The sequence below is a fragment of the Corynebacterium ulceribovis DSM 45146 genome, from assembly GCF_000372445.1.
GTDB classification, from domain to species: domain Bacteria; phylum Actinomycetota; class Actinomycetes; order Mycobacteriales; family Mycobacteriaceae; genus Corynebacterium; species Corynebacterium ulceribovis.
Map to the genome: position 1 here is coordinate 56,846 of NZ_AQUY01000003.1, position 56,592 is coordinate 113,437.

General features: G+C 60.9%; 55 protein-coding genes and 1 tRNA gene (2 of these 56 only partly in view). 24 read left to right on the forward strand and 32 right to left on the reverse strand.

Annotated elements, in window-relative coordinates; all coding sequences use genetic code 11:
* The 3 genes in view from A3EC_RS12540 to A3EC_RS0108820 are tightly spaced (at most 51 nt apart) and all read left to right on the forward strand, a layout consistent with a single transcriptional unit that may run on beyond the window.
* Positions 1 to 37: the end of a hypothetical protein gene (locus A3EC_RS12540; RefSeq protein ID WP_026162355.1), read on the forward strand. It extends 533 nt beyond the left edge of the window; 37 of the gene's 570 nt are visible here — the last part of the coding sequence; its start codon lies beyond the left edge, outside the window; the stop codon is at positions 35 to 37.
* Positions 15 to 716: a sensor histidine kinase gene (locus A3EC_RS11920; RefSeq protein WP_026162356.1), complete on the forward strand. Its 702-nt coding sequence runs from the start codon at positions 15 to 17 to the stop codon at positions 714 to 716. The genes A3EC_RS12540 and A3EC_RS11920 overlap by 23 nt, the downstream gene beginning before the upstream one ends.
* 51 nt (positions 717 to 767) lie before the next feature.
* Positions 768 to 1,403: a response regulator transcription factor gene (locus A3EC_RS0108820; RefSeq protein ID WP_018024819.1), complete on the forward strand. Its 636-nt coding sequence runs from the start codon at positions 768 to 770 to the stop codon at positions 1,401 to 1,403.
* Between the two features lie 49 nt (positions 1,404 to 1,452).
* On the opposite strand, the gene purD is transcribed toward A3EC_RS0108820, so the two are convergent.
* Positions 1,453 to 2,739, reverse strand: a complete 1,287-nt coding sequence (gene purD / locus A3EC_RS0108825) for a phosphoribosylamine--glycine ligase (protein ID WP_018024820.1) — start codon at positions 2,737 to 2,739, stop codon at positions 1,453 to 1,455.
* A 40-nt stretch (positions 2,740 to 2,779) separates the two neighbouring features.
* On the opposite strand from purD, the gene A3EC_RS0108830 reads away from it, so the two are divergent.
* Genes A3EC_RS0108830 through A3EC_RS12545 form a run of 3 tightly spaced genes read left to right on the forward strand, consistent with a single transcriptional unit; the run spans position 2,780 to position 4,803 of the window.
* Positions 2,780 to 3,190, forward strand: coding sequence for an HIT family protein (locus A3EC_RS0108830; RefSeq protein WP_018024821.1), 411 nt, complete (start codon positions 2,780 to 2,782; stop codon positions 3,188 to 3,190).
* 3 nt (positions 3,191 to 3,193) lie between these two features.
* A complete protein-coding gene (locus A3EC_RS0108835; RefSeq protein WP_018024822.1) occupies positions 3,194 to 4,033 on the forward strand; it encodes an esterase/lipase family protein in 840 nt (279 codons plus the stop codon).
* Positions 4,030 to 4,803: an esterase/lipase family protein gene (locus A3EC_RS12545; RefSeq protein WP_018024823.1), complete on the forward strand. Its 774-nt coding sequence runs from the start codon at positions 4,030 to 4,032 to the stop codon at positions 4,801 to 4,803. Before A3EC_RS0108835 ends, A3EC_RS12545 begins: the two co-directional genes overlap by 4 nt.
* On the opposite strand, the gene A3EC_RS11930 is transcribed toward A3EC_RS12545, so the two are convergent.
* Entirely contained in the window at positions 4,800 to 5,291 is a 492-nt protein-coding gene (locus A3EC_RS11930; protein ID WP_342661862.1) for an arsenate-mycothiol transferase ArsC, read from the reverse strand. The two genes, A3EC_RS12545 and A3EC_RS11930, sit on opposite strands and share 4 nt — an antisense overlap.
* 184 nt (positions 5,292 to 5,475) lie before the next feature.
* On the opposite strand from A3EC_RS11930, the gene A3EC_RS0108850 reads away from it, so the two are divergent.
* Positions 5,476 to 6,636 (forward strand): ornithine cyclodeaminase family protein, encoded by a 1,161-nt coding sequence (locus A3EC_RS0108850; RefSeq protein WP_018024825.1) that lies wholly within the window; start codon positions 5,476 to 5,478, stop codon positions 6,634 to 6,636.
* A 7-nt stretch (positions 6,637 to 6,643) separates the two neighbouring features.
* Here A3EC_RS0108850 and A3EC_RS0108855 read toward each other — a convergent pair.
* Positions 6,644 to 6,716, reverse strand: a tRNA-Thr gene (locus A3EC_RS0108855).
* 186 nt (positions 6,717 to 6,902) lie between these two features.
* Between A3EC_RS0108855 and A3EC_RS0108860 the strand changes: the two genes are divergently transcribed.
* From A3EC_RS0108860 to A3EC_RS0108870, 3 genes are read left to right on the forward strand one after another with little or no spacing between them, the layout of a single operon-like run.
* Positions 6,903 to 7,274, forward strand: coding sequence for a hypothetical protein (locus tag A3EC_RS0108860; RefSeq protein ID WP_018024826.1), 372 nt, complete (start codon positions 6,903 to 6,905; stop codon positions 7,272 to 7,274).
* A gap of 36 nt (positions 7,275 to 7,310) precedes the next feature.
* Positions 7,311 to 8,774 carry an alpha,alpha-trehalose-phosphate synthase (UDP-forming) gene (locus tag A3EC_RS0108865; protein WP_018024827.1) on the forward strand — a complete coding sequence of 488 codons (1,464 nt, stop codon included), beginning with the start codon at positions 7,311 to 7,313 and terminating at the stop codon, positions 8,772 to 8,774.
* Positions 8,775 to 8,778: 4 nt separating this feature from the next.
* Positions 8,779 to 9,303 carry an META domain-containing protein gene (locus A3EC_RS0108870; RefSeq protein ID WP_018024828.1) on the forward strand — a complete coding sequence of 175 codons (525 nt, stop codon included), beginning with the start codon at positions 8,779 to 8,781 and terminating at the stop codon, positions 9,301 to 9,303.
* A gap of 10 nt (positions 9,304 to 9,313) precedes the next feature.
* On the opposite strand, the gene A3EC_RS0108875 is transcribed toward A3EC_RS0108870, so the two are convergent.
* Positions 9,314 to 9,862, reverse strand: coding sequence for a flavin reductase family protein (locus A3EC_RS0108875; protein ID WP_018024829.1), 549 nt, complete (start codon positions 9,860 to 9,862; stop codon positions 9,314 to 9,316).
* Between the two features lie 29 nt (positions 9,863 to 9,891).
* On the opposite strand from A3EC_RS0108875, the gene A3EC_RS0108880 reads away from it, so the two are divergent.
* A complete protein-coding gene (locus A3EC_RS0108880) occupies positions 9,892 to 10,704 on the forward strand; it encodes a trehalose-phosphatase (RefSeq protein WP_051061052.1) in 813 nt (270 codons plus the stop codon).
* Between the two features lie 53 nt (positions 10,705 to 10,757).
* Here A3EC_RS0108880 and ptsP read toward each other — a convergent pair whose 3' ends face one another.
* On the reverse strand, positions 10,758 to 12,443 hold the full coding sequence (gene ptsP, locus A3EC_RS0108885) for a phosphoenolpyruvate--protein phosphotransferase (protein WP_018024831.1): 1,686 nt from the start codon (positions 12,441 to 12,443) through the stop codon (positions 10,758 to 10,760).
* 225 nt (positions 12,444 to 12,668) lie between these two features.
* On the opposite strand from ptsP, the gene A3EC_RS0108890 reads away from it, so the two are divergent.
* The 3 genes from A3EC_RS0108890 to A3EC_RS0108900 are packed head-to-tail and all read left to right on the forward strand — an operon-like array spanning position 12,669 to position 16,059.
* Positions 12,669 to 13,658 (forward strand): 1-phosphofructokinase family hexose kinase, encoded by a 990-nt coding sequence (locus A3EC_RS0108890; protein WP_018024832.1) that lies wholly within the window; start codon positions 12,669 to 12,671, stop codon positions 13,656 to 13,658.
* A 29-nt stretch (positions 13,659 to 13,687) separates the two neighbouring features.
* Positions 13,688 to 15,775 (forward strand): PTS fructose transporter subunit IIABC, encoded by a 2,088-nt coding sequence (locus A3EC_RS0108895; protein WP_018024833.1) that lies wholly within the window; start codon positions 13,688 to 13,690, stop codon positions 15,773 to 15,775.
* Between the two features lie 11 nt (positions 15,776 to 15,786).
* On the forward strand, positions 15,787 to 16,059 hold the full coding sequence (locus tag A3EC_RS0108900; RefSeq protein WP_018024834.1) for an HPr family phosphocarrier protein: 273 nt from the start codon (positions 15,787 to 15,789) through the stop codon (positions 16,057 to 16,059).
* A 94-nt stretch (positions 16,060 to 16,153) separates the two neighbouring features.
* Here the strand turns inward: A3EC_RS0108900 and A3EC_RS0108905 are convergent, their stop codons facing one another.
* Positions 16,154 to 16,477: a putative quinol monooxygenase gene (locus A3EC_RS0108905; RefSeq protein WP_026162359.1), complete on the reverse strand. Its 324-nt coding sequence runs from the start codon at positions 16,475 to 16,477 to the stop codon at positions 16,154 to 16,156.
* Positions 16,478 to 16,525: 48 nt separating this feature from the next.
* Here A3EC_RS0108905 and A3EC_RS0108910 point away from each other — a divergent pair, with 48 nt between their 5' ends.
* Positions 16,526 to 17,908 carry a Na+/H+ antiporter family protein gene (locus A3EC_RS0108910; RefSeq protein ID WP_018024836.1) on the forward strand — a complete coding sequence of 461 codons (1,383 nt, stop codon included), beginning with the start codon at positions 16,526 to 16,528 and terminating at the stop codon, positions 17,906 to 17,908.
* Positions 17,909 to 18,036: 128 nt separating this feature from the next.
* Here the strand turns inward: A3EC_RS0108910 and A3EC_RS11935 are convergent, their stop codons facing one another.
* From A3EC_RS11935 to A3EC_RS0108945, 7 genes are read right to left on the reverse strand one after another with little or no spacing between them, the layout of a single operon-like run.
* Positions 18,037 to 19,347: a type II restriction enzyme gene (locus tag A3EC_RS11935; protein WP_018024837.1), complete on the reverse strand. Its 1,311-nt coding sequence runs from the start codon at positions 19,345 to 19,347 to the stop codon at positions 18,037 to 18,039.
* Positions 19,344 to 20,156 carry a DNA adenine methylase gene (locus A3EC_RS0108920; RefSeq protein WP_018024838.1) on the reverse strand — a complete coding sequence of 271 codons (813 nt, stop codon included), beginning with the start codon at positions 20,154 to 20,156 and terminating at the stop codon, positions 19,344 to 19,346. The genes A3EC_RS11935 and A3EC_RS0108920 overlap by 4 nt, the downstream gene beginning before the upstream one ends.
* A 19-nt stretch (positions 20,157 to 20,175) precedes the next feature.
* On the reverse strand, positions 20,176 to 21,156 hold the full coding sequence (gene rlmB / locus A3EC_RS0108925; protein ID WP_018024839.1) for a 23S rRNA (guanosine(2251)-2'-O)-methyltransferase RlmB: 981 nt from the start codon (positions 21,154 to 21,156) through the stop codon (positions 20,176 to 20,178).
* A gap of 51 nt (positions 21,157 to 21,207) precedes the next feature.
* Positions 21,208 to 22,602, reverse strand: a complete 1,395-nt coding sequence (cysS, locus tag A3EC_RS0108930) for a cysteine--tRNA ligase (protein ID WP_018024840.1) — start codon at positions 22,600 to 22,602, stop codon at positions 21,208 to 21,210.
* A gap of 54 nt (positions 22,603 to 22,656) precedes the next feature.
* On the reverse strand, positions 22,657 to 23,142 hold the full coding sequence (gene ispF / locus A3EC_RS0108935) for a 2-C-methyl-D-erythritol 2,4-cyclodiphosphate synthase (protein WP_018024841.1): 486 nt from the start codon (positions 23,140 to 23,142) through the stop codon (positions 22,657 to 22,659).
* A gap of 43 nt (positions 23,143 to 23,185) precedes the next feature.
* Positions 23,186 to 23,932, reverse strand: a complete 747-nt coding sequence (ispD, locus tag A3EC_RS0108940; RefSeq protein ID WP_018024842.1) for a 2-C-methyl-D-erythritol 4-phosphate cytidylyltransferase — start codon at positions 23,930 to 23,932, stop codon at positions 23,186 to 23,188.
* Positions 23,916 to 24,485, reverse strand: a complete 570-nt coding sequence (locus tag A3EC_RS0108945; protein WP_018024843.1) for a CarD family transcriptional regulator — start codon at positions 24,483 to 24,485, stop codon at positions 23,916 to 23,918. Before A3EC_RS0108945 ends, ispD begins: the two co-directional genes overlap by 17 nt.
* A gap of 212 nt (positions 24,486 to 24,697) precedes the next feature.
* On the opposite strand from A3EC_RS0108945, the gene A3EC_RS12550 reads away from it, so the two are divergent.
* From A3EC_RS12550 to disA, 3 genes are all read left to right on the forward strand, one after another.
* Positions 24,698 to 25,360, forward strand: a complete 663-nt coding sequence (locus A3EC_RS12550; RefSeq protein ID WP_018024844.1) for a hypothetical protein — start codon at positions 24,698 to 24,700, stop codon at positions 25,358 to 25,360.
* 76 nt (positions 25,361 to 25,436) lie between these two features.
* Positions 25,437 to 26,867, forward strand: coding sequence for a DNA repair protein RadA (radA, locus tag A3EC_RS0108955; protein ID WP_018024845.1), 1,431 nt, complete (start codon positions 25,437 to 25,439; stop codon positions 26,865 to 26,867).
* Positions 26,868 to 27,006: 139 nt separating this feature from the next.
* Entirely contained in the window at positions 27,007 to 28,044 is a 1,038-nt protein-coding gene (disA, locus tag A3EC_RS0108960; RefSeq protein ID WP_051061066.1) for a DNA integrity scanning diadenylate cyclase DisA, read from the forward strand.
* 30 nt (positions 28,045 to 28,074) lie between these two features.
* On the opposite strand, the gene A3EC_RS0108965 is transcribed toward disA, so the two are convergent.
* On the reverse strand, positions 28,075 to 28,770 hold the full coding sequence (locus A3EC_RS0108965) for a hypothetical protein (protein ID WP_018024847.1): 696 nt from the start codon (positions 28,768 to 28,770) through the stop codon (positions 28,075 to 28,077).
* Between the two features lie 50 nt (positions 28,771 to 28,820).
* Positions 28,821 to 29,477: a carbonic anhydrase gene (locus tag A3EC_RS0108970; protein WP_018024848.1), complete on the reverse strand. Its 657-nt coding sequence runs from the start codon at positions 29,475 to 29,477 to the stop codon at positions 28,821 to 28,823.
* A 50-nt stretch (positions 29,478 to 29,527) separates the two neighbouring features.
* On the opposite strand from A3EC_RS0108970, the gene A3EC_RS0108975 reads away from it, so the two are divergent.
* Positions 29,528 to 30,442, forward strand: a complete 915-nt coding sequence (locus tag A3EC_RS0108975; protein ID WP_018024849.1) for an HhH-GPD family protein — start codon at positions 29,528 to 29,530, stop codon at positions 30,440 to 30,442.
* A 13-nt stretch (positions 30,443 to 30,455) separates the two neighbouring features.
* On the opposite strand, the gene A3EC_RS12775 is transcribed toward A3EC_RS0108975, so the two are convergent.
* From A3EC_RS12775 to lysS, 4 genes are all read right to left on the reverse strand, one after another.
* Entirely contained in the window at positions 30,456 to 30,626 is a 171-nt protein-coding gene (locus A3EC_RS12775) for a DUF4236 domain-containing protein (RefSeq protein WP_018024850.1), read from the reverse strand.
* Positions 30,627 to 30,735: 109 nt separating this feature from the next.
* A complete protein-coding gene (locus tag A3EC_RS0108985) occupies positions 30,736 to 33,393 on the reverse strand; it encodes an ATP-dependent Clp protease ATP-binding subunit (RefSeq protein ID WP_018024851.1) in 2,658 nt (885 codons plus the stop codon).
* Between the two features lie 153 nt (positions 33,394 to 33,546).
* On the reverse strand, positions 33,547 to 35,100 hold the full coding sequence (locus A3EC_RS0108990) for a metallophosphoesterase family protein (RefSeq protein ID WP_018024852.1): 1,554 nt from the start codon (positions 35,098 to 35,100) through the stop codon (positions 33,547 to 33,549).
* Between the two features lie 116 nt (positions 35,101 to 35,216).
* Positions 35,217 to 36,704 carry a lysine--tRNA ligase gene (gene lysS / locus A3EC_RS0108995; RefSeq protein ID WP_051061068.1) on the reverse strand — a complete coding sequence of 496 codons (1,488 nt, stop codon included), beginning with the start codon at positions 36,702 to 36,704 and terminating at the stop codon, positions 35,217 to 35,219.
* A 366-nt stretch (positions 36,705 to 37,070) separates the two neighbouring features.
* Here lysS and A3EC_RS0109000 point away from each other — a divergent pair, with 366 nt between their 5' ends.
* The gene (locus A3EC_RS0109000; RefSeq protein ID WP_018024854.1) at positions 37,071 to 39,197 is read left to right on the forward strand and encodes a PhoX family protein; all 2,127 of its coding nucleotides are present in this window, start codon (positions 37,071 to 37,073) and stop codon (positions 39,195 to 39,197) included.
* 637 nt (positions 39,198 to 39,834) lie between these two features.
* Here the strand turns inward: A3EC_RS0109000 and panD are convergent.
* The 13 genes from panD to dacB all read right to left on the reverse strand — a co-directional run bounded on the left by panD (position 39,835) and on the right by dacB (position 52,301).
* Entirely contained in the window at positions 39,835 to 40,239 is a 405-nt protein-coding gene (panD, locus tag A3EC_RS0109005; RefSeq protein ID WP_018024855.1) for an aspartate 1-decarboxylase, read from the reverse strand.
* Positions 40,240 to 41,127 carry a pantoate--beta-alanine ligase gene (panC, locus tag A3EC_RS0109010; RefSeq protein WP_018024856.1) on the reverse strand — a complete coding sequence of 296 codons (888 nt, stop codon included), beginning with the start codon at positions 41,125 to 41,127 and terminating at the stop codon, positions 40,240 to 40,242.
* A gap of 66 nt (positions 41,128 to 41,193) precedes the next feature.
* Positions 41,194 to 42,108: a Rossmann-like and DUF2520 domain-containing protein gene (locus A3EC_RS11945; protein ID WP_018024857.1), complete on the reverse strand. Its 915-nt coding sequence runs from the start codon at positions 42,106 to 42,108 to the stop codon at positions 41,194 to 41,196.
* Position 42,109: 1 nt separating this feature from the next.
* Positions 42,110 to 43,630: a DUF6779 domain-containing protein gene (locus A3EC_RS12555; protein ID WP_018024858.1), complete on the reverse strand. Its 1,521-nt coding sequence runs from the start codon at positions 43,628 to 43,630 to the stop codon at positions 42,110 to 42,112.
* 67 nt (positions 43,631 to 43,697) lie between these two features.
* A complete protein-coding gene (locus tag A3EC_RS0109025; protein WP_026162362.1) occupies positions 43,698 to 44,192 on the reverse strand; it encodes a DUF3180 domain-containing protein in 495 nt (164 codons plus the stop codon).
* 2 nt (positions 44,193 to 44,194) lie between these two features.
* Entirely contained in the window at positions 44,195 to 44,776 is a 582-nt protein-coding gene (gene folK, locus A3EC_RS0109030; protein ID WP_018024860.1) for a 2-amino-4-hydroxy-6-hydroxymethyldihydropteridine diphosphokinase, read from the reverse strand.
* Positions 44,776 to 45,204, reverse strand: a complete 429-nt coding sequence (gene folB, locus A3EC_RS0109035; protein WP_018024861.1) for a dihydroneopterin aldolase — start codon at positions 45,202 to 45,204, stop codon at positions 44,776 to 44,778. The genes folK and folB overlap by 1 nt, the downstream gene beginning before the upstream one ends.
* Before the next feature lie 53 nt (positions 45,205 to 45,257).
* On the reverse strand, positions 45,258 to 46,154 hold the full coding sequence (folP, locus tag A3EC_RS0109040; RefSeq protein WP_245532976.1) for a dihydropteroate synthase: 897 nt from the start codon (positions 46,152 to 46,154) through the stop codon (positions 45,258 to 45,260).
* A 63-nt stretch (positions 46,155 to 46,217) separates the two neighbouring features.
* Positions 46,218 to 46,796: a GTP cyclohydrolase I FolE gene (folE, locus tag A3EC_RS0109045; RefSeq protein WP_018024863.1), complete on the reverse strand. Its 579-nt coding sequence runs from the start codon at positions 46,794 to 46,796 to the stop codon at positions 46,218 to 46,220.
* On the reverse strand, positions 46,783 to 49,182 hold the full coding sequence (ftsH, locus tag A3EC_RS11955) for an ATP-dependent zinc metalloprotease FtsH (protein WP_018024864.1): 2,400 nt from the start codon (positions 49,180 to 49,182) through the stop codon (positions 46,783 to 46,785). Before ftsH ends, folE begins: the two co-directional genes overlap by 14 nt.
* A gap of 83 nt (positions 49,183 to 49,265) precedes the next feature.
* Entirely contained in the window at positions 49,266 to 49,847 is a 582-nt protein-coding gene (gene hpt / locus A3EC_RS0109055) for a hypoxanthine phosphoribosyltransferase (protein ID WP_018024865.1), read from the reverse strand.
* Positions 49,840 to 50,856: a tRNA lysidine(34) synthetase TilS gene (gene tilS, locus A3EC_RS0109060; protein ID WP_245532977.1), complete on the reverse strand. Its 1,017-nt coding sequence runs from the start codon at positions 50,854 to 50,856 to the stop codon at positions 49,840 to 49,842. The genes hpt and tilS overlap by 8 nt, the downstream gene beginning before the upstream one ends.
* A 50-nt stretch (positions 50,857 to 50,906) precedes the next feature.
* Positions 50,907 to 52,301, reverse strand: a complete 1,395-nt coding sequence (dacB, locus tag A3EC_RS0109065) for a D-alanyl-D-alanine carboxypeptidase/D-alanyl-D-alanine endopeptidase (protein WP_156812912.1) — start codon at positions 52,299 to 52,301, stop codon at positions 50,907 to 50,909.
* Between the two features lie 117 nt (positions 52,302 to 52,418).
* On the opposite strand from dacB, the gene A3EC_RS0109070 reads away from it, so the two are divergent.
* The 4 genes from A3EC_RS0109070 to A3EC_RS0109085 form a co-directional block, all read left to right on the forward strand.
* A complete protein-coding gene (locus A3EC_RS0109070) occupies positions 52,419 to 52,901 on the forward strand; it encodes an inorganic diphosphatase (RefSeq protein ID WP_018024868.1) in 483 nt (160 codons plus the stop codon).
* Between the two features lie 12 nt (positions 52,902 to 52,913).
* Positions 52,914 to 53,210: a rhodanese-like domain-containing protein gene (locus A3EC_RS0109075; RefSeq protein WP_018024869.1), complete on the forward strand. Its 297-nt coding sequence runs from the start codon at positions 52,914 to 52,916 to the stop codon at positions 53,208 to 53,210.
* A gap of 83 nt (positions 53,211 to 53,293) precedes the next feature.
* Positions 53,294 to 53,788, forward strand: coding sequence for a MarR family winged helix-turn-helix transcriptional regulator (locus A3EC_RS11960; protein WP_018024870.1), 495 nt, complete (start codon positions 53,294 to 53,296; stop codon positions 53,786 to 53,788).
* A protein-coding gene (locus tag A3EC_RS0109085) for a Pls/PosA family non-ribosomal peptide synthetase (RefSeq protein ID WP_018024871.1) crosses the window boundary here: on the forward strand, positions 53,785 to 56,592 show its 5' portion. 1,149 nt of this gene lie beyond the right edge of the window; 2,808 of the gene's 3,957 nt are visible here — the first part of the coding sequence; the start codon lies at positions 53,785 to 53,787; its stop codon lies off the right edge, out of view. The genes A3EC_RS11960 and A3EC_RS0109085 overlap by 4 nt, the downstream gene beginning before the upstream one ends.

The following is a 56,592-nucleotide window of genomic DNA, read 5'->3' on the forward strand; positions in this document are numbered from 1 at the left end:
GCTGCTCGAGGGGGATGAAGGCCAGGCAGTTGCATGATGGCACCCAGTCCTATCTGGCGGCATTGAATCTGAATTTGGCGGCGGCTCAACTCGCCCTCGCCAAGTACCCGGAAACGCTTCCGCCGAACCCGCAGCTGCAAGCCGCACTTTCTGATGCCAAAGCAAACGCCCAGCACGCACTATCCTCGCTGCGCACCACGATTCGCGGTATCTATCCGCAAGTACTGCAAGATCATGGTCTTGCAGCCGCGTTGGATGAATTGGCATCGCATGCTGGTATTCAATGCCAGGTGCGGCACCAGTTTTCTGACGGCGGCGTAATCGTCGCTAAGCCCAAAGAAGCGGAACCACCATTGGCGGCCGCGACGGCGCTGTTGTTGTACCACGCAGCAGCGGAGGGGCTGACGAATGCGGTGAAGCACGGTGGGGCGAGCGTGGCGACGATTACGGTGACCTATGAGCAGCGGCGCGGGCAGCTGGAGCAGGTGCAACTGGCAGTGCAGAATGCGGTTGCGGACTCCACAGACCAAGCCCACATCAAAGCAGATACAGGGCGACGCGCAGAGCCCGGAACGGGGATTGCTGGGCTTCGAGAACGTGCCCGGGCGCTCGGCGGCGATGCGCAGTTCACACTCGACGGCGAACCTGGTGGGCAGACTGGGCACGAAGCCCACCGTGTTGGCGCGCTGTTGGTGTCGGCGCCTGCTGCGGCTTAACGGATGAGTTGACGCGCTTGAGTGAATTGGACCGAAGAAAAGGGAACTGGGATGCGCATTGTGCTTGCTGAAGATAATGCCCTGCTGCGTGCGGGGTTGACGCAGCTGCTCACTGCCGCTCGTCATGAAGTCACGGCAGTTTCGGACGCCGATGAGCTGCTAGCGGTTGCCGCCGATGCCCCACCGGACGTGGTGGTCTCCGACATCCGTATGCCACCGACGATGACTGACGACGGTTTGCGCGCTGCAGCGGAGCTTCGCCGTATCCACGCAGAGTTACCTGTGGTGATGCTGTCCCAGTATGTGGCGGCGGCCTATCTGGATTCGCTTATTGACGCTGGTGGCTTTGGGTATTTGTTAAAGGATCGGGTCGCTGAGGTCGAGGAGTTTCTTGCTACTGTCGACAAGGTCGCCGCGGGCGGCACCGTGGTGGATCCTGAGGTCGTGACGGTGCTGCTGCGGCGGAACACGTCCGGGATTGCTTCGCTCACAGAGCGAGAAACGGAGGTGCTGCAGCTGATGGCGGAAGGCCTAAGCAATACGCAGATTGCGGAAAAGCTGTATTTAAGCGCTGGTGCGGTGAGCAAAAACGTTGCCGCAGTCTTTATGAAGCTAGGTTTTACCCCGGAAGATGACAATCGGCGGGTCCGTGCGGTGCTCAAATGGCTCCGCGCGAATCCCGCCTAGATGTCTACTGACCTAGTTGGCCAGCGTGCCTAATGTGGCCTGCTGCCGATTACTGCGTTGGAATCGAAATCTTGCCTTCCACCGCTGGCAGCGCAATGTCCGTGCGGTAGTGCGAACCGGCCAGCTCAATGGTGTCTAGAACACGGTAGGCGTTGTCGCGGGCAGCAGCCAAAGTGTCACCGGTGCCAATCACGTTCAGCACGCGACCACCAGCGGACACAATCTTGCCGTCCTTTTCCGCAGTGCCGGCATGCAGCACACCGTCAGCTTCGCGGCCAGGCTGTGCACCGGTGATTTCGCCACCGACTACAGGAGATGCTGGGTAGTTCTCCGCTGCCAGCACCACGGTCAGCGCGTAACCATCGCGCCACTTGAGTTCCGGCTGCTCAGCCAGGGTGCCGGTAGCCACCGCATTCAGCACGCCTGCCAGTGGGGTTTCCAGCAGCGACAGCACTGGCTGGGTTTCTGGGTCACCGAAACGGCAGTTGAATTCAATAACCGCTGGACCATTCTTGCCCCACGCCAGACCGGCATACAGCAGACCGGAATATGGCACGCCGCGCGCAGCCATTTCCTTCACCACCGGTTCACACACTTCGCGGACAATGCGGTCAACACCGTCTTCCGGTAGCCACGGCAGCGGGCAGTATGCGCCCATGCCGCCGGTGTTCGGGCCGGTGTCACCGTCACCGACGCGCTTGTGGTCCTGCGCTGGAATCAGCGGCACCACAGTTTCGCCGTCAACCAGGCAGAAGAGGGACACTTCTGGACCGTCGAGGAAGCGTTCAAACAGCACTGGGTTGCCAGCGGCGAGCACCTCACGCGCATGCGCTTCCGCAGCGTCGCGCTCATCGGTCACGACAACACCCTTGCCGCCAGCGAGGCCATCATCCTTGACAACCCACGTTGGACCCATGTCGTCTAGGGCTGCTTCCAATGCGTCATCAAGCCCATCTTGGTCGGCACGCAGCACCACCGCATCAGCGGTAACGACCCCGGCGGCCTTCATAATGTCCTTCGCAAACTCCTTGGAGCCTTCAATCTGCGCGGCGGCCGCACTTGGGCCGAAGACCGCGAAACCGGCGTCACGCAGTGCGTCCGCTACCCCCGCAACCAATGGGATTTCCGGACCAATGACCACGAGGTCAATGTTTTCGGTCTTCGCCAATGCGACCAGACCGGCGGAGTCTTTCACATCAATATTGTGCAGGGTCGCCAGGTTGGACATACCGGCATTACCTGGGGCGACGTGCAGTGCAGTGACCTGCGGGTCGCGGCTGAGGGCGTAGAGAAGGGCGTGCTCGCGGGCACCGCCACCTATAACGAGAATGCGCATGCCCCCAACATTACCGGCAAGGATGACTACCCTTGGACCTATGGCTTCTGTCTTCACTCGCATCATCAGCGGCGAACTGCCGGGACGCTTCGTGTACCGGGACGAAAAGGTCGTCGCTTTCCTGACCATTGAACCAATTGCATACGGCCACACGTTGGTTGTGCCTATTGACGAAGTGGACCGCTGGACCGACCTGGAACCAGAACTGTGGGCCCACTTGAACGATGTCGCACAGAAAATTGGCGTGGCGGTGCGGGAATGCTTCGGCTCTGAACGCGCTGGCTACCTGATTGCTGGCTTTGAAGTGCCGCACACTCACATCCATGTCTTCCCGGCCAACGACATGTCTGGCTACGACCTGAGCAAGGTCAACCGCAACCCGGACCCAGCGGAAATGGATGCGGCAGCGGAGAAGCTACGCGCTGCGTTGGGCACCGAAAACCTGGCTTAAGTCGTGGAGCAGGCCAAAGGCCAGGAAACGGGCGGGGACCACGGCTCGGGCGCGGACCTGACGTCGGTTACCCGCCCACTGTCCACGCGTATTCCTGCCCGCGGCCTGTTTGAGGACGATTGGCGCGCCCGCCCCACCACGGAGCGGCCGTACCCAGTGGTGCTGGTGCACGGCACCACGACAACCAAGGGCGACTGGATGGAGCTCGGCCGGCAGCTGCGCGCAGCGGGTTGGGCAGTATTCGCCCCGGATTTCGGCAATCGGGCCACCGCCCCGCTGGAAGAATCGGCGGACCAGTTGGCGGCATATTTCGATGTCGTGCTGAAGGCCACCGGCGCGAAGAAGCTGATTCTGGTGGGCCATTCGCAAGGCGGCATCTTGTGCCGCATGTGGCTGGAGCAAGCGCCCGGCGCGAGACATAAGGTCAAGCACCTGGTGATGCTGGCTACCCCGAACCATGGCACGGAGATGGGCGGCATTATTAACCCACTGATCCGTTCCCCACGAGCCTCCTCTTTTGTGGACTCGGTAGTGCGGAATTGGTTTGGCCCGGCTGGTTTTGACCAAATCACCGGCACGAAGATTCTGGACCAGCTCAATGCAGACACCACCCCACTGCCGGGTGTGTCCTACACGTGCATTGCGACAAGGTCGGACACGCTGATTTACCCACCGGATTCCTGTTTCCTGTTCCGAAACGAACTGCCCGAAAAACCCGACGCTATCCGGAACCTGTGGGTGCAGGATTTTCACCCGCGGGCGATTGTGCTGCATGAAGATATGCCCTACGACCGGCGAGTTCGCGACATTGTGGTCGCTGACATTGAAAGGTTCACCCGGTGACTGCATCTGATCCGGCCCTAGCGTCATCTGATCCGACCCCAGCGCCGAAACGGTGGTGGCAGCGGCCCCTCGCGCTGGCGGTCGGCCCGCGCGGCACATTCGTCCCCGAACCGGCCGAGCGAGTGGCCGAGTATCGCGCCGGGCAGTTCTCTGCACAGCTCACCGATGCACCGCCGGTGGTGTGTATCCATGGCACGATCGCTGGTCCGGAGTGTTTTACACCGATCGCTCAGAGCCTGCGCGCCCGTGGACGGCTGGTGTATTCGCTAAGTTTCGGTAGCCGCGGCACGGACGCCATCACGGCGAATACTGCCGAAATTGCAGCGCTCATCCACGCCATTCTGGCTGATACTGGTGCCAGCCAGGTCGATCTAGTTGGCCATTCCCAAGGCGGCTACCAAGCCATGCACCTGCTGACTTCTGGGAGTCTCGCCCCAACCCAGGTCCGCCGCATCGTGTCTATCTCGGGTTGTTTCCGTGGCGTTCCACATCCGCGCTGGCTTTCGCTACGTCTCGCCCGCCGCGTCGCTGGCCAAGGCTTCGCGGATCTCCTCACCCGCCTGCCGTGGGAACTGCCCACGGCCCCGCCACAGTCACCGCCGCTGCTGTCGATCGCTTCTCGCACCGATCTCGTGGTGCCGTTTTCCTCTTCGCTTATTGACGATCAACAGTGGCCCGGAGCCAGAACAATCCTCTTAGACGGGCACGCGCACCACACTATTTTCGCCGCTGACGAAGTAGTCGAACTGGTCACCGCGGAGCTGAGCTAGAACTTGTCTTTCAGTTCCGTCGCTGGGTCGAACTCTGGATGTTCCTCATTCCAGCGGTCGATCAATTCGTCGACACGCTCTGCGATTTCCTCCCGCAACATCCGCATCCGTTTCATTCCGGTGATGCCACGTTCGGAAGGCTCGTCGACATCCCACCGCTCCACAGTGGATTCCTGTGGCACTAGGTCGGAAATATCGGCCTGACCGACGACAACGATGAGGTCGTAGCTATCGGCCAGCGACGCGGTGAGCTGCAGTGGGTCGCCGTCCATGCGGGCGCCAACTTCAGCAAGGGCTTCGCGGGCTTCTTCATTGACCCCACGTTCATTCGGGCTAACGTCCGTGCCGGCGGATTCAACGGGGATGTGCGGCGCACGGGACCGCAGGAGGCCTTCAGCCATGCGGGATTTGCCTTTGTTATGCGAGCAAACAAACAAGATACCGCTCATGTGATTCTCCTTTCCGGTACAAAACCGGTTCCCCCTCATGTATAGAGGAAAATCCTTGTGCTGACCGAAGAGCGGAAATGTGCTGCCCCATAAGTGTGTCCCGCCTCACCCTTTCCGGGGTCTCCTTTTGCACATAACAACCCAATCTCTGAAATTATGTCACTCTGGGTAGGTAAGACTGTTCTGGCAACGAGCGCCATTTCCCGTAACCGAAAGGCTTATCTTGAGTTCCGAATTTCCTACTTCCCCACGCATCGACATGCTCTACCTGTCCGAGCCGGACATGATCGCGGCGGGTGTCACCGACTCCGCCAAGTGTGTCGATGCCATGGAGGAAGTGCTGATTCTGCTGGCTGAAGGTGACTACCGCATGGCTGGTGCGTCTGCGAACTCCCACGGTGCACAGATCAACTTCCCGAAGAACCCTAAGTTCGAGAACATGCCAGCTGACGGCCCGGACCGCCGTTTCATGGCGATGCCTGCCTACATCGGCGGCCGCTTCAACAACGCCGGCGTGAAGTGGTACGGCTCCAACGCCGAAAACCGCAAGCACGACCTGCCACGCTCCATCCACGTGTTCGTGCTCAACGACTCCGTAACCGGCGCACCGAAAGCCATCATGTCTGCCAACCTGCTGTCGGCATACCGCACCGGCGCGGTCCCAGCAGTCGGCGTCAAGCACCTAGCGCTGGAGAACTCCACCGTCGCCGCAGTCATTGGGCCTGGTGTGATGAGCCGCTCCATCCTGGACGCCACCCTGTCGCAGCGCCCAGGCATTAAAACCCTCAAGGTCAAGGGCCGCTCCCTCGGCTCGACCCAGCGCTACGTCGATTGGGTGAAGGAGAGGTTCCCACAGCTCGAAGACGTTCGCATCGTGGAAACCGAGCAGGAAGCCATCGAAGGCTCCGACATTGTCATTGCCGCGACCTCCACTTCCCCAGACGGCCCCTCCGGGTTCCCATACTTTAAGAAGGAATGGATTAAGCCAGGCGCACTGTTGTTGCTGCCAGCGGCGGCGCGTTTTGACGATGACTTCATCAAGAGCGACGATGCCCGCCTAGTTGTGGACTACAAGGGCCTGTACTCCGAGTGGTTCAACGAAAACGGTCCGGATGTGACCTACGAAGTGCTGCTGGGCATCCCAGGCAACCGCTGGTGGGACATGAAGGAAGCCGGCGAGCTGCCAGAAGAGAAGCTGGTCAACATGGGTGACATCGCTTCCGGTAAGGCCACCGGCCGCACCAACGACGAGGAAATCTTCTGCTACTCCGTCGGCGGCATGCCAGTTGAAGACGTCGCTTGGGCAACCGACGTGTTGGACAACGCCATTGCCAAGGGCATTGGCACCAAGCTCAACCTGTGGGAAGCCCCAGAGCTGAGCTAGTTCTTTGAGCTGGAGACGAGACTTGAACTCGCAACCTACGCATTACAAGTGCGTTGCGCTACCAATTGCGCCACTCCAGCAATAGGGAACATCGTACATTCTCTGCCCCATTTCCCAAACACCGGGGCCAGGGTTCCGCGCCTGCCCCGACTGCGCTCCCCTGACCTGCCCCGCCCGACCTCGCTATAGTCGGCTATAATGGGTTGTTCCCAAAATGTGCGGATGCAACGTCTGCAAAGTCCGGCTGCAACGTCTCAGGAGGATCTGTGCCACCTAAGGTCACCGACAATCGTGCCAATACTAATGAAGCTCTCCATGCTGTGGAGGCGCAGACTGCGATTGATGCGCGGAAGATTGTGGCTAGTTACTCTGAAGATTTCTTCGACGCAGTCACTTTGATGTGCATGCTCGGTGTGGAGCCGGAGGGCTTGTCGCACGCGAAGGTCGCCGCGGAGCTGCAGACCGAGGAAGAGGAAGCTGCACCGAAGCGCACTCGGAAGAGGGCTGCGAAGAAGGCCGCTAAGAAGACGACGAAGAAGGCAGCCAAGAAGACCGCGAAAAAGGCGACGAAGAAGGCTGCGGCTAAGAAGGCGACCAAGAAGGCAGCAAAGAAGGTTGCGAAGAAGACCGCGCAGTAAGCTGCGGCATCCGGCGCCGCGCGGATTGCTTATCTGATGAGCGAAAACACAGCACGCAACCAGCCTGGCGAGCATCGCCGCAGTGATCTGGTGGTGGTCGCGAACCGCCTGCCGGTTGACCGGGTTAACCGACCGGATGGTTCTGCCCAGTGGGTGACATCCCCGGGTGGGTTGGTTACGGCGCTGCGCCCAGTGCTGGCAGGTGGCCGCGGTGCTTGGGTTGGTTGGCCGGGAATCGCCGATTTCGCTGCCGACCCTTTTATTTCCGACGAAGGCATCACTCTTTACCCGGTGGAATTAAGCACGGCGGAGTTCACCGAGTTCTACGAGGGTTTTTCCAACGCCACTCTCTGGCCGCTGTACCACTCCCTCATTGTGCCACCGGAGCTCCATAACGCCTGGTGGGATAGCTACTGTGCCGTCAATCGCCGCTTCGCTGAGGCCGCTGCTGCCCAAGCTGCCGAAGGCGCCACTGTTTGGGTGCAGGATTACCAACTTCAGCTTGTCCCGCGGATGCTTCGCGAACTCCGCCCCGATCTGACCATCGGCTTCTTCCTGCATATCCCGTTCCCGCCGGCCGAAATTTTCCGGCAGCTACCGTGGCGCACCGACATTGTTGACGGCTTGCTCGGCGCAGACCTGCTCGGTTTCCATTTGGCGTCCGGTGCGCAAAACTTTTTGGAGCTTGTTGACGAATTGGGCCACCACTCCCGCGGTGTGCCATCCGTCCGAGAAGTCACAAGCTTCGTCGATGTCGCGGACTCGGGCCGACAGGTTGGTGTCGGGGCGTTCCCAATTTCCATCGATACCGCCGCTGTGGTGGAGCTGGCGGAGCGGGCACAGGCCGACGGGAAACCGCAGCGGCTGCGCGACCGCCTCGGCAACCCAGACACATTGCTGTTGGGTGTGGACCGACTGGATTATACGAAGGGGATTTTGCATCGCTTGCAGGCCCTTGAGCAGCTGCTGGACTCCGGTGAATTGAACCCAGAGACCACGGTGATGGTTCAGGTGGCCACTCCGTCGCGGGAGCGTATTGAGCATTACCGGCAGACCCGGCTGGAAGTGGAACAGACAGTATCGCGGATTAATGGCAAGTTTGGTTCCGTGTGGCGGCCGGTGGTGCATTATGTGCACCGCCCGATGCCATTCGCGGAGATTGTCACCTTGTACTGCGCGGCCGACATCATGCTGGTCACGGCGCTGCGCGATGGAATGAACCTCGTGGCGAAAGAATACGTTGCTTGCCACAGTGACCTGTCTGGGGCGTTGGTGTTGTCGGAGTTCACGGGCGCGGCGCATGAACTCACGGAGGTGTATTTGTGCAACCCGTATGACCGCGATTCCATGTGCGAGGCCATTATGACCGCTATCGACGAACGCGATCACAGCCCCAACATCAGCAGGGACCGCATGTCGCACATGTTCGCGCGGGTGAACCAGCATGATGTGCAGTTGTGGGCTGATTCTTTCCTCGCGGCAATGGATAAGGAAGGCTAGTTCCATGGCGTTTTCACAGGCTTCCCGCACCCCGCGCACTCCGCACCGCATTGCGGCGCTTCTTGCTGCGGCGGCTATCTCTGCGGCTTCCTTGGTGGGATGCAGCAGCTCCGACCCAGTCGATTCCCCATTGGTGGACCGCACGTGGCAGATCACCGCAGCGTGGGATACTCCGGACGCTGCCTCCGATGCGCCGGTGTATGGTTTCACCGCCACCCCAGAGCTGGCGTTTAGCGAAAAGGGTGTCACGGGGAACACCGGTTGTGAGGCTTTTGTCGCCAAGGCGCAGTGGCCGGATGCGGAGCATGTCACCATTTCGAAGGTGAAGTTCAAGCCGACCCCACAGTCCGACAATGTTCTTGAGACCTGCACGGAAGATGCCCGCAATTTTGCAGACCGCGTCAAGCGGATCGTCGACGGCGAGTTTCAGCTTCACCGCGCTGAATCGGATATGCGACTGTCGCGTGCAGATGAGGACCCGGCTCCCGGCCAGTCGCCTCGCGGTCTGGGCCTGACCAGCGGCCGCTAATTCATTAGTTCTATACCGATGGTCGACGGTCCCGCAGGTGTGCCTGCGACCGTTGCCCTGGTCTGCTGAGTTCGCTGTAACCGGCGCGGTGGTAAATCAACGGCATCGCATCTTCCCTCGTCCCGAGGTCTTCAATCTGCCCAACAACAATGGTGTGATCCCCGCCAGGTAGTTCCTGCGCTAACTGGCAATCCATCCACGCCACCGCTCCGTCAATAAGCGGCATGTTCGCGGCGGAAGGTTGCCAGGAAATTTTGTCGAAACGGTTGGGGTTTGGGCGCCCGAACAGCTCGGAGATGGGTTGCTGATCGGCGGCCAAAATGTTGACGCTAAACCGGCCACTGGCGGCAATAAGTGGCCATGACCGCGACGTTTCCATCACGGTGAACAGCAGCAATGGCGGGTCTAGGCTGAGGCTCGAGAAGGATTGACAGGCAAAGCCAATCGGCTCATCGGTTTCCGGGTGCCGACCAGCAACGATGGTGATGCCGGTGGCGAATTCGCCGAAGGCTCCGCGCAGGGCGCGTTCATCTATCGGTTGGCTACTTGGAAGGTTCATCGGCCCCATCCTAACGTTATGCTGGTGGCATGATTGCGCTTCCCCCCGATCTTGTCCGTGCTTTGAAAACTGTGGTGAAGCAGCCAACGCTTCTGGTGGCTGCCGATTTTGATGGCACTATGGCGCCGTTTAACGCCGAGATTATGCAGGTGCGGGCATTGCCGGAGTCGATGGCGGCGGTGGTGCAACTGGCGGAGTTGCCGAACACACCGACGGTGATTTTGTCGGGCCGCGATTTGGAGTCACTGCGGCAGCTCACGGACGCGCAGCCACCGCTTCGGCTGACCGGGTCACATGGGGCGCAACCCGATTCCGATATCGCTGCTGGTACCGGGCCTACCGTCGCGCTGACCCCGGCGCAGCAGCAGTTAATGTCCGACATTGAAACCGTGTTCGCTGATGTCATGACCGTGCACCCCGACGCGTGGGTTGAGCGGAAACCTTTCGCCCGTGTCTTCCAGACTCGCGCGCTTTCGGAACGGTCCCCTGTGCTTGCCGACGAATTGGAGCACCAGGTTCTAGCAGAGCTCGGGAAGCTGCCTGGCGTGTTCATCACCGCGGGTAACCGTTCGGTGGAAGCGTCGGTGATTCATGTGACGAAGGGGACGTGGCTGGCAGCTGAGGCGAAAGCGCAGCAAGCTGATGCTGTGTTTTATATCGGCGATTGTGTCACCGATGAGCGGGCGTTTGCGGTGCTCACGGGCCCGCTGGATGTGTCGGTGCGAGTGCATCCCGATGCGCCAAATGCGGACACCGCCGCGAAGTTCCAAGTTACGGACATCGCGACGGCGTCGGAGGTGCTGCAGCTGCTGGCGGAGCTACGCACCGAAGCCGTGCGCTAGCAGCGCCGGCTGACCGGCGCAGGCTGACCGGCGCAGGCAGGTCGGCGCAGTCGTTAGAGGTTCAGGACGCGGCGGACTCCGTCGCGGGCTTTCTCAGAGGTTGACGAGTTCAGTGCAACGCGCGCTGCTTCCTTGCACTGCGCCAGAGTAACTTCGGCCAATTGCGCGCCGACACCGGCCAGCGCGGTGGAGGCTGCCGACAGGGAATTCACGCCAAGGCCAACGAGCACGCAGGCCAGCAGCGGGTCAGCGGCAGCTTCACCACAGACACCGACCGGCACATTATTTGAAGCGCCAGAAATGCAGGTCATGTCAATAAGCCGCAGTACCGCTGGCTGCCATGGGTCTGTCAGGTATGCCAGGTGTGGCGACAGTCGGTCGGCAGCCATGGCGTATTGGGTCAGGTCATTGGTGCCGATGGATACGAAGTCCAGCACCTTCATCAGGTCATGCGACATCAAAGCTGCGGCCGGAATCTCCACCATGGCGCCTGGAGTCAGTCCGCGTTCGCGGCATTCGCTGGCAAACCAGGCAGCTTCTTCCAGGGTGGCGACCATCGGCGCCATCACCCACGTTTTCACGTCATCGCCACGGCCAGCGATTTTCTTCGCGGCCACGATGGCGTCCAATTGGTGTTCCATCAGACCAGAGTGCGCCTGGGAAATACGCAGGCCGCGCACACCCAGCGCCGGGTTTTCTTCCATCTCTTGGTTGGCGAAAACCAGTGGTTTATCGGAGCCGGCGTCAAGTGTGCGGACCACAATTTTGCCTTCTGGGAAGGCGCGGAACACTTTGGCGTAAACCTCCGCCTGCTCGTCCACAGTTGGTTCATGCTGCGCGGACAGGAATGCCAGCTCAGTGCGGAACAGGCCGATGCCTTCCGCGACGTTGCCTTCGGCAGCAATGCGCGCTGCATCGCCATCGCCGACGTTGGCGAGCAGTTGTACGCGCAGCCCATCTTTGGTGCGGCCTGGGCCTTTCCATTCCGCAATTTTTTCTGCCATCCGCTGCGCCTGGGCGACAGCTTCCGCGGCAACGTCTTTAGCTGGGTTGACGGTAATTGTGCCGAGGGAACCGTCAATAAGCACCTGCTGCCCGGCGGCAATGTCCCGGAGGTTCGGGCCTGCGGCGACCACACATGGCACGCCGAGTTGGCGGGCAATGATTGCCGTGTGGGAGGTTGGGCCGCCCAGTTCGGTGGCTAGGCCAACAAAGAGTGCTGGGTCGAGGGTTGCGGTGTCCGCTGGGCTCAAATCGTCGGCAAGCAGGATCGATGGCGCGGTGACCACCGGCAAACCTGGTTCGTCCTCGCCGCGCAGTTCAGCAATGATGCGGTCGCGAATGTCTTCCAGGTCGGTGGTGCGCTCGGCCATGACACCGCCGGCGGCTTTGAACATATCGACGAATTTGCCGATGGCTTCGGTGACGGCAAGTTCGGCGGGCTTGGACTGCTTGATGGCTTTGGCGGCGGCGCGTTGCCAGCCGCGGTCCATGGTGAGTTTAGAGGTGGCTAGGAGCACTTCGGCGGCGTTGCCGGTGGCTTTTTCGGAGCGGGCCGCGAGTCGGTCGGCGACGGTTTTCGCGGCGGTTTTCATCCGGTCGGTTTCAAGTTCAATGTCGGTGTCCGGGATGCGCGCGTCGGCAGTGGGCAGCTCAGGCCGTGGATGTACCCACACGGCAGGGCCATAACCAACTCCGGGAACGACGGCAGTGGCTTTGTGAACTTCGGGTTCGGACATCGGGCGCTCCTTCAACAGTCCTGGTTGCACGGCTTGTATCCAGTCTACTGATTTGCGCTGGCGCAAATGTGCGCGGAAATGTGACCTTCACTAATGCGGCGAGGCGAATTGTGCCCCAGCTCCCACATTCCGGGCATAGCTTTTCCGGGCCACATCGACTAAAATAAAGACAAACGGAACTAACCGGGCATAAACAGATATATACGCACATTGCGGAGCGGCGCCATGATCCTCACCCTCACAGCCAACCCATCCATCGACCGGACGGCTAGCATCCCCAACCAGCTGGAACGCGGCGGAGTGTTCCGCCTGTCCGAGCCTACCGACATCGCCGGCGGAAAAGGCATCAACGTTTCCGAAGCAATCCACCTCGCAGGCGTGGACACCTTGGCCCTGTTCCCAGCTAACCCGCAGGGCCACTTCGTTCGACTGGTCCGCGCCGCCAACATTCCCCATGAGGTCGTCGATGTTGCCGCAAACACCCGCGTCAACCTCACGGTCGTCGAGGAAGACGGCACCACCACGAAACTGAACTCCGCCGGGATCGCCCTGACTGACGCGGAACTCAACGCCGTCATCGCCCGCGCCGTGGAACTATCCGCCGCCGCCGACTGGGTGGTGCTCGCAGGCTCCCTGCCGTCAGGCACCCCACGAGATTTCTACGTCCGTTGCATCCAAGCGATGCGTGCCCGGCGCCCCGAACTGCAGATTGCAGTAGATACATCCGATGCCCCACTGACTGCGCTGGCTACTGCCCTGCGTTCCAATGACCCAACGCTTGGCCGGAAGATTGCGCCAAATGTCATCAAGCCGAATGGTTTTGAGCTTGGCCAATTCCTCGGTATCGACGGCGACCGTCTCGAAGATGATGCTGCCGCCGGTGACCTTTCCGGTGTTGTAGCTGCCGCCCGCGAACTCAATGCCCTGGGAATTGACCAGGTATTGGTCACCCTTGGTGCCACGGGCGCACTACTGGTCGCAGCAGGTCACGACCCAATTTTTGCCACCCCACCCCAAATCATCCCCCGGTCCACCGTCGGTGCGGGCGACTGCACCCTGGCCGGTTTCCTCATGTCCACCACCGAAAAGCTTTCGCTTAGTGACGGATTGGCGCGCGCCGTAGCTTACGGCGCCAGCGCAACCTCGCTACCTGGAACAACGATCCCTACCCCGTCGCAGGTCCACCCCGACCAGGCGATCATCACCATCTTGTAATTCTCATTCATTGAATCAAAAGGATTGCCATGTCTACGCCCATCATTACGCCACAGTTAGTCGGCCTTGATGTCGACCTTGGTACCGCCCCAACCGATGTCATCACTGCGCTGGCGCAGCAGGTAGCTGACGCTGGCCGCGCCACTGACGCTGCCCAGCTGGCCGCCGATGCTCTCGCCCGAGAAGAAAAGTCCGCCACCGGTGCGCCCGGCGGGGTCGCCATCCCCCACTGCCGCTCCGCCGCAGTCACCGCACCAACCTTGGCGTTTGCGCGGCTGAGCGAAAAAGTCGACTTCGGAGCGCCGGATGGGCCAGGTGATCTGGTGTTCATGATCGCGGCGCCGGAAGGCGCAGGCAAAGCGCACCTGAAAATTCTGTCGAAGCTAGCCCGCGGACTGGTCAAACCCGCGTTCCGCGACACGCTCCGCGCCGCTAAAACCAGCGATGAGCTGGTGGAAATCGTCGATAAGCAAATTGGTCCGGAACTGGCCGCCGCAACGGACACGGCAACCCCGGAAACCGCGGATGCTAAGGCTGAAGCGGACGTAGATGTCACCCGGATTGTGGCGATTACCTCGTGTCCAACCGGTGTGGCGCACACCTATATGGCGGCGGATTCGCTGACGCAGGCCGCCGAGGGGCGCGACGATGTGACGCTGCAGGTTGAACCGCAAGGCTCTTCCGCAGTCACGCCGCTGGCGAAGGCCGCAATTCGCGATGCCGATGCTGTCATTTTTGCCACCGATGTTGGTGTGAAAGACCGGGAGCGGTTTGCCGGCAAACCGGTGATTGAATCTGGGGTTAAGCGCGCCATCAATGAGCCGAACAAGATGATTGATGAAGCTATTGCGGCTGCGAAGAATCCGAATGCCAAGCGAGTACATGCAGCTGGTGGCGGCGCTGACGGGTCGGGCGACGACGAGGAAGGTGCATCGCTGAGCTGGGGCAAACGCATCCAGCAGGCAATTATGACCGGTGTGTCCTACATGGTGCCGTTCGTTGCGGCGTCCGGTCTGCTGCTCGCGCTCGGTTTCCTTTTTGGCGGCTACAAAGTCGCAAATGTGGCCAATGACGTGGTGCAAAACTTTACGCTGCAGAACCTGCCGGGCAACACCATTACGCTTGCCGACGGAACGGTGCAGACCGTCGACTCCTCCGGACTCATGCTCTACATCGGGTCGATTTTCTTCGCGACCGGTGGCTACGGCATGGGCGTCATCGTCGCCATCCTGTCGGCCTTCATCGCCTACGGTCTGGCGGGCCGCCCCGGTATCGCACCCGGTTTCATCGGCGGCGCCATTTCCGTGGCCATTGGCGCTGGTTTCCTCGGGGGCCTCGTCACCGGTCTCGTCGCCGGTCTCATTGCCCTGGGCCTGCAGTCCTTCCAGGTGCCACGTTGGCTGCGTTCCCTGATGCCGGTGGTCATCATTCCGCTGCTCGGTTCGTTGGGCGTCGGCCTGCTCATGTTCATCCTGCTTGGCCGACCACTGACCGCGCTGATGGAAGCGATGAACAACTGGCTAGGTTCGATGTCGGGGGCGTCGGCGGCGGTGCTGGGCATCATCATCGGTCTGATGATGTGCTCCGACATGGGCGGACCGATTAATAAGGCTGCTTACCTCTTCGGTACCGCGGGGCTGTCCACCGGCGATGAAGCATCGCTGAAGGTGATGGCCGCGGTCATGGCTGCCGGCATGGTGCCGCCACTGGCGATGGCCTTGGCGTCGGTTGTTCGGCCACAGCTGTTCACCCAGTCGGAACGGGAGAACGGTAAGGCCGGCTGGTTGCTTGGTGCGTCCTTCATCTCGGAAGGTGCCATTCCATTTGCAGCTGCCGACCCGCTGCGTGTCATTCCGTCGATGATGCTCGGTGGCGCCACCACCGGCGCACTGTCCATGGCGCTGGGCGCCGGGTCGCATGCCCCACATGGAGGTATTTTTGTACTCTTCGCCATCGATAACCCGGTAGCGTGGATAGTGGCGATTGTCGCGGGCATGGTTGTTGGCGCTGCGGCCGTCATTATGCTGAAGCAGTTCTGGAAGCGCTCGGTTCCTACCGGTGCCGACGCTGCTGCGAATAGTGCTGCTACCAGCGCACCTGTACCTGCATCTAACTGAAAGAAGGCAACATGGCTTCCAAAACTGTCGTAGTCGGTTCCACCGTCGGTCTGCACGCACGTCCAGCAACCCTCATCTCTGAAGCTGCGCTGGAATACGACGACGAAATCCTGATCGAACTGGTCGATGCCGACGAAGACGACGAACCAGCCGATGCCGCCAGTTCCATGATGATCATGGCCCTCGGCGCAGAACACGGCGACCAGGTCACCGTCTCTTCCGACAATGCTGAAGCAGTCGAAAAGATTGCAGCAATGGTCGAATCCAACTTGGACGAAGAGTAGGACCACATTCACGGCGTGCGCGGCGACGCATGCCCACAAAAAGAGCGGGGACTTCGGTCCCCGCTTTTCTGGTTCCAGCTAGTGGTCTAATGCCCTACATCACCTGGAACTCGGCCATCTCATCCCAGTCGGTCTTGCCTTCGATGAGAGTGTTGATGATGGTTGGCGTTTCCACCAGGTAGCCCGGCATTTCTTCACAGGCCCGCTTGAAGTGGTCGGAGTTCACATGCGCTTCGGCTGCGTCATCCTGGAAAGCTTCGATGAGCAGGAACTTGTTTGGGTCTTCTGGGTCCTTGTACCAGTCAAAGAAGATGTTTCCTTCTTCGGCGCGGGTCGCTTCGGTGAACCAGGCGACGTCATCCAAGAAGGTTGGGGCGGCTTCGGGTTTTACAACATAGCGAACGTTAATCAGGATCATGGGCACCATTTTACTGACCTCAGCGCAACCTGCGTTAAGGTTTTTCTTATGAACTCAGTATTAGTCGCCGTTGTGGTGATGCTTATTCTCGCGGTTTCGCGAGTGCATGTTGTGTTAGCGCTGTTCATCGGCGCGCTTGTCGGTGGTTTACTCGGCGGGCTTGGCTTCGATGGCACCCTAGTCGCCTTCCAAGATGGCCTGTCTGGTGGCGCCCGAATCGCGTTAAGTTATGCACTGCTCGGCGCGTTTGCGATGGCGGTGGCACAGTCGGGTCTGCCACAGCTGTTGGCGAATTACATTATTAAGTCGGTCACCGGCAAAGACCCAGCAGAAAACCAGAAAGCGGTAACCGTCGTCAAGTGGTCACTGCTCGGTGGCTTCACGCTGATGGCCGTACTGTCGCAGAACCTGATTCCAGTGCACATCGCCTTCATTCCGCTGGTGGTGCCGCCGCTGTTGGCTGCGATGAATAAGCTCCGGATTGACCGTCGTGCTGCCGCCTGCGCCATGACTTTCGGTCTGGTGACCACCTACATGTTCATTCCGTTGGGCTTCGGTTCCATCTTCTTGAACGACATTTTGCTGGGCAATATTGAAACCGCTGGCATGGACATTTCCGGCATCAATATTCTGCAAGCAATGGGTATTCCAGCCCTCGGTATGTTCCTCGGTCTGCTGGTGGCACTGTTCATTTCTTACCGCAAACCACGCGAGTACGCGGAAACCCCAAGCGAAGCTGCCGCAGCGGCGTCAACGACCCAAGATTCTCCGGCCGCTTCCGCAGAGCCAATCAGCAGCTACAAGATCATCGTGGCGCTCATCGCTATTTTCGTCACCTTTGCGATTCAGGTGTGGATGCAGGCCACCGATTTCGAGGCAAACTCCCTGCTCGTCGGCGCGCTGGCCGGCCTGGCCGTCTTCATGCTCACCGGTGGCGTCAACTGGCGCCAGGCTGACGACGTCTTCACCGAAGGCATGAAGATGATGGCCCTCATCGGTTTCATCATGATTTCCGCGCAGGGCTTCGCCGCAGTCATGACCGAGACCGGCGACGTGCAGCCGCTGGTGGAAGCTTCGGCGAATATGTTTGCCGGTTCGAAGGCTGCCGCTGCCCTCGCGATGCTGGTTGTTGGCCTCATCGTCACCATGGGCATCGGTTCGTCCTTCTCCACCCTGCCGATTATCGCCGCGATTTACGTGCCGCTCTGCGCCGCCCTCGGTTTCTCCCCGCTGGCCACCGTCGCCATCATCGGTACCGCCGGCGCCCTCGGTGACGCAGGTTCCCCAGCGTCGGACTCCACGCTCGGCCCAACATCCGGTCTGAACGCGGACGGTCAGCATGACCACATCCGCGACTCCGTCATCCCGACGTTCCTGCACTTCAACCTGCCGCTGCTGGCCGCCGGTTGGATTGCCGCGATGGTGCTCTAACCGAGCCTTCCTCTGCCTCAGGCCACCAAAGAAGACGCTCTGTTGTTATTGGCAGCAGTGCGTCTTGCTTTTGCCTTTTGACGACCCGAAGCCAGCAACCTCCGACTGTCCACGCTGCTCGAGTCTGGTTAAACGCCGAACTCCTTCTTTGCCAACTGCTCCGGTGCATCCAGTGCGCGCAGCCAGCCAACCCACCCCAAAATGGTTTGGGCTCGTCGATTCACTGTCACTGGCGAAAGAGCATTTCCATGCCCATCATGTACTTGGTGCTTTTGCATTACCGCCGCCACCTCGTGGGTGGTTGGTCGCACACCAGTCGACTCCCACATTTTCCAAGTGTCTAGGAAAGCACCGTGGCGGAGGATATCCGCTGCAATCTGGAAGGTTCTATCCTTCAACGGCAACTCAAACACTGTCCGGCCCCGCGGAGTCAGCGTCGTTTCCCCGGCGCGGCCTTCGACGTATCCCAAGAATCGCGCAGCTGTCGTATAGTAGCTCGCTTGGCGCTCAACAAACCCCAGAGCTTCCGAGATTTCAGTTGCAGTCATCGGCCCTTGTATTAGGAGCTCGCACACTGCGGCGACTCGTTCCACTCGGTCTGCTTGCGGGAAAGTGACTTCTGGTTGCGTCACTGGCACCATATTCCTTACCAGTTCCGCGATGGTTGCCTTCGGAACAATCGCTTCAGGAAAATAGTAGGTGCAATTCCGTACCAGTCGAATACTGTCGTAGCGTTCTTGGTCCGTGAATTCATACTCCATCAGGTGGAAAAGTCCACTGCCGTACACCATGTATATCGGCCGGACTTTCTTTGTTAGCTTCTTCGACCACACAAACCACGGGTAGTAGAGTTGTCGAATTACAAAATCGTCAGAAAGGTCGCGTTTGACCTCAATCAGCGCAACTGAGTTTTCGCCTTCGAAACCGCCGTCAATTTCAATTTGCGCACCTGAAACCTCAATGGAGTATGGCGCAGACCCACCACGGCCACCAATTTTGAACGCCATGGCGTCGGATCCCATCCGCCCCGACAGAACTGCCTCCACCTGATTCTCCCCTAGGAAGTCCGCCAAGATTCCCGCGGCCTGTGCCTCATGCAGTGCGACCGATTCTGAGGCCGGTGCCACGGCAAAAGTACTCAGATACGTGGGACTTTCCGCAGGATAGATTTCCCCAGGTGTCGTCGGGAAGGGGTGGAATAAGTCAAAGTTGCCGACTACATACTTCGACCGTGATAACGGCAGCAGTCCAAAACCATTGTCTCGGAAGCTCTTTGGCAGCATCGAGCTATTGTCGAATTTCGCCATCAACCGCGGTTCCCGCTGGCCGATTTCTTTGATCTGCTTCGTCGTCACCACCACGAGCCCATCGCGTTGAACTCGAGCCGCAATATCCAATTCGTCAAAAAGCAGTTCCCATGCAAGGTCATTCTTGCTCATGGCCGCACCAACACTTCGCTGACTTTCCCGCGCCGCGTCGCCACCGAATTAATCGCCCGGGTCGCACCGACAATATCTACCGTGTACTCGGAGTACAGGTCGACAATGAACTCGGTCGCCGAGTTCGACAGCAACCAATCCACACCCCGCGCGGTCAACGCATCGCACGTCGCCTTCAGCTCCATTTGCTGCGCCCGACCGAACTCGTCCCGCGCGTAGGACGTAAACGAACTTGTCGCGCTTACCACATCATATGGCGGGTCCAGGTACACAAAATCCCCCGGCCGCGCCGCCGCGCACAGCTCCTGATACCCTGCCACGGACAGCTGCACATCGGTCGCATTCAGGTAGGCATTCAGCTCCCGCAACCCAGACTCATTGACAATATTCGGCCGCACATATTTGCCAAACGGCACATTAAACTGCCCGGCGCGATTCACCCGATGCAGCCCGTTGAAGCAGGTTTTGTTCAGGTACAGCATCCGCCCGGCGCGCTGCACTTTGCTTTTTGACGACCAGATCTCAGCATCCCGGTCCCACGCCCGCACCTCGTAGAAGTACTTTTCGTCATTCCGGTGCCCACCCAACTCGTCGATAAGCTCCTCGACATCGTCGCGGACGACTTCTAGCAGTTCAATGAGCCCGGGGTTGATGTCGCTGACGGCGGCGCGCTCCGGCGCGAGGTCCAGCCAGACCGCACCGCCACCGAGAAAGGGCTCAAAGTAGCGGCCGGAAAACTCCGGAATGCGCGCGCGGATTTCCGGTAGGAGCTGGCGTTTACCACCAGCCCATTTCACAATTGGTTGCACTGCAGGCCAGGCACCTGACCTACTTGACGCCCGGCGCGCGGGTACCCGACGGCACACCAGCCACGCGGCGCTGACGGGAGAACTCAGACAGCACCACACCGGCAGCAACCGAGGCGTTCAAGGACTCGACCCATGATGCCATTGGAATCGCCATGATGGTGTCGCAAGTTTCTGACACCAGGCGGGACAAGCCCTTGCCTTCGGAACCAACCACGACAACCACCGGAGTGGTTGCGTCGTAAGTGTCCAGCGTGTGGTCGCCGCCGGCGTCCAAACCAACAACCTGGTAGCCGGCCTGCTGAAACTCCTTCAGCGCACGGACCATATTCGTCGCGCGTGCCACCGGCAGCCGCGCGGCAGTACCGGCAGAGGTACGCCATGCCACACCAGTGACCGAAGCGCTCCGACGTTCCGGAATGACAACGCCATGCCCACCAAAAGCAGCAGTGGAACGGATGACGGCACCGAGGTTACGTGGGTCGGTGATGTTATCCAGACACACCACCAAGCCCGGAGTGGAAGAGTTCTGTGCAGCGTTAATCACATCGCGCACTTCCTGGTACGGGAATGGCGGAATGTGCAGGCCAATGCCTTGGTGCATGGTGTTGCCGGTCATCCGGTCCAGCTCCAAGCGTGGCACTTCCTGCACCACAATTCCGCGGTCACCAGCTAGACGCACAGCTTCGGTCAGCCGGTCATCATTCTCGGTACCCAGCGCCACATACAGCGCGGTGCCCGGAACTTTTGCCCGCAGGCATTCGACCACCGGATTGCGGCCAACGACCAGTTCGGAACCATCAGCAAAGCGGTCATGCTTGCCGGATTCACGCCGCTTAGCCTTCTGGGCCTTCTTATGCGCTACGTGATAGACGCGGTCTTCAGCCTTCGGGGTTGGACCTTTGCCACGCAGACCGCGGCGGACCTGACCGCCGGACCCCTGCGAGGAACCTTTGCGCGCTGTCTTACGCACCGCGCCACGTGGCTTCGAGTTGCCTGCCATGTTGTCTCCTAAAGTTGTCGGCGAACGGGTTGTCGGCGGTTAGTTGAACGGTTAGTGGTCAGCCAGTGACCACTGCGGGCCATCGGCGGTATCAGTCACTTCAATGCCAGCTGCGGTCAGACGGTCGCGCACCGCGTCAGCGGTAGCCCAATCTTTATTGGCCCGGGCTTCGGCGCGGCGCTCCAGCTCAGCCTTAATCAGGGTGTCCAGCGCGTGGTGCGCAGCATCATCGCCGCCACCAGCACCGTGGGCCTGCCAGTGCGCCGACATTGGGTCGACTCCCAGCACCGCAGTCATCGCACGTACCGCCGCTGCCAGCTCTAGGGCCTTCGCAGTATCCTTCGCCGCCAGTGCCGCATTACCGGCGCGCACTGTGTTGTGAATTTCTGCCAACGCTTTCGGGACACCCAAATCGTCATCAAGCGCAGCTTCAAACTCGGCCGTCCACTGCCCCACCGGAACTTCGCTCAGCGACGCTGCCTTCGCCAGGAACGCCTCAATGCGGCGGTAACCAGCGGCAGCTTCCAGCAGAGACTCCTCGGAATACTCCAGCATGCTGCGGTAATGTGCACTGCCGAGGTAGTAGCGCAGCTCCACCGGGCGCACCTTTTCCAGCAGGTTTGGCACGGACAGCACGTTGCCGAGCGACTTAGACATCTTCTCCCCGGCCATGGTCACCCAGCCGTTGTGCATCCAGTAGTTTGCGAAGTCGTCACCGGCGGCGTGTGCCTGCGCGATTTCGTTTTCGTGGTGCGGGAACTTCAGGTCCATGCCACCGGCGTGAATGTCGAATTCGGCGCCAAGGTAGTTCGTCGCCATCGCGGAGCACTCAATGTGCCAGCCTGGTCGGCCCGGCCCCCATGGCGACGGCCAGGATGGCTCACCTGGTTTTGCGGCTTTCCACATGGTGAAGTCGCGGGCATCGCGCTTACCGGTACCAGCGGATTCGCCCTGGTCCATCTCGTCAATCTTCTGGCCCGATAGGTCGCCGTAGTCCGGCAGCGACGCTACCGAAAGATACACGTTGCCGTCGGCAGCGTAGCCGTGTCCGCGGTCGATGATCCGCTGCATGTAGTCCACCATTTGAGTGATGTGCCCAGTAGCGCGCGGCTCCACCGACGGTGGCGTGACGCCCAGCTGATCGTAGGCCCACTGGAAAGCACGTTCGTGGGTCGCGGCCCATTCCCACCATGGCCGACCATTTTCGGCGGCCTTGGTCAGGATTTTGTCGTCAATGTCGGTGACATTGCGGATGAAAGCAACGTCAAGTCCTTTGGCGGCCAACCAGTTTCGCAGCACATCGAAGGCAACTCCGGAGCGCACGTGGCCAATGTGTGGCACCGACTGAACCGTTGCGCCACACAGGTACACCGAGGCGTGGCCGGGGCGAATCGGTTCGAAGTCGCGGAGCGAACGGGTTGCGGAATCGTAGATGCGAAAGGTCACGCTGTTTACTATACGTAAGCGCGCGCTGCGAAAGTGCGCCCGCCCGCCGCGGCGCTATTGAGCTTCGTCTTCGCGCCACACAACTGCGGTGGCCAGCGCGGCAACACCTTCCCCACGGCCGGTGAATCCCATTTTGTCGGTGGTGGTTGCGGATACCGAAACAGGTGCGCCGACCAGGTCCGATAGCACCTTTTCCGCTTCTTGACGTCTTGTTCCCATTTTCGGGCGGTTGCCGATCATTTGGGTCGCGACATTGCCGACCACGAAACCACGCTCAGCCAGAAGTTGGCGGCATTCCCGGATGAGTCGGGCACCGGAGACATTGTCATATTCTTTCTGCCCAACCCCAACGAAACTGCCGAGGTCACCCAGGCCGGAGGCAGATAGGAGCGCATCGACGACAACATGGGCGACAACGTCGCCATCAGAGTGGCCTTCACAGCCGTTTTCGCCTTCCCAGTACAGGCCAGCCATCCAGCATGGCTTGCCTACTTCAACCTGGTGGGCGTCGGAGGCAATGCCTACCCGCGGAATAATCATGCGTGCTCCTTTAATTACCTGGGATTAGTGATACCTGGGATTTCTAACTGCCAGGGACGTCAAAAATGGTGGGTTCAGCTTCGTCTGTGACTTGGCGGGCCAGTAACAAATCCATGGGCGTGGTGACTTTAAACGCCATCGGGTCGCCTGGGACAGTACAAACTTGTTCACCCAGCAGCTCTACTAACGAAGCATCATCGGTAACCGGTAGCCCCGGTTCGTCAATAAGCAACTGGTACGCGCGCCGCAATAATGGCAGGCGGAAGGCTTGTGGGGTTTGTACCGAGCGCAGGGTGCTGCGGTCTGGGGTGCTGGTGACTGCTCCGGCGGCATCGACCGTTTTGATGGTGTCGGCGACTGGCAGCACTGGGATAACAGCATCCTGACCGGAGAGCACGGTGCGGACAATGCGGGCGACCATGCCTGGTGGGGTCAATGCGCGGGCAGCGTCGTGGACGAGAACTACCCCGTCATCGCCGTCGATTGAGTTCAGGCCGCGAAGCACCGAATCGCAGCGCTCCTGCGCACCGACCACCAGCCGAGGCCGAAAATCGAGCCGACCAGCGTCAAACGCAATGCTGAAGAGCTCTTCCGCGAAGGCCTTCATATCTTCACTGACGATGACAGCAACATCGTCGACGACCTGGGAGCGTTGCAGCGCCGCGACGCTCCGCTCAACCAGCGAACGTCCGCGGAGCTGTACATATGCCTTCGGGATGGGCTCGCCAAGGCGAGTGCCCTGCCCCGCCGCAGCCACCAATGCGGTGACGCGGTTACTTGTCCAAGTCAACGCTATCGTCTTCGGCAGCGCCGGCAGCCTTCTCTGCGCGGGCAGCAGCAGCCATCTCTGCGTGGCGTTCAATGGTGGCGTCGACGCGGTCCAAAATGTCCTTCGTCTTCGCTTCGTCGAGGCCTTCGGCAAGAGCAAGCTCACCGACAAGCACCTGACGTGCCTTAGCCAACATGCGCTTTTCACCGGCAGACAGGCCACGGTCTTGGTCGCGGCGCCACAAGTCACGGACAACTTCCGCCACCCGGTTCACATCGCCAGATGCCAGACGTTCCTGGTTCGCCTTGTAGCGGCGAGACCAGTTACCGGCTTCTTCTACGTCAGTCTCCCGCAGCACGGAGAACACCTTGCGCAGGCCTTCTTCACCGACCACGTCACGAACGCCGACGAGTTCAACGTTCTTGGAAGGCACGCGAACCACAAGGTCCGACTGCAGAATCTGCAGGACCAAGTATTCAACGACTTCACCGCCGAGCTCACGCTCTTCTTTAGCCTGAATCACAGCCGCGCCGTGGTGTGGATAGACGACGGTTTCGCCAACCTCGAGTTTCATGTGGTGCAGTCCCCTTTCGACGCGCCCATTCTACCAGCCTTCTTAATTGGCCGGGGTGGCGGGCGAATCTGGCGGTCACCGCGCATGCATTCCCCCGATTTCAGCCCCCACTCGAGTGAATTCAAACCCCAAACTATGTGAAATGCCTTAACGCACACTAGGCTGAGCACTTAACAAGAGACTTGCCCGAAAAACTAGATGGAGGACCATCCGTGCTGTCCAAGAAGTCGTCCGTGCGTCGCGCAGCCCTGGCCATTGTTGCTGCAAGCTCCGCAATTGCACTGTCTGCATGCTCCGCAGGCCACATTTCCCAGACCGCAAACCAGGTTCCAGCTGTTGACGGCAGCGCAAACGAACTGACCGACGACAAGGGAATCATCTCCCCATTGGCAGTCCGCGACGCTCAGGTCATCGTTGACCAGGAGAAGAACGCAGCATCCTTCAAGTTCACCGCAGTGAACCAGGACCGTTCCGGCGCGGTCTACACCCTCGACTCCGTCAAGGTTGGCGGCAAGGACGTCCAGCTGACCCCTGAAGGCGACGCCAAGAAGGAACTGAAGTTCAACTGCTCCATCGTCGCTGACTCCCAGGACATGGTGAAGAATTACGCTGAAGGTGTCAAGGACACCACCGCCTGCATCAACTACTTCGCAGCGAAGGCTGACGCCGCTTCCTTCATCGACCAGAACGGCACCGACGCTGGTCAGACCACCGAAGCTCAGCTGAAGTTCTCCTCTGACAAGGGTCAGGGCCAGGACATCACCATCGAGGTTGCCATCGTGACCAACCACGGCACCGACGCTGGTGTCACCCACCGTGACGACCACGGCAAGGGCGAAACCGACAACGACCGTTTCCAGAGCAACGACAAGTAAACTGCTCACATAACCTTTCGGGTAAGCGCGACCCGGCCCAAGTGGGCCGGGTTTTTCGCGTCTAAGGTAAGACAACATGGCGAAGAAACCCCGGACCACCTACGTCTGCAGCAGCTGTGGCTGGCAAGGCCCCAAATGGGTCGGCCGCTGCCCCACCTGTGGCGACTGGGGCACCGTCGAAGAGCAACAGCCCGCCCCGACCACCGTCAGCTTGGTCGCCGGAGGTGCCGCTGCTGCCGGGGTGACGGACTGGACCGCTCGGGCACAGTCCGGTCTCACCCCGAAAACCGCGGCGGCGCCGATTACCACAATTGACCCGAACCAGACGAAGGTCCTGCCGACCGGCATCGGTGAACTGGACCGAGTGCTGGGCCGCGGCATTGTGCCTGGCTCCGTTGTGCTGCTCGCTGGTGAACCGGGCGTGGGTAAGTCGACGCTGCTGCTGGAAGTGGCGGCGCGCTGGGCACAGCAGCCCGCAGGCGACAATGGCAATCGCACCGCGTTGTATGTCACCGCGGAAGAGTCCGCTGGCCAAGTGCGGCTGCGCGCCGACCGCACCGGGGCGCTGGTAGAAACGCTGTACCTCGCAGCTGAATCCGACCTAGACACGGTCTTCGGGCATGTTGCCCAGCTGCAGCCAAGCCTGCTGGTGGTCGACTCGGTGCAAACCATGCAAGCCACTGGCGTCGATGGCGCTCCCGGTGGTGTCGCCCAAACCCGAGCAGTCACCGCAGCGCTGACCTCGCTGGCTAAAGCCACGGGTATTGCGGTGTTGCTGGTTGGTCACGTCACCAAGGACGGCAATGTTGCCGGTCCCCGCGTGCTGGAGCACCTTGTTGACGTTGTCCTGCATTTCGAAGGCGACCGCCACTCTGGCTTGCGGATGGTCCGCGGCGTGAAAAACCGCTTCGGCGCCACCGATGAAGTCGGTTGCTTTGAGCAAACCGCCGATGGCATTGCTGAAGTTCCGGATCCAACGGGACTGTTTCTGCACCACCGCACCGATCCGGTTCCCGGCACAGCAGTGACGGTGCTGATGGATGGTCGCCGCCCGCTGCTCGCTGAAATCCAGGGCCTGGCGGTGCCCGTCGACATGCATAATCCGAGGCGTGTGGTGTCTGGCGCCGATAGCCAGCGGGTGCCCATGATCACGGCGGTGCTCGCTCAGCGAGCTGGAGTAAACCTGACCAAACACGAAATTTATGTTGCCACCGTTGGCGGTATGAAAGTGTCTGAGCCTGCGTCGGACCTGGCAGTTGCGGTTGCCTTGGCTTCGTCAATAAGCAATCGGGCCACGTCTAGCGGGCTTGTGGTGCTTGGCGAAGTGGGACTGGCCGGGGAGATTCGGCGGGTGCCGAACCTGGGACGCAGGCTGCAGGAAGCGCAGCGGATGGGTTTTACCCGCGCGGTTATTCCAAAGGGGAACACGGAAAAGGCGCCGAAGGGAATGCAGGTGGTGCGCGCATCGACACTGGCCGAGGCGTTACGGGCTGCGGAAACCGCGTAGTGGCACGCGGCGCAGTGGCTTAGTGCGTAGTGGTTTAGCGTTGAAAGGTCGTGTCTGAACGTCGGGCTAAGCTAGTTGTGTGACTGAATCGACAGCAACATCCACCACCGCAACTACTGCCGCTGGGCAGGCACGTTCCATGCGCGCTGCCCTGGAACGGCTCGCCCCCGGCACCCCACTCCGCGACGGACTGGACCGTATTTTGCGCGGCCGCACCGGTGCGCTGATTGTGATTGGGCACGGCGAAGCGGTGCAGGAAATCTGCGACGGCGGTTTCGAACTCGATTCACCGTTCACCCCGACCCGGCTGCGCGAACTCTGCAAAATGGATGGCGCTGTGGTGCTGTCGGCGGATGGTAGCCGAATTCGGCGGGCCAATGTGCAACTGATGCCGGATTCCGCACTGCCGACGGAAGAATCAGGTACGCGGCACCGGTCCGCGGAGCGAGCTGCGTTGCAAACCGGGATGCCCGTGATTGCGGTCAGCCAGTCGATGAACATTATTACTGTTTACGCAGCTGGGGAACGCCATTTGCTGCGCAGTTCCAGCGAGTTGCTGTCGCGCGCCAACCAGCTGCTGAATACCGCCGAACGCTACCGCGAACGCCTGGATTCGGACCTGGATGCGCTGGACTTTTCCGAAATTGGTGACTTCGCGGCGGTCTCCGACATCATTAGCGCGCTGCAGGATGTGGAGCGGCTCCGGCGAGTGGCGGCAGCCATTGAAAACGATGTGGTCGAGCTCGGCTCTGATGGGCACCAGTTGGATTTGCAGCTGCAGGAAATTACTGGCGATACGCAGGCGATTCGGCGGCTGCTGGTGGCTGATTACCTGGTGTCGGCTTCGGGGTTGCCAACCACGGAGGACATTAATGCGGCGCTGGAATCGCTCCGTGCGCTATCCGATCCGGCGTTGCTGAAGCAGCAGGAAGTTGCCACGATTCTGGGCTTCCCATCCGACCAAGAAGCCTTGGCCGCGAAGGTGACACCGCGCGGTTACCGAGTACTGTCCCGCATCCCGCGCCTGCAGTTCGCGCTGATGAGCACCATCATCAGCAATTTTGTTACCTTGCCATCGCTGCTACGTGCCACCACCGAAGAGCTCGCGGAAGTAGAGACCGTCGGCCCGCTGTGGGCGAAGCATATCCGCTCTGGGCTGGACCGCCTCGCAGAATAGCGCCGCCGTCGGCACCGCCCGGAGCAGCAGCTACCCCAGGTTGAAGGTGTGCGCCTCGGAGGCGTTTTCGCCAATCAGGCCATGCAGGAAGTATGGGCCCGGCTTAGCTTCCGGACGCTCCGCCGCAGTGCACTTATCCGGCTCGGAAGTCCGCCGCGACCACACCGCTTCGTAAGACTTTTCCTTACCCGCTTCAAAAGTTTCCTGACCAACGCCAACCGACTCGTGGCAGTCCACATCGGACCACACACGCTGGTTATTCGCCAGGCTAAACACCTCAAACCGCAGCTGGTTTTCATCGAGGTCAATTTCGCAGTCCGCCTGCGTCGGATTCTTCACTGTGATGTACAGCTTCGGCTGCACCCCCGGTCCAAACGTCACCCGGTCCGAACTTGCGACAATCTCCAGGTCCGCCAGCTCACACGTCTTCTTCGCCTTCGCTTCTTCCGACTCAGAAGCCTTCGTCGACGTGGACTCCGATGGTTTCGGTTCCTTGGATTCTTCCGGTTTTTCGCTTGGTGACGTCGTGGCGTCCCCCGAGCCTTCCGACTGGCTCGTGGTCATTTCGCTGGTTTCGGCGGCATCATTGCTGCCGACTGCAGACACGATGGTCTTCGTCAGCCAGGCGACAAACAGAATCAGGACAATGACGATGACCAGCGCGGCGATTCGCCGCCGCCGGTAAACCTCCGGGGGCAGGGGGCGGTTGCTGCTGGTGTTACTCACGCCAAATAGCTTATGTCACCTGGCCCGGTTGCGAGCCAAGGCACACCGGACTAGTCCAGCCCGAGTTTGACTACCGGTTCCGCCATTCCGTCAACAAGCCGATACCGCATACCGGCAAGCCCCAAGGTGCCATCCTGGATACCCGCCTGGATTTCTGGGGAACGCTCCAGCACATGCTCCACAATCTCGCGGACGTGCCGCTTCTCAAACGCATCCGAGCCGAATTCGTTATTGCGCTTGGCCGCCAGCAGCGACGGAGTGACCTTCTCCACCAGCACCAACTGGAACCCGCCCGGCAGTTCCCCACCATCGAGCGCATTCTGCGCAGCCTTCACCGCGCCGCAGCTTTCGTGGCCAAGCACCACAACCATGTTCACCTTCAGGCTGACAACCGCGAACTCTAGGCTCGCCAGCACCGACAAGTCAGTGATGTGACCGGCGGTGCGGATAACGAAAATGTCGCCGAGGCCTTGGTCGAAGATGAGCTCGACCGGCACGCGGGAGTCGGAGCAAGCCAGCACCACGGTGTGCGGTTTTTGGCCGGCGGTCAGCTCGAGTCGGCGCTGAGCATCCTGGTGCGGGTGGATGGATTCGCCGACCATGAATCGGCGGTTACCGTCATGGAGCGCCTGCCACGTTTCGGCTGGGGTTGTTGGCCGAATGTGACTTGGATTAGCGGTTTCTTCCGGACTGGATGATTGAGCCATACTTTCTATTTTGGTACCTCAAACAACATTTTGGGTAATCTGCAAGGAAAATGTCTGAAATCTCTGCCCATGAACGCGACGCCGCCGACGCGATCGCCACTCGCCTGCCCGCCTGGTTTGCGCAGGTCACCCGCCCATTGCCGTGGCGCACACCCGACTGTTCCGCCTGGGGCGTGCTCGTGAGCGAAGTGATGAGCCAGCAGACGCCGGTCACCCGAGTCGCGCCGCAATGGGTGGCGTGGATGGAACGCTGGCCGACCCCCGCCGACTTAGCGGCGGCGTCACCGGCGGAGGTGCTGCGGGCCTGGGACCGGTTGGGATATCCGCGGCGAGCCCTGCGGCTGCAAGAGGCGGCGGCGGTTATTGCGGCGCAGCACGACAATGTGGTGCCCACGGATGTGGATGCGTTGTTGGCGCTGCCCGGAATTGGTGACTACACCGCGCGGGCAGTGGCGTGCTTTGCGTACGGGCAGCGGGTGCCGGTGGTGGATACGAATGTGCGGCGGGTGCGCACGCGCCTGATTGCCGGGGAGTTTTTGCAGCCTGCGGCGAAGAAGCGGGATTTGGCGGATGTGGAGCGGCTGCTGCCTGCGGATCCGGCGCTGGCGGCGACCGTGTCGATTGCGTTGATGGAGCTGGGGTCGCTGGTGTGCACGGCGCGGGCGCCACGGTGCGACGATTGTCCGCTGCAGGATGTGTGCGCGTGGCAGTTGGCAGGCTGTCCGCAGCCGTCGGAGGCGGAGTTGGCGTCGGCGAAGCGGCGGGTGCAGAAGTTCGCGGGCACCGACCGGCAGGTCCGCGGCCTGCTCATGGCGGTACTGCGCGAGGCCGACTCCCCCGTCGAGCAGCAGGTACTAGACGCCGTGTGGGAGGACGCCCCGCAGCGTTCCCGGGCGCTGCATTCGCTACTTATTGACGGATTGGCGGAGCAAGACTCGGAAGGCCGCTTTCATCTGCCGCAGTAATTGGCAGCACGGGTTACTTCCAGCGGCCGCGGAAAGTCAGGCCACCGGGTAGATTCACCCAGACACCGCCGCGACTGTTAAACGTGACTGGTCCAACGCGAGTGGAGCCAGAGACTCCGGACTTAGAGACGTTCAGCCAAGAGTTTTTGCCGAGCTTCTTGCGTTCGCGGTATGTAATGCCCATAGCTATAAGTCTAGCCGCCCATCCCCGTCAAAAGGCGAAAGCGGGCAGCTAGCCGAAGCTAACTGCCCGCTCACAGGGCGTAACTAAGCGCTAGGCCCGAGCACTAGGCTTAAGCGCGCTGACCGGCGCCGCCACCGGAGCCCGGAACTGGGCTGCTGGTCACGTTGCGAGCTTCAGCGATTGGGTCGCTGGTTGCAGCTTCCTTCGCCTTCTGCTTCGCTTCGGCCATCTTCCGGTCGTCTTCTTCAGTCTTGGCACGGGCCGCGAAAACGAACTTCGCGTCCTTGGTGTTGTCGCCACCGTCCCAGTTCTCAACATCGACTTGGACGATTTCGCCGGCACCGAACTCGCCGTACAGAATCTTCTCCGACAGCTGGTCTTCGATTTCGCGCTGAATAGCACGACGCAATGGACGTGCACCCAGTACTGGGTCGAAACCACGCTTAGCCAGCAGGTTTTTCGCCTGTTCGGAGACTTCCAGACCCATGTCCTTGACGGCCAGCTGGTTGGAGACGCGGTCCAGCATCAGGTCAACCATCTGAACAATCTGCTGCTGGTTCAGCTGCTTGAACACGACGATCTCGTCGATACGGTTCAAGAATTCTGGTCGGAAGTGCTTCTTCAGCTCATCGTCGACCTTGTCCTTCATCCGCTGGTACTGGCCTTCTTCGTCCATCTCGCCGACACCGGAGAAGCCCAAGCCCACAGCCTTGGAAATATTCTTCGTGCCCAGGTTCGAGGTGAAAATCAAGATGGTGTTCTTGAAGTCCACCGCGCGACCCTGCGAGTCAGTCAAGCGACCTTCTTCCAGGACCTGCAGCAGCGTGTTGTAAATCTCCTTGTGAGCCTTCTCGATTTCGTCAAAAAGCACAATGGAGAATGGCTTACGGCGAACCTTTTCGGTCAGCTGGCCACCTTCTTCGTAGCCAACGTATCCCGGAGGGGCACCGAACAGACGCGACGCGGTGAAGCGGTCGTGGTACTCACCCATATCGATCTGGATGAGGGCATCTTCGTCACCGAAGAGGAACTCAGCCAGAGCCTTCGACAGCTCGGTCTTACCGACACCGGATGGGCCAGCGAAGATGAAGGAACCAGCTGGGCGCTTCGGGTCCTTCAGGCCAGCGCGGGTACGACGAATCGCACGGGAAACAGCCTTCACGGCGTCGTCCTGGCCGATGATGCGCTTGTGCAGCTCATCTTCCATCCGTAGCAGTCGCTCGGACTCTTCCTCGGTCAGCTTGAACACTGGGATACCGGTCCAGGTGCCCAGCACCTCGGCAATCTGCTCTTCGTCGACCTCAGCAACCGCATCCAGGTCACCGGCGCGCCACTGCTTTTCCTTCTCCGCCCGCTCCTCAGTGAGCTTGCGTTCGGTATCGCGCAGGCCAGCAGCCTTTTCAAAGTCCTGGTTGTCGATAGCGGCTTCCTTCTCGCGGCGAACTTCCGCGATCTGGTCGTCAACTTCGCGCAGCTCAGGTGGCGCAGTCATCCGCTTAATGCGCATCCGCGCGCCCGCTTCGTCAATCAGGTCAACTGCCTTATCTGGCAAGAAACGGTCATTGATGTAGCGGGAAGACAGGTGCGCTGCCGCAGCCAACGCCGCATCGGTGATGGACACGCGGTGGTGCGCTTCGTACTTGTCGCGCAGACCCTTCAGAATCTCGATGGAATCTTCCACCGACGGCTCCGGCACATTCACCGGCTGGAAACGACGCTCCAGCGCCGCATCCTTTTCAATGTGCTTGCGGTATTCCTCAATGGTGGTGGCACCAATGGTCTGCAATTCACCACGAGCCAGCTTCGGCTTCAGCAGCGACGCAGCGTCAATCGCACCTTCGGCGGCACCAGCGCCGACCAGAGTGTGAATCTCGTCAATAAACAGGATGATGTCGCCGCGCTGGTTAATCTCCTTCAGCACCTTCTTCAGGCGCTCTTCGAAGTCACCACGGTAGCGCGAGCCAGCAACCAGGGAACCCAGGTCCAGCGAGTACAGCTGCTTATCCTTCAGGGTCTCCGGCACATTGCCGTTGACGATATCCTGCGCCAAGCCCTCAACAACCGCGGTCTTACCGACACCTGGCTCACCGATGAGCACAGGGTTGTTCTTGGTGCGGCGGGACAGCACCTGCATAATCCGCTCGATTTCCTTCTCACGGCCCACCACTGGGTCCAGCTTGCCGTCGCGGGCAGCTTGGGTCAGGTTACGTCCGAACTGGTCCAGGACCAGCGAGTTGGAACGTTCGTTGCCTTCAGCGACACGCGGGCCGGAGGTTGCCCCCACGGTGCGCTTTTCGCTGCCGGTCTGGCCGGTTTCTGCTTCAGGGCCTTCGTAGCCGGACAGCAGCTGGATAACTTGCTGGCGCACCCGCGGCAGGTCCGCACCCAGCTTCACCAGCACCTGTGCGGCGACGCCTTCACCTTCGCGGATGAGGCCGAGCAGAATGTGCTCGGTGCCAATATACTTGTGGCCCAGCTGGAGCGCTTCGCGTAGGGAGTATTCCAGCACCTTCTTGGCGCGTGGGGTAAATGGAATATGGCCTGATGGTGGCTGTGCGCCTTTACCAATCAGCTCTTCCACTTCCGAGCGCACTGCGTCGAGCGAAATACCCATCGATTCTAGGGCTTTCGCTGCGACACCTTCGCCTTCGTGAATCAGGCCGAGCAGGATGTGCTCAGTGCCGATGTAGTTGTGGTTAAGCGACCTAGCTTCATCCTGAGCCAGGACAATAACGCGACGTGCGCGGTCCGTAAACCGTTCGAACATCTTTCCCTCAACTTTCTTTTGTGGCCGCTTCCATGGTGAACCTATTTGGCGGATTGCCCACCGAGAGTTTCGCCACGAATCTTCATTAAGGGTAACGCGGCTCGGCGTACAGACCATCCCTGTTCCTGTACGCCAGCAGCGAACAAACCTGTTTTAGCCGTCTACCAGCGAAGATAGGTCTCGCTCCACGACGTAATTTCGGTCCTCCACCGACCCGAGGGTGTATTCCGGCTGGATGCCATACGCCGCCCAGCGTGACCGGGCTGCCCAGCGCAGCGCCTCCTCCGACGACACCCGGTGGAAGTTCACGCGGAATCCGCCGGTGTACAGGTGCACCAAGGTGTAGCCGCCTGGGTAGCCGGCGGATGCCCCTAACTCCACGTAGTCGACGTGCGCGGCGGTATCCGGTTTAGTGCGCCGCACGCGATGTGTGTGCCCGGCAGCCATCATGAACACGCCTGGCGCGCCCAAATGCAGTTTCTGCAGCCGCGCCGAATCATTCGACCGCAGCACGAAGAACGGCCCCGACATATTCGTCCATGCCGCTTCCCGCGTGACCGGATGATGCGCAATCATCAACGTTGGCTGGTCCGGGTTCTGCGCCAATTCCGCGGCGAGCTGCCGGAACTGCGAATCTTCAATGATGCCGCCGGAGTTATCCAACTGGCACGAGTCCAGCCCGATGACCCGCAGTTTCCCGATTTCAGTGACCCACATTTCTTGGCGCGGCAGCGCAAATACTTCACCAAACGGGTCGTGGTGGTCGACGGTGCCCGGAATTTTTGGCCAGTCTTCGTAGCCCGCTTCAGGGTCAAAGCTTGGTCGGTGTGGCCGGTCGTGGTTGCCGCGCACCGCGAACCAGTCGACGCCCTGCTGCCCAAAACTGTCGAGTAGCTCCTTGATTTTCAGGACTTCCCGTGGGCGCGCCTGGGCGGTGAGGTCACCGTTGACAAGGAGCTTTTTGACGCCTTGGAGCTTCAATTCCTCCAACATTCCTCGGACCATGACTTCCGGGTAAGGATTGGCGCCTTCTTCTCGAATATCCGGCAGCGGCATATCACCGACAAGTTGGCCTTGTTCGTCTTCGCCGATGTGGGTGTCGTTGGCGATAGCAATAGTGGTGATGTAGTCGCCGGGGACTTTCGGCAGGGTCCGGATGCGGCCCAGCTGTTCCGGGGAGCCCGCCTTCCGGGTGACTGTCAGTCCTGGTGTGGCAATGGCGCCTTCGGAGGAGCATTCAAAGTCATATTCGGTGTCGGCTTCAAGGCCAACGATGGTGGCGAAGTGGTAGCCACGTTTGATCGGGTCGTCGTGGACGATCCGCAGTGGTTCGCCGACTTTAGCCATCCGGACAACGCTCGTCGTTGCGACGGTGTCTTTGACTTTGCCGAAGCGGGTGGAGCGGCCCGGGTAGGTTGCCCAGCAGAAGGTGACGGAATCGTCGGTGACGGTGACGATTTCCAGGTCGGTGGCCGACAGTGGTTCGTCTGTTTTGGTGCGACGCAGTGTGTCTGGGACAACAGCGCGCAGACCAGTGCCGATGGTGGCCGTCAGAAGTGCGCCCGCGATCCGTCCGGCGCGCATGGTGGCGCGGGCGGTGCTGCGACGGGTCTGAGCTGGTGAGCTCTTGTCGAAGCGGCGGAAGCCTTGCCGCGCTGGGCCGCTGTCGCGGGAACCGGTTTCGTCAAAAGAGCGAGGATCAATCACAACTTCTAACGTTAGGCGCGTCGCGCCCGCCCTGCCACAGTTCGGGTGTGGCTTTCACCCGGCCACGCGCCACCCAGTCACGGCCTGCCCGGCCACGCGTCGCCGGGCCAGGGCGCTTAGCTTTCGCGTTCTGGCTTCACAACTGGGAACAGCACCGTTTCGCGGATACCCAGCCCGGTCAGCGCCATCAGCAGGCGGTCAATGCCCATGCCGACACCAGCCGTTGGTGGCATGCCCTGTTCCATGGCCTGCAGGAAGTCCTCATCCAGAACCATCGCTTCATCGTCGCCACCAGCAGCCAGGCGCGCCTGGTCTTCGAAGCGTTCCCGCTGAATAACTGGGTCCACCAGCTCGGAGTAGCCGGTCGCCAGCTCAAAGCCGCGCACGTACAGGTCCCACTTTTCGGTGACGCCTTCTTCGCTGCGGTGGTCACGGGTCAGTGGCGAAGTTTCCACTGGGAAGTTCTTCACAAAGATTGGGCCGTCCAGCTGGTCGCCGCACAGGTGCTCCCACAGTTCTTCAACCAGCTTGCCGTGGCCCCAACCACCCTTGGCCGGCACATCTAGGCCAACTGCCGCGGCAATGGCCTTCAGCTCGTCGACGGTGGAGTGGATGGTCACTTCTGGCTGACCAGGGAACTTGCGTGCCAGCGCTTCATTGAGCGATGGGTACATTTCGATTTCTGGCCATTCGCCGCCGAGGTCGTATTCGGTGCCGTCGGCAAGCGTGACGGTGGTAGAGCCGAAGACTTCCTGCGCCACTTCCTGAATCACTTCGCGGGTCATCTTCGCGCCAGTTTCGTAGGTGCCGAAAGCCTCGTAGGTTTCCAGCATTGCGAATTCCGGCGAGTGCGAGGAGTCAATGCCCTCATTGCGGAAGTTGCGGTTAATCTCGAAGACCTTGTCCATGCCACCGACCACGCAGCGCTTGAGGAAGAGTTCCGGCGCAATGCGCAGGTAGAGGTCCAGGTCCAGCGCGTTGGAGTGGGTGACGAATGGGCGTGCTGCGGCACCACCATGCAGGGTCTGCAGCATCGGGGTTTCCACTTCCAGGAAGCCGCGGCGTTCCAGTGCGTGGCGCAGGGCTCGCACCACTTTGATTCGGGTTAGTGCGTTTTGACGAGCAGCCTCACGGACGATCAGATCCGTGTAGCGGTGGCGGATGCGAGTGTCCTCGCTCATTTCCCGGTGGGCAATCGGCAGCGGACGCAGCGCCTTTGCTGCCATGCCCCACTTCTGTGCCATCACAGACAGTTCACCGCGGCGCGAGGAAATGACGCGACCAGTGACCCACACGATGTCTGCCAAGTCGACATCGGACTTCCAGGCTGCGAGGGCTTCTTCGCCAACTTCAGCCAGCGACAGCATTGCCTGAATCTGCGTGCCGTCACCGGCCTGCAGCGTGGCGAAGCAGAGCTTGCCGGTATTACGGAAGAAGATGACGCGACCGGCAATAGAAACGACGTCTTCGGTTTCTTCACCGGTTTCCAAGTGGCCCCACTGTTCGCGAACTTCATGGATTTCATGAGTGCGCGGGACAGTAACTGGGTAGGCGTCTTGCCCACCGTCCAGCAGGCGCTGGCGCTTGTCGCGGCGGATGCGCAGCTGTTCAGGAAGATCGTCAGCTGCAGCAGCTGGCTGGTTTGCAGCGGCTGGCTGGTTCGGGTTCTGCTTGGAATTTTGCTTAGCGTCAGTCACGCCTATTTAGGTTAGTGCACCAGCCGGACTGGGGGTAATGGGGCTGCGGCCCGCCGGACTTCCAAGCCACTTGAGTGTCCATATAAACGTCAAAAAGCCCAATGATTTAAAAAAACATTTAGCTTTCGTATTTATGTGGATAACGGACAATTCACCTCCGCGTAACGAGAAACTTAAATTGCGGCAAGCTCGCTCACTTAAAGTCCCTACACGTCGCATTAAGCGAAAACTTAATAATCGCACTGGCGTTTTACACCCAACTGTGGAGGAAAAATGGGCCTGAAGGGTCTGAATCTGTTTAAGTCCAGCCGAAGCAACACCACCTGCACCTACAAGTGCGGTGACGCCTGCTGGGGCGAAGCACCAAACGAGCACTCCGACAACGAGTACTTCGCAGACATGGTGACCCGCTCGTTCTCCCGCCGCGACGCACTGCGCGCCTCCGGCGTGGCCGTCGTCACCGTCGGCGCTGGCGCAGCCCTCGCAGCCTGCTCCACCGACGACACCAAAAACTCTGCCGACTCCACCTCTTCTAAGGCAGACGACAAGGGCGAAAACCTGAAAGACCTGCCAGAAGGCCTGCAGTTCGACATCATCGAACCAAACAAGGAAGACAAGATTGTCATCCCAGAAGGCTACGAGCAGGACGTTCTGATTCGCTGGGGCGACCCAGTTATCGAAGGCGCACCAGAATTCGACTTCGACAACCAAACCCCAGAAGCACAGGAAAAGCAGTTCGGCTTCAACAACGACTTCGCCGGCATCCTAGACACCGAAGACGGCACCAAGGTCTACGTGTGCTCCCACGAGTACACCACCGAACCAATGATGTTCAAAGACTACGACGGTGAAAAGCCAACCAAGGAACAGGTCGACATCGGACTGTTCGCACACGGCCACACCATCATCGAGGTCGACGAAGACAAGAACGGCAAGCTGACCACCAAGTTCGGCAAGAAGAACCGCCGCATCCACGGCTTCACCGAATTCGAACTGACCGGCCCAGCCGCTGGCCACGACAAGCTGAAGACCAAGGACGACAAGTCCGGCAAGAAGGTCATCGGTACCTTCAACAACTGCTCCGGTGGCATCACCCCATGGGGCACCATGCTCTCCGGTGAAGAAAACGTCGACCAGTACTTCGGCGGATTCGACGGCGTCAAGGACGAAGACACCAAGAAGGAACTGAAGCGCTACTCCATCAAGAAGGACAAGTCCGACCGCGGCTGGGAAACCGTCTACGACCGCTTCGACGTGTCCAAGGAGCCAAACGAGCCAAACCGCCACTACTACATCGTCGAAATCGACCCATCTGACCCAGAATCCACCCCGAAGAAGCACACCGCACTGGGACGCTTCAAGCACGAAGCTGGCCAGATTTACATCACCGACGACAACACCGTCGTGTGCTACTCCGGCGACGACGAGCGCTTCGAATACATCTACAAGTTCGTCTGCGAAAAGAAGTACAAGGAAGGCGACCGCAAGGCGAACATGGAGCTGCTGGAACACGGCACCCTGTACGTAGCGAAGTTCTCCGGCAACTCCCCAGAAGACGAAATCGACGGCTCCGGTGAACTGCCAAAGGACGGCAAGTTCGACGGTGACATCGAATGGGTCCCACTGATGACCTCCAAGTCCGACGGCAAGCACGAATCCCACGTCGACGGCATGGACGCCGCCGAAGTCTGCTTCCTGACCCGCCTAGCAGCCGACAAGGCCGGCGCAACCCGCATGGACCGCCCAGAAGACATCGAGCCATCCCCGAAGACCGGCAAGGTGTACGCCGCACTGACCAACAACAAGTACCGCGGCATGGCCGAACCAGACGGCAAGAAGCAGGACAACAAGGAAGACAAGGCAACCGACGGAGCAGGCCGCGAATACGAAGGCCCAACCGAAATCGCGCCTGTCACCGAAAACAAGAACGGCCTGGTCTTGGAAATGGAAGACGACCACGCCGGCACCAAGGGCAAGTGGAACCTGCTGCTGGTCTGTGGTGACCCGAAGGAGGCATACTCCTACTTCGGTGGCTACGACAAGGAAAAGGTCTCCCCTATTTCCTGCCCAGACAACGTTGCCTTCGACTCCTACGGCAACCTGTGGATCTCCACCGACGGCAACGCCCTGAAGTCCAACGACGGCCTGTTCGGTGTGTCCGTTGAAGGCGAAACCCGCGGCATGGTCCGCCAGTTCCTGACAGTCCCAACCGGTGCAGAAACCTGTGGCCCAATCATCGAAGACAACCGCGTGATGGTTAACGTCCAGCACCCAGGTGAAGGCGAAGACCAGACCACCGAAAACCCAACCTCCCACTGGCCAGATGGCGGCGACGCGCAGCCACGACCAGCAGTTGTCCAGGTGTTCCGCACCGACGGCAAGAAGATCGGCATGGCGTAAGCGCTTTCTGGCGCTGGTGCTGGTGTGGCGGCGCTGGTGCGCAGCGCTGGCGCTGACTCTGTAAGCGGGTGGCTAGCTTCGGCTAGCTACCCGCTTTCGTGTTTGCGCAGGTGGTGGCGGAGCGAGACTACAGCTGGCTGCCAGCTGTCGCTGGCAGCTGGCGGCCAACTGTCAATTGTCGCTAGCAGCGAGCGATGACTGCTCGGGTTGGGGAGCTAACGCTAGCGAATCAGTTTGGACAGGGATTTGGGTAATTAGCTTTGGAAACAAGTCCAGCAAATTCCCCAATCCCTGTCCAAACCTGTCGAATAGGCAATCGCGCGGAACGAGAGTGCGCCTCTCCACATCGCACTGCGTGGCAAAGCACACCAACGGATACGTTTAGCCCGGCGAATCATAAATAAATGGCCCTAAAACAGGCCATTAAACGGACAAAAGCCGGGCTAAACGATCCCAGATAGTTATATGTTCAGATAGGCTGCCCATCAAACGCCCATCCGCAGGCCAAGCAAGCCCGCCAGACCAATCGCCAGCCGCATCAACCCGCCGCCCGCATCAGCCCGCCAGACCAATCGCCAGCCGCATCAACCCGCCACCGGCATCAGCGACCCGACTACCGCGGGTCGAGCGGACCCGACTACCGCGGGTCGAGCAGGCCGGAGCCTTCCGGCGCATGCGCCGGGTCGACGCCGGCCTCAAGCTGCCGGTTCTTCTCGTCCACGAAAATCACGCGCGGCTCATACTCACGCGCCTCCGCATCCTCGAACACGCCGTAGCCAATCAGAATCACCAGGTCACCCGGGTGAATCAGGTGCGCCGCCGCGCCGTTAATGCCAATGACGCCGCTGCCGCGTCGCCCAGCAATGCAATACGTCGTCAAGCGGTTGCCATTGTCAATATCAACAATGTCAATCTGCTCACCTTCAAGCAGGTCAGCGGCGTCCATCAGGTCTTCGTCAATGGTGCACGAGCCGACGTAATGCAGGTCAGCTTGCGTCACCGTCGCGCGGTGAATTTTGGATTTCAGCATTGTGCGCATCATTTAGGAGTCCTCCCCCAAGTTCTTAAAGCCAATCCCAATCGGCACTCCAACGTTGTCAATCAGGCGAGTGTTGCCCACGCGTGCGGCAATCAGCAGCCGCGCATCGCCTTGTTCCGGCGCTTCCCCAAGGTTCGCGCCGCGCAGTTCCAAGTAGTCGACGTCAATTTCCGGCGCCGCAGCCAGCACTCCGCGCGCCGCGTGTAGCACGGCCTCTTTGCCGTGTTCGGCGGCGTGCGCCCCGGCGGTCAGCGCGGCGGAAATCACCAGCGCCACGTCGCGTTCCTCCTCGGATAGGTAGCGGTTTCGCGAGCTCATCGCCAGCCCGTCTGCCTCCCGAATAACCGGCACGCCATGCACTTTTATTCCCATGTTCAGGTCGGTCACCATTTGCTGCATCAAAATCAGCTGCTGGTAGTCCTTTTCACCGAAGTACACGTCAGTTGGCCCAACAATGTTCAGCAGTTTGTTCACGACGGTCAGCGCGCCCGCGAAGTGGGTTGGCCGGGTGGCGCCCTCTAGTTCAGCGCCGAGTGGCCCGGGTTGCACGGTGGTGCGGAAGCCATTCGGGTACATTTCGGCGGCGTTCGGCGCGAAGACGAGGTCTGCTCCAGCGGCTTTCAGCTTGGCGACGTCGTCGTCCAGGGTGCGTGGGTAGGCGTCGAAGTCTTCACCTTCGGCGAACTGCAGTGGGTTGACGAAGATGCTGACCACGACGGTGACGTTCCATTGTTGTTGCGCCGCCCGCACGAGTGCGATGTGTCCGGCGTGCAGTGCGCCCATGGTGGGGACGAGTGCGACGGGCCGCCCGGTTTTGCGTAGCGCCCGTGTGACCTGCGACAGCCCTGCAATGTCGTGGTACACAGTTGCTTGGCCGGGGGTGTAGCTCATGACGGTCCTCGTTTGTGATTGGCGGGTGTATCGGGGCTAGTGTAGCGCCCCAATACGTCAATAAGCCTATTTATCCAGGTCGGACGCGGTGTGGTCGTCGTTGTTTTGGCGCGCCGTGTGGGCCGAGAGGTTGCGGTAGGCGTCCGCGATGTGCTTGTTGACGTTGTGGAGCGACTCGATGTGCCGCCGGACGGTGTCAATGTCGCGGCGGGCAACGGGCCCAGTCAGCGCGCTCCGGCCCTGGGCGAGCGTGTTGGTGACGGCGGCATGCGCGAGCGGGCCAAGCAGCAGAGCGGCGGCGTCGCGGGTGCCAGTTTCGGTGAATTGACCGGGCGGCAGGGCTGCGGCGAGCGCGTCGGTGGCGTCTGCGATGAGGGTGCTGGTCAGGTTCGCGGCGATGGCCATCGCGGCGTGGTAGGTCGTGCGCTGTTGCTCTTCGATGGGGATGATGCGGCCGCCCATCTGGGTGGCGAGAAGTTCGGCGACGGTCAGGCCGATGTCGTCGGCGGCGGTGACACCCCAGCCGCAGCCGTCAAGGTTGTCGGTGTCGCGGGTGTCGCCGAGGAACGTCATCGCGGGGTGCATCGCGAGGGTGAGGGCGCCTGCCTGTTCGCACGGGGCCAGTGGTTCGCGGCCGAGGGCGCCGGCGACGTGCATGACGATGACGCCCGGCCCGAGGTACGGGGCGATTTGCGTTGCGACGGAAGCGATTTGGTTATCGGGAACTGCGATGACGACCAGTTCGACATCGGCGGCAGCGCGCTCCGGGGTTGCGATCACGGCGCTGGGTATTCGGGTGCGCACATTATTGACGGACTGGGCGGAGGCGGCCGCGGCATGAGTGACTCGGTGCCCGGCACGCTCGAGACATTCGCCGACTGCAGTGCCGACCCGGCCAGCGGAAATGATGCCGACCGTCAGGGCTGGGGCGCCGCCGGTACTGGCGCCGCCGAAGCCCGCGCCGCCGGTGCTGGCGGTCACGCTACTTTTCCTTGCGCATCTGCGCGAGCAGTTCGGCGACAGTCAGCGCGTTCTTGTTCTCGTCGGCGCGGCGACGGCCATGGTGTGCCGATGGTTCGTCAGCAACTTCCGGCGCTTCCGGAGTCTGCTGAGATTCCGGCGCAGGTGCCTCTTCAGCGGATACTTCTTCAGCAGCCACATCCTGTGCAGGTGCAGCTGGTTCTTCCGGCAGCTTCATACCCGCAGCAACAGCCCAATCCCGGTGCACTGGAATCGTCGCGGTTGCGTAGTCATCCGCAGCTTCCGCGTGGTCGCCCGCGGCGTCCGCATCAGCGTAATCTTCGTAGCCATCGTCTTCGTCAGCGAAATCTGGCTGCTCTGGTTCCGGCATGGTCCAGTCCACGGCCGCGAAGCTACCGGTGCTGAACTTGCTGCCACTGTGACCGCCGGTATGCGTGCTCGCCTGCGCGCCAGAGTGCGCGCCACTGCGCGCATCACTGTGGCCACCCAGATGCGCAGTGCGCGCATCACTTGGGCGCTCGGTCTCGACCGGAATTGCGGTGCCGTTTGCTGGGTGCCCAGGCTCTGCAGCCATGGCAGCCCCAGCCAGCGCTGCCCCGGCAGCTGCTGCCGCGTCTTGTTCAGCGCGGTGCTCTTCCCGCTTTTCTTCCCGAACCTGACGCAAACCTTCTGGCGTCACTGGGCCCGACTGGGTGTGTGCGCCAACTTCGCCGCGTCCGACAGCTTCTGCCCGTCGCAAAGCAGGCCGGGAAGTCTGCGCCAGATCCGCTTTCGCTTCCAGCTCCCGGATCCGCTCAGCCTCCGCGCGCAGCGCAACGCGCTCTTCTTCCAGGTCCGTGCCCAGCATCTCCGCAAGGTGCTCGCGCAGCTTCTGCAGCTCCACTTTCAGCTCAGCCAAGGTGTCGGCGTGCTGTTCGCGCAGGCTATCGAGGTAGGACTGTTCCAGCAGCAGTTCTTGCTCCCGGTGCGTCGCCATTTCCTTGTCCATCTCCAGCTGGTGAATCCGCTGCAGCTCAGCCGAGCGCTTGCGTTCATCGCCTACTTGCTGACGGAATCGGCTCACCAGCAGCGCCCCGAGGAACGCGGCCCACAATGCGGCGAGCACTGCGATTTTCATCCACGTGGTGGAGTTGGTGAACAGCATGACCACCGAAGCCACAACTGCCAGTGCCACCAGCCCAATCAGCACAAACATGGACTTGTCGTTGCTGTTCAGCGCTTCGTCACGGTGGTCATCCCCGGCGCCCACTGCCAGCAACTCCGCATCGGAATCAGCATCCGAGGAACCAGCAGATCCAGCACCAACACCGGCGTCTGCCCCAGCGGCAGAGTCATCCGGCACGCCCGCCGAACCGGCGCGACCGCCCGCCGAACCCGCACCAGCTTCATGCGCACCTGTGCCCCAGCTGTCCCCATTCACGTCAAACTGCTCATGGAAGGCAGGCTCAGCCGGCACCTGACCGAAGACTTCGGTCCGCTCAGAATCTGGAGTGGAGTTGCGGTCGTGAGGCTGCGGAGTCATGAGTACCAATCTAGCTGGGAAAACCTTCAGCTGTCGTAGCTGCTGCGGGCGTGTTTAGCTCCCCATTTTACGCAGGCGTAGCTTCGATGCCACTTCCAAGGCCACGGCCCTCGTCATCGTCCGGCGGCACGCTGCACGCCCACTCCAAAACCAGACCCGCAATCGTCACCAAAACCGACGCGACCAGCCCCAAAATCACCACTGGCGCTTCTTCTTCCGCAGCCAGCAGCTCCCCAGTCCGTGGCAGCACCCACACCGCCAGCCCGCCGTAAAGACCTGCGAAAATAGCGCCCAGCCAAATCGCCGCATCCCCGATAATCAGCAGCCCAGCAACAGTCGTTGGGTTCACTTGACTGCGGTCTTGCCCAATATCGCCGTCACTGACCCGCTTTTTCACCCACCAGGCCGCCAGCCCGCACATCACTGCAAGGAACCACAAAAACGCGGTATCGCGGGCATGCAGCCCCGGCAGAGAGCCGTAGAATCGCCATGCCAGCAGCACCGTCACCACGCCGACGCCGAGGGCCAGCGCGATGGGCGCGCGTGGATTAGTGCGCTGCATTTTCACTGAACTGATACGCCTTCCGCTTGTTGTTTCCAACTGTGCCCGCTGCGCTGCACCCCGGCAACTTCCGCAGCGTCCAGCCCAGCAATGAGCTCCGCGATACTCGCCCCGTCCAGCGTGGCGTTCGGGTCAGCATCCAGCCACGGCACCAGCACAAATGCGCGCTGGTGTGCATGTGGGTGCGGCAGCATCAGTTCGCTTGTTGACGAATATATGGCACCTTTCGCATTAGCTGCCGTCACAATATCGACATCCAAAGTTCGTGGGCCCCAATGGATTTCGCGAACGCGGTCTGCTTGCTGCTCTAGCTTTTGACCAAAGCGGAGCAACTCCAGGGCGCTCAGCTGAACGTCAACAAGCAACAATGCGTTAAGGAAGTCTTGCTGCTCTACCCCGCCCCATGGGGCGCTGCAATAAATGTCCGATGCAGCTAGGACGCGGGCTCCGGGGAGAGTGTCGAAAGCGTCGCGGACGGATTGCAGGTGGTTCAGGCGGTCGCCAATGTTGCTGCCGATGGACAGTACCGCGCGAGTGCACGGCTGGTCCGGCAGCGGGATGTCCGAGAGCGGAAGTTCAGACATCAGACTTGCTCCGTTCCGGCATCGGACGCAAAGCGGAACTTCGGTTTCACTTTCCCTTGCCCGGCACGGCGGGAGCGACGCGCGACCACCGCCACGTCATCGAATGCGTGCTTAATCGGTGCGCTTGGCTTATGCACCGTCACTTCCACCGCGTGCAACTGCTGATTGTCCGCCATGACGGTGTCCGCAATCTCCCCGGCAACTGCCTCGATGAGATTGCGGGGCGGGCCGGAGACAATCGCAACCACGGTGTCCGCCAGTGCGCCATAGTCGATGGTGTCGGCAAGGTCATCGGAGGCGGCAGCGGCAGCACTATCGAGCCACAGGCAGACGTCGATAATGAACTCTTGGCCGTCGCGCTTTTCAAAGCCGAAAACGCCGTGATGACCGAACACTTTCAGCCCAGTCAGTTCAATCCGGTCCGCCATCAAAAACCTCCGCTCGTTGATTGCTGCTCGTTGGTCGCCGCTAATTAGCCACGCTAGCCCGCTGTTGGGTAGTCACCGTCGGCAGCAGGCCGCCCATCTGGGGCTGCGCCGCGAGAAAACGCTGCCGCCACTTCCACCGCATCACGGGTCGCGGCGGCGTCATGCACGCGCACCGCCCAGGCCCCAGCTTGCGCTGCCAGCGCCGACACCGCAGCAGTCGCCGCATCTGCCTCCGCCGGAGTACGCGCCGAACCATCCGGACGTGTGCGCAGCGACGCCAAAAACCGTTTCCGGCTCGCCGCAACCAGCACCGGAAACTCCAGATCGATCAGCACATCCAGGTTCCGCAGCAGTTGCCAGTTATCTTCAGCGTTCTTCGCAAACCCCAGGCCTGGGTCAATAATGATGTTGTTTGGTGCCACACCCGCTGCCACCGCTGCGTCAATACGCTCAAGCAGGAACCTACGCACATCCGCAACAATATCGGCGACGGCTGCACGGCCGGACGCGTTGACGAACCGGTCGGTGCGCCAATGCATCAGGCACAGTGGCCGATCGGCGGCGGCGCACACTGACAGCATGCGGTCGTCGGCTAAGCCTGCGGATACGTCGTTAATCATGGCGGCACCTGCGGCAAGCGCTGCTTCGGCAACATCGGCGCGCATCGTGTCCACGCTGACTCGCACCCCGGCACTGGCTAGTTCACGGACCACCGGCAACACTCGGGACAGTTCATCGTCGGGGGTCACGCGGATGGCACCCGGACGGGTCGATTCACCGCCGACGTCAATGAAATCGGCGCCGTCGCACACCAGCTTCTCGGCCTGCGTCAGCGCGGCACCTGGCCGCAGGTACTGGCCTCCGTCGGAGAAGGAGTCGGTGGTGACGTTGACAATGCCCATCACGGCGCAGCGGTCCAGCCCGCCGAGCAGGGACATCGGACCCGTCATCAACGGCACCTTGAACCGATTGGGTCGTTCGGGCTGCTGCTTCCGGTTTTCCGCGGCCACGGGTTAGCGCCCCATAATCAGGCTCATGGCTTCCGACCGCGCCGCCGGGGAGGTGTGGAATAGGCCCCGCACCGCCGACGTCGTCGTCTTCGAACCAGGTTTACGAATCCCGCGCATGGACATGCACAGGTGTTCACATTCAATCACCACAATCGCGGCAGTCGGCTGCAGCCGTTCGACTAGCGCATCGGCGACCTGCGAGGTCAGGCGCTCCTGCACCTGTGGGCGCTTGGCGTAACCGTCAACCAGCCGCGCCAGCTTCGACAGGCCGGTCACCCGCCCGGATTCGCCGGGGATGTAGCCGATGTGCGCTTTGCCAAAGAATGGCACCAGGTGGTGCTCGCAGGTGGAGTAGATCGGAATGTCCTTGACCAAGATCATTTCCTTGTGACCTTCGTCGAAAGTGGTTTCCAGCACTGCGGACGGGTCGGTGAACAGCCCGGCAAATGTTTCGGCGTAGGCGCGTGCCACGCGCGATGGGGTGTCCCGCAGGCCTTCGCGTTCTGGGTCTTCGCCGACGGCAATCAAAAGTTCCCGGACTGCAGCTTCAGCTCGCGCCTGGTCGAACTTATTTGCCGTCATTATCTATCTCCCATGGGTTGCTAGGTTTTTCGTTGGCTGGCAGCTGGAATCCGCGCTGCTCTTCGATTGGCGGCACTACCGGGCCTTTTTCGCTTGTTGACGAATCGGCCGGAGGCCACCCTGGTGCAGTCCAGTTCGGAGGTGGCGGGGTGCCACCGTACTGCGGAGTCTGTGGCGGTGTCTGTGGTGGCGTTTGCTGTGGCGTCCGTGGCGTCTGCTGCTGTTCAGGCTGACGGGGCCGACCAGCTTTCGGCTCGCCGATCTGCTCACCAGAAGACATGTCATCGCCAGTGACACCAGACCCGGTGCCGCCGGACTGCACATCCTTGTCGCTGCTGTGGCTCTCCCGGTCGCCGCTATCTGGTCGGGTTTCCACACCAGAGTGCGGCAAACTGCTCAGGTTCTGCTTGCGGATCGCCTCAATGAAGTCGACCTTCTTCGGCGGTTCTTCACCACGAGCAATCGCCTGCTCAACTGGGGTGAGAACTGGTTCCTTGAAGTCCTTCGGGTACTCCTCCAGACCCAGGTACAGGTCCACGCGGCGTCGTGGCACCACGTTCTTGAACATGACCTCTAGGTCTGGGCGGCGCAGCGTTTCCTTTTCCAGCAGCTCCGCAGCCAGAATGTCCAGGGTGTCGCGGTTTTCCTTGAGGATGTCGTAGGCCTCGCGGTGTGCTCGGTCAATCAGGTAGCGGATCTGTTCGTCAATGACAGCGGCCACCTTCGGCGAGTAGTCAGAGGTTGCTCCGCCACCGCGACCGAGGAATGGGTCGCCGTCTTCTTCACCGTATTTCACGGTGCCCAGGTGTGGGCTCATGCCGTATTCGGCAACCATGCCGCGGGCAATCTTCGTAGCCTGTTCAATGTCGGCAGAAGCGCCGGTGGTTGGCTGGCCGAAAATCAGCTCTTCGGCGGCGCGTCCACCCATGGCAAAGACCAAGCGGGCGAAGAGTTCTGCCCGGTTGTACATGCCCTTGTCGTCTTCCGGCACTGTCATGGCGTGGCCACCAGTGCGGCCACGAGCCAAAATGGTCACCTTGTAGACACGTTCAATGTCCTTCAGCGCCCACGCGGCAAGCGTGTGGCCACCTTCGTGGTAGGCGGTGACCTTCTTTTCCTGCTCGGAAATAATCTTCGACGTGCGGCGCGGACCACCGATAACGCGGTCGACGGCTTCTTCCAGCGCGTCGGCGGTAATGACATTGCCGTGGACGCGAGCGGTCAGCAGCGCAGCTTCATTGAGCACGTTCTGCAGGTCCGCACCCGACATACCGGCGGTGCGCTTCGCCAGACCGTCAAGGTCCGCGTCGGCAGCCAGCGGCTTGTTCTTCGCGTGGACCTTCAAGATCGCGCGGCGGCCCGCCATATCTGGGTTGGTCACTGGGATCTGACGGTCGAAGCGACCTGGGCGCAGCAGCGCTGGGTCAAGCACGTCTGGTCGGTTGGTGGCAGCCATCAAAATGACGTTGGAGCGGTCATCAAAACCGTCCATTTCCACCAGCAGCTGGTTCAGGGTTTGCTCGCGTTCGTCATGTCCACCGCCCATGCCGGCGCCACGCTGGCGACCAACGGCATCAATTTCGTCGATGAAGATGATGCATGGTGACGATTCCTTGGCCTGCTTGAATAGGTCGCGGACTCGGGAAGCACCAACACCGACGAACATTTCGACGAAGTCGGAACCGGAGATGGTGAAGAATGGCACGCCTGCTTCACCGGCAACAGCGCGGGCCAGCAGGGTTTTACCGGTACCCGGTGGGCCGTAGAGCAGCACGCCGCGCGGGATTTTCGCGCCGAGGCGTTCGTAGTGCTCTGGGTTTTGCAGGAAGTCGCGGATTTCGGCGAGTTCGCTGACTGCTTCGTCGGCACCGGCCACGTCGGCGAAGGTGGTTTTTGGCATGTCTTTGCTCAGCTGCTTGGCGCGTGAGCCACCAATACCGAACATGCCGCCACCGGCGCCGCCCTGCATCCGGCTAAATAGCCACATGATGAGGGCAAAGAAGATCAGCATCGGCAGCATCAGCCCCAGCATGGACATCAGGAAGTTCTCCTGCGTCACTTTGGTGCTGTACTTGTCCATGCCTTTGGCGTCCCGCACCGCGGTGAAAATGTCGTCAGTGGCGCGGGCTGGGTACTGCGCGAGGATTTCTTTGGTGTCGGCTTTGCCGTCAACTTCGATACCTTCGCGCAGTTTCAGGCGTAGTCGCTGTTCCCGGTCATCAATTTGGGCTTCTTCAACTTTGCCTTCGCTCAGCTGCTGCAGCGCAACCGAGGTTTCTACCTTGCGGTAGCCGCGGGTGTCGTCGGTCAACAGGTTCAGCGCAAAAAAGCTGATCAAAATGACCGCCGCGATGGCGGACCAGCGGATAATCTTCTTCGTTTCCATGAAGGGCTTTCTCAAGGGCTAACTAACAGTGGTGCGCCAACACTTAAGTCAGCGCGGCGCACTGGGCAGCATCCGACCAGTTGTTACTGGTAGACGGATGGGTGCAGGGTTCCGACGTATGGCAGGTCGCGGTAGCGTTCGGCGAAGTCCAGACCGTATCCGATGACGAATTCGTTTGGGATGTCGAAGCCAATGTCGGCGATGTCAAGTTTGGTGGTGACGGCTTCTGGCTTGCGCAGCAGGGTGATAACTTCCAGCGACCGCGGGTTGCGGTTCATCAGGTTCTTAATCAGCCAGCTCAGGGTCAGGCCGGAGTCAACAATGTCTTCCACCAGGATGACGTTGCGGTTTTCGATTTGGCGGTCCAGGTCCTTCAGAATGCGGACCACGCCGGAGGAAGAAACAGAGTTTCCGTAGGAGGACACCGCCATGAATTCCAGCTGTGCTGGAATTTTCAGTTTGCGGGCGAAGTCTGCCAGGAAGACTACTGCGCCTTTCAGGACACAGACGAGGATGATGTCTTCTTCCGTGTTGGCATACTTTTCGCTGACACGGTCCGCCATCTCTTGGATGCGAGCGTGCAGTTCCTCTTCGCCAATAAGAATTGCTTCAACGTCGGCGCCGTATGGGTTGTCTGGGACGTTGAAGTCTTTCACGTCATGCATTGGGAATGCCTCCACCTGCTTGTCGGATTCTGCCGGTTTCTTCCTGAATGTACAGGCCAAGGATGCCAGCTTTGCGGGCGACAACTAATCTGTTGCCCTTCCTTGCCATTTGTACACCACAATCATGATGGTACGGCACGGCAACCGGACCTTGACCATGCCAATCGGTAACCAGCCGGGACACTTCGGTTAAGTGCCGAAAAGTCAGCGGTCCAGTGCCCTGCGACAGCAACCATTGGCGCAGCACTCGGGTGCGCACTGCTTCCGGTAGTGGTGCAAGGTCAGCCACCGCCAAGCCCATCGCCAAGCCAGCCGACGCTCCAGCGCCCCCGCCCGCCAGCACTTCCGCAGCCGCAGCTTCCAACGCATCGTCATCAGCCCGCAGCAGCTCCGCGGTCCGCCCCAGCGCCGCTACTGCCCCGCCGCCGGCAATATCCTCCAGCAGCGGCAGCAGTTCATGCCGCATCCGTACCCGCGTAAATGCGGCATCAGTATTCTGCGGGTCGTGCCATACGTTCAGGCCCAGCTCTTGGCAGGCACTTTCCGTATCGGCGCGCCGCACCCCAAGCAGTGGCCGCCCGATTGTGCCGCCGGGCAGGTCAGTCCATGGTCGCATGCCCGCCAGCGATTTCGCCCCAGAGCCCCGCACCAGCCCCAGCAGCACAGTTTCGGCTTGGTCATCCAAGGTGTGCCCCACCAGCACTGGCCGCCCCTGTGCCGCCGCCAGCAACGCCTCGTAGCGGGCGTCCCGCGCCGCAGCTTCCATGCCACCGGCGCTGCCCACTTCCACCGCAATCACACGGGCGGGCACCCCAAGCCGCTGCGCTTGTGCACGTGCCTGCGCTGCCACATCGGCAGAGCCAGGTTGCAGCCCGTGGTCCACAACAATCGCTTCGGCAGCCACATTTTCCGCCGCCAATGCTGCCACCAGAGCTAAGGAGTCCGCCCCGCCCGACAGGCCAACAACGCAGTCGCTGCAAAAGCCGCGGACCGCGCGTCTAATCGTCAAAAAGCTCGGACTACGTCGGGGAACTGCAACCTGGCCGATGTGTGCGGGCACTAGCGGACCTCGGTGAGCTCGCTTGTCAGCTCATCCTGCGCGGCGCGGGCGGCGGGGACGTCGGCGTCATTGGATACCAGCACGAACACCAGCATGTCAGTGCCGACGGTGGTGGTCACACCGGCCAAAGCGGAGGTCCCGGTCAGCGTGCCAGTTTTACCGCGAACGTACCCGGCGCCATCTTGGCCAGCGAAACGGGTCGCCAAGGTGCCGTCGCCTGCCGCAACGGACATGGTTTCCACCAGCGGCCGCAGCTTCGCGTCGGCGTCATCGTGGCCGACGGAGCGGACAATAATGTCGGACAGGGTGCGCGACGGGATGAGGTTCGCCATGGCCATACCGGAATTATCTTTCAAGTCCACCCCAGCCATTGGCACGCCGTGTGCCTGCAAAATGTCAACGGTCGCCTTCGCCGCAGACTCCCCCGTCGGGGCCTGCTCCGGGTTCTGTGCCTCCGCCACTTCCCGGCCGATCGCCTCCGCGAGAACATTGTCGGAGTTGGCCATCATGTCGTGCAGGCGGTCACGTAGCGGCGCCGATTCCACCGCGGCGATTTCCTCACCACTGGTTTTTTGCTTATTGACGTCTACCTCGATGCTGTCGGCGTTGGTGCCTGCGAGCTTCGCGATTTCCGCAGCGAAGGCAGTACCGGCGGCATTTGCTGGGTGGTGACTTTTCGGCGGGTGATTGCTGTCGTGGTTCAGGCGGGCGCCATCGACCATCACCGGTTCCATCGGGGCGATGAACCCGGCATCAATGTCCTCTTCATCCCACTCGGGGTTGAAAGCATCGCCGCCCCACGCGGACGTGTCGACGACGATGTTGGTGATGGCGGCTGGGTCCGGCAGTTGGGCGGCTAGGTCTGCCAGGGACGCCGCGCCGTCATGCCAGCCGGTGTCACCGCTGGTCTGGGCGAGGGTGACATCTCCGCCGCCGCGCAACACAATCGTGCCCGGCGCGTCCCCGGTGTGGACCGTAGTTTTCACGCGGTGGTCGAGCGGCAAAGTCAGCAGTGCGGCGGCGGCTGTCAGGATTTTGGTGGCTGATGCTGGGCGCTGCGGTTTATCTGGGTTGTGTTGCCACAGAAGTTCGCCGCTTTCTGCGTCGGTGACCATCCCGGCGAGGTTCCCCAGGCGAGGGTCGGTGGCGTATTTCGCCATGATTTCGGTGACATCGCTGCGGAGCTGGTCCACGTCATCGATGCCGTCGGTGGCAGCTGCAGTCGGTGAAGCGGCGGTGGCAATGGCTGCGGGGTCGGCGACGATGCGTTTGCCATGCCGTCCAAGCCACAGGGCGCTGCCGATAATGATGGCAGCGGCTAGAAGGACGGCGAGGAGGGACACCCACCACAGGACGGGCCTGGAGTTGGTGTTTTGGCTGGGCGGTCGCGTCACGGGGTCACCTTTTCGCGTTGTTAATGTCAAGTGAAGCCAACCATGTCAGATTAGGGCAGCTAGCATGAAAGTTGTCCATTCACGTCTATTGAACGTCACTCAAAAGGAGCAGTGCTAATGAGCATTGAGGTTACCGTTGAGATCCCGAAGGGGTCGCGCAACAAGTACGAAATCGACCACGAAACCGGCAAGGTGTACCTGGACCGTTACCTGTTCACCCCATTCGGCTACCCAGCTGACTACGGCTTTGTCGACGAAACTCTCTCCGACGATGGCGACCCATTGGACGCGCTGGTGCTGATGCCAATGTCCGTCTACCCAGGCGTAATTGTGAAGGCACGCCCAGTCGGTGTGTACAAGATGACCGACGAAGCTGGCGGCGACGACAAGCTGCTGTGCGTGCTGGATGACCCACGCTACGAGCAGTACCAGGATGTCAAGGACATCAACGAGTTCACCTTGAAGGAGATTGAGCACTTCTTCACCCGCTACAAGGACCTGGAGCCAGGCAAGGTCGTCAACGGTATCGGCTGGGGCGACGCAGCGGAAGCACAGAAGATTATTGACGAAGCCATCAAGCGCTTCAACAACCAGAAGTAATTCGGGGGTCTCATGGAAGCGGTAGCAGTAACTGAAGTTCCCAAGGACGCGCAGCTGATTGATGTGCGCTCGCCGGAGGAGTTCGCGGAACTGCACGCCATTGGTTCAGTGAATATTCCGATGGAGCAGATGATGACTCGCTACGGCGAGTTGGACCTGGACCAGGATATTTACCTGATTTGCCGTTCCGGTGGTCGCAGCGCCCAGGTGGGTAGCTGGCTGGAGCGCAATGGCATCGACGCGATTAACGTTCGCGGCGGAATGATTGACTGGGAGTTCCACAATCTGCCACGCGAAGCAGGCGCATAACCTATACCTGCTGGCACGCCGCCTGACATTGTTGGGCGGCGCCAACTATCACTTTTGCCCACCATTGGGCTAACCTGGGTTTTATGTCCAAAACACTCCCAGGCTCTTTGGCGAGCTCCGCTACTTTCGGCGCGACGCAAACCGCCACAGCATTACGCCGAGCTGCCGAACTGGCATGCTCCGCCCACGAGTTGACGCTGCGTGAATACTGGCTGCTCCTACTGGCCGCCCCAGCTGACAGCTCCGATGCCCTTTCCCAGGGCGAAATCGGCGATCTCCTCGGCATCGACCGCTCCGACATGGTCCGCTTGGTCGATATCATGGAAAACCGCGACCTGATTGCCCGCCAGCGCGATACCGCTGACCGCCGCCGTCAACTGATCACCCCAACTGACACCGGCCTGCAGGTCCGCTCGGCCACGGAAGCTGACGTCACCTCCGCCGAAAATGAGGCGCTGCAAGGTTTGTCGCAGAAGCAGTCGGAGAAGTTCCGCACCTTGGCAGCCAAGGCCATTGCCACCGGCAGCAAATCGAAGGGGTCAAAGAAGAAAAACGGGAAGGGCAAGAATAAGAAGTGAGTAGCAATCCGATTCCACCGCAGTATCTGCGCGGTGACCTTGCCGCCGACCCCCGTACCTTGCTGGACATTTTGCATGAGACGGTGCTGCTGCACCCCGATGCCGCTGCGATTGATGACGGCGACAATGTTCTGACCTACGCGGAGCTGCTCGCGGAGATTGACCACACGGTGGAGTGGCTGCACCAGATGGGCATTGGCCGCGGCGACCGCATTGGTATCCGTATGCCGTCGGGCACCCGCAGCCTGTATGTCGCGATTTTGTCGACCCTCGCTGCCGGCGCGGCCTATGTGCCGGTGGATGCCGATGACCCAGATGAGCGCGCCGACACCGTCTTTTCGGAGGCGAATGTCGCAGCGGTGTTCACCGCGAAGGGTCTGCGCCGCGCCGCGTGGGTGAAGGACCGCGGCCCGATTGCTGCGGATGATCCGCGGGCCGGCGCACCGACGCTTGATGACGATGCCTGGATCATTTTCACATCCGGTTCGACGGGCAAACCGAAGGGTGTGGCGGTCACGCACCGCAGCGCCGCTGCCTGGGTGGATGCTGAGGCGCGCCTGTTTTTGGCACCGCCCGATGGTGACCATGACACCGAGGGCGTCAATGAGCCCCTCGGCACTGATGACCGCGTCCTTGCAGGCCTGTCCGTCGCTTTCGACGCCTCCTGTGAAGAGATGTGGTTGGCCTGGCGCCACGGCTGCTGCCTGGTGCCGGCGCCACGTTCGTTGGTCCGCTCCGGCATGGACCTGGGCCCATGGTTGATTTCTCGCGACATCACGGTGGTGTCGACGGTGCCGACGCTTGCTGGTTTGTGGCCTGCTGAGGCGTTGGACCAGGTGCGGCTGTTGATTCTTGGTGGCGAAGCGCTGCCAACGGAGCTGGCTGCTCGTCTGTCCACTTCCGAGCGGGAAGTGTGGAATACCTATGGCCCTACCGAAGCGACTGTTGTTGCGTGTGCGACGACCGCTGATGGCAAGCGCCCAGTGTCGATTGGGTTGCCGCTGGATGGTTGGGATTTGGCTGTGGTTGATGAGGCCGGTAACCAGGTTGCCTACGGTGAGCAGGGCGAACTGATTATTGGCGGTGTCGGCTTGGCCCGCTATTTGGATCCGGAGAAGGATGCGCAGGCGTATGCCCCTGCCCCGGCGTTGGGTTGGGATCGTGCGTACCGCACCGGTGACCATGTTCGGTTGGAAGAAGATGGCCTGTATTTTGTGGGCCGTGTTGATGACCAGGTGAAGATTGGTGGCCGCCGCATTGAGCTCGGCGAGATTGATGCGGCGCTGGCTGCCCTGCCTGGTGTGTTCCAGGCGTCGGTTGTGGTGCAGACGACGGGCGCGGGCACGGATGTGCTGGTCGGCTACCTTGGCGTGGACGGTGAGGAGCAGGCAGAGAAGTATGATTTGAAGGCCGCGCATGCTCGTTTGACGGAGATGTTGCCGGCGCCGATGGTGCCGCAGCTGTGTGTGTTGCCGGAGTTGCCGATTCGTACTTCCGGCAAGGTGGATAAGAAGGCGTTGCCGTGGCCACTTCCTGCGCAGTCTGCTGGCGCCGCCGCCGATGATTCCTTCACTGCGAATGAGCGGTGGATGGCTGGCCTGTGGGCTGATGTGCTTGGCACGCAGCCTGCCGATGCCGACGCGGATTTCTTCAACTTGGGTGGCACCTCACTGGCTGCGGCAACGTTGATTGCGCAGATCCGTCAGCGGGTGCCGCAGGTTGCGGTCCGCGACTTGTATGACCATCCGCGTCTGGGCCTGCTGGTGGCGCGCTTGGAGGAAAATGGTCTGCCAACTTCTGGCGATTCCGAGGCCGCGGCCCCTACTGCCCCGGTCGAACCCGTTAAGCCGGTCGGCGCGCTGACCCGCATTACCCAAACTGCGGTGCAGTTGGTCTCGTTGACTCTGGTTGCGCTGCGCTGGGTCGTGTTCTTGGCGCTCGGTAACAATATTGCCGCGGCGCTGGGCTACGATTTCGCCCGCCCACTGTCGTGGTGGCTGGTCGGCGCCGGTTTAATTGCCACGCTCACCCCACTGGTGACGTTGCCGGTTTCCGCCGTAGTTGCCCGCTTGTTGACGTTTAGGCTGCAGCCGGGCACCTACCAGCGTGGCGGGGCGACGCATTTGCGGCTGTGGGCTGCAGAACGATTGGTCGCAGCTCTGGGTGGCCGCGATATGGGCGGCGCTACGTGGGTGGCGGCCTATGCCCGCATGCTGGGCAACAAGATTGGCAAGGGCGTCGATTTGCACGCCATTCCGCCGGTCACTGGCCTGCTGACCATTGGTGATCATGCTGCGGTGGAGCCGGATGTGGACTTGTCCGGCTACTGGGTCGAGGGCGATAAGGTGCACATTGGCACTATCACTATTGGCCAGGAGTCCCGCATTGGTACCCGCACGACCTTGATGCCGGGCACTGTGATTGGTGAGAAGGCCCATGTCGAAGCTGGTTCTTGTGTGACTGGCGCGGCGAAGGTGAAGAATGGCTCCCGCTGGTCGGGCTCGCCTGCCCGCAAGGTGGGTAAGCCAAAGTCACAGGTGCCGGAGGGCCACCCATCCCGCCACGTTGGCTGGTTCATGATGTACGGCGTCTCTTCCCTGCTGATGGGTCTGCTGTTTTACGTTGCGCTTGGTGGCGCCGCTGCGGCGACGGTGTGGTTCATTGGCCCGGATGCGTCCCCGATGGTTGCTGCTGGCCGGGCGCTTACCTTCGCCCCTGCTGCTGCGTTGATTGCGTTTGCGCTGTATTTGGCTCTCACTTGGTTGTCGGTGCGACTGCTCGGCTTGGGTTTGCAGCCGGGTATC

Bases quoted from the DNA above. Each gene is read 5' to 3' on its own strand.
- A3EC_RS0108880 (WP_051061052.1), top strand. From the start codon at position 9,892: ATGATTGCGCTTCCCCCCGATCTTGTCCGTGCTTTGAAAACTGTGGTG.
- A3EC_RS0109075 (WP_018024869.1), top strand. From the start codon at position 52,914: ATGGAAGCGGTAGCAGTAACTGAAGTTCCCAAGGACGCGCAGCTGATT.
- radA (WP_018024845.1), top strand. From the start codon at position 25,437: ATGGCGAAGAAACCCCGGACCACCTACGTCTGCAGCAGCTGTGGCTGG.
- A3EC_RS12555 (WP_018024858.1), bottom strand. From the start codon at position 43,630: ATGACTCCGCAGCCTCACGACCGCAACTCCACTCCAGATTCTGAGCGG.
- folB (WP_018024861.1), bottom strand. From the start codon at position 45,204: ATGGCGGACCGGATTGAACTGACTGGGCTGAAAGTGTTCGGTCATCAC.
- A3EC_RS0108900 (WP_018024834.1), top strand. From the start codon at position 15,787: ATGGCTTCCAAAACTGTCGTAGTCGGTTCCACCGTCGGTCTGCACGCA.
- A3EC_RS0109000 (WP_018024854.1), top strand. From the start codon at position 37,071: ATGGGCCTGAAGGGTCTGAATCTGTTTAAGTCCAGCCGAAGCAACACC.
- A3EC_RS0108875 (WP_018024829.1), bottom strand. From the start codon at position 9,862: ATGAACCTTCCAAGTAGCCAACCGATAGATGAACGCGCCCTGCGCGGA.
- panD (WP_018024855.1), bottom strand. From the start codon at position 40,239: ATGATGCGCACAATGCTGAAATCCAAAATTCACCGCGCGACGGTGACG.
- ptsP (WP_018024831.1), bottom strand. From the start codon at position 12,443: ATGTCCGAACCCGAAGTTCACAAAGCCACTGCCGTCGTTCCCGGAGTT.
- rlmB (WP_018024839.1), bottom strand. From the start codon at position 21,156: ATGGCAGGCAACTCGAAGCCACGTGGCGCGGTGCGTAAGACAGCGCGC.
- ispF (WP_018024841.1), bottom strand. From the start codon at position 23,142: ATGATTATTCCGCGGGTAGGCATTGCCTCCGACGCCCACCAGGTTGAA.
- A3EC_RS11960 (WP_018024870.1), top strand. From the start codon at position 53,294: ATGTCCAAAACACTCCCAGGCTCTTTGGCGAGCTCCGCTACTTTCGGC.
- A3EC_RS11930 (WP_342661862.1), bottom strand. From the start codon at position 5,291: ATGAGGGGGAACCGGTTTTGTACCGGAAAGGAGAATCACATGAGCGGT.
- A3EC_RS0108820 (WP_018024819.1), top strand. From the start codon at position 768: ATGCGCATTGTGCTTGCTGAAGATAATGCCCTGCTGCGTGCGGGGTTG.
- folE (WP_018024863.1), bottom strand. From the start codon at position 46,796: ATGACGGCAAATAAGTTCGACCAGGCGCGAGCTGAAGCTGCAGTCCGG.
- hpt (WP_018024865.1), bottom strand. From the start codon at position 49,847: ATGCATGACGTGAAAGACTTCAACGTCCCAGACAACCCATACGGCGCC.
- A3EC_RS0108945 (WP_018024843.1), bottom strand. From the start codon at position 24,485: ATGAAACTCGAGGTTGGCGAAACCGTCGTCTATCCACACCACGGCGCG.
- A3EC_RS0108895 (WP_018024833.1), top strand. From the start codon at position 13,688: ATGTCTACGCCCATCATTACGCCACAGTTAGTCGGCCTTGATGTCGAC.
- A3EC_RS0109070 (WP_018024868.1), top strand. From the start codon at position 52,419: ATGAGCATTGAGGTTACCGTTGAGATCCCGAAGGGGTCGCGCAACAAG.
- A3EC_RS0108830 (WP_018024821.1), top strand. From the start codon at position 2,780: ATGGCTTCTGTCTTCACTCGCATCATCAGCGGCGAACTGCCGGGACGC.
- folK (WP_018024860.1), bottom strand. From the start codon at position 44,776: ATGTCTGAACTTCCGCTCTCGGACATCCCGCTGCCGGACCAGCCGTGC.
- A3EC_RS11920 (WP_026162356.1), top strand. From the start codon at position 15: ATGAAGGCCAGGCAGTTGCATGATGGCACCCAGTCCTATCTGGCGGCA.
- ftsH (WP_018024864.1), bottom strand. From the start codon at position 49,182: ATGGAAACGAAGAAGATTATCCGCTGGTCCGCCATCGCGGCGGTCATT.
- A3EC_RS0108975 (WP_018024849.1), top strand. From the start codon at position 29,528: ATGTCTGAAATCTCTGCCCATGAACGCGACGCCGCCGACGCGATCGCC.
- A3EC_RS0108890 (WP_018024832.1), top strand. From the start codon at position 12,669: ATGATCCTCACCCTCACAGCCAACCCATCCATCGACCGGACGGCTAGC.
- A3EC_RS0108985 (WP_018024851.1), bottom strand. From the start codon at position 33,393: ATGTTCGAACGGTTTACGGACCGCGCACGTCGCGTTATTGTCCTGGCT.
- purD (WP_018024820.1), bottom strand. From the start codon at position 2,739: ATGCGCATTCTCGTTATAGGTGGCGGTGCCCGCGAGCACGCCCTTCTC.
- A3EC_RS11935 (WP_018024837.1), bottom strand. From the start codon at position 19,347: ATGAGCAAGAATGACCTTGCATGGGAACTGCTTTTTGACGAATTGGAT.
- A3EC_RS12775 (WP_018024850.1), bottom strand. From the start codon at position 30,626: ATGGGCATTACATACCGCGAACGCAAGAAGCTCGGCAAAAACTCTTGG.
- A3EC_RS0108910 (WP_018024836.1), top strand. From the start codon at position 16,526: ATGAACTCAGTATTAGTCGCCGTTGTGGTGATGCTTATTCTCGCGGTT.
- A3EC_RS0108870 (WP_018024828.1), top strand. From the start codon at position 8,779: ATGGCGTTTTCACAGGCTTCCCGCACCCCGCGCACTCCGCACCGCATT.
- A3EC_RS0108970 (WP_018024848.1), bottom strand. From the start codon at position 29,477: ATGGCTCAATCATCCAGTCCGGAAGAAACCGCTAATCCAAGTCACATT.
- panC (WP_018024856.1), bottom strand. From the start codon at position 41,127: ATGAGCTACACCCCCGGCCAAGCAACTGTGTACCACGACATTGCAGGG.
- A3EC_RS0109025 (WP_026162362.1), bottom strand. From the start codon at position 44,192: ATGCAGCGCACTAATCCACGCGCGCCCATCGCGCTGGCCCTCGGCGTC.
- A3EC_RS0108865 (WP_018024827.1), top strand. From the start codon at position 7,311: ATGAGCGAAAACACAGCACGCAACCAGCCTGGCGAGCATCGCCGCAGT.
- disA (WP_051061066.1), top strand. From the start codon at position 27,007: ATGCGCGCTGCCCTGGAACGGCTCGCCCCCGGCACCCCACTCCGCGAC.
- A3EC_RS0108905 (WP_026162359.1), bottom strand. From the start codon at position 16,477: ATGATCCTGATTAACGTTCGCTATGTTGTAAAACCCGAAGCCGCCCCA.
- folP (WP_245532976.1), bottom strand. From the start codon at position 46,154: ATGACGGGTCCGATGTCCCTGCTCGGCGGGCTGGACCGCTGCGCCGTG.